Origin of the sequence: Synechococcus sp. O70.2 (assembly GCF_047462135.1) — a bacterium.
GTDB lineage: Bacteria > Cyanobacteriota > Cyanobacteriia > Thermostichales > Thermostichaceae > Thermostichus.
In genome coordinates, this window is sequence record NZ_JANSIS010000002.1 from 225,367 (window position 1) to 281,254 (window position 55,888).

Sequence of the window (55,888 nt, forward strand, 5' to 3'; positions counted from 1 at the left end):
CAAAACCCCCAATACCTGGTTGTCGGGCCGTGGGCCCACCTCCCTTGGGGGCGCAGGGTGGGAGCGCTGGATTTTGGCCCTGAGGCCGTCAGCCCCATCGATCGGCTGCAGGTGCGCTGGTTTGACCAATTCCTCAAAGGCAAGGACACAGGGATCCTCCAAGAGCCGCCGGTGCGCCTGTTCGAGATGGGCTCCAACCGCTGGCGCACCCTTGAGGCCTGGCCCAACCCTGAGCCAAAAGCTCTTTACCTGCACAGCACTGGCCTAGCTGCCCTTTCCGAACTCGAGGGATCCCTCCGCCCGGAGCCCCCGCCGAGGCAGCAGTCGGATACTTTTGTGCACGATCCCTGGCGACCGGTACCCGCCCTGGGGGGTCACCTGGTTTACCCTGCCGGACCCCAAGAGCGCTCCGCTGTTGACTGCCGCGCCGATGTTCTTACCTACACCACTCCCCCTCTAGAAACCGACCTCCTCCTGGCGGGGGACATCACGGCAGAGCTCTACGTCGAGGCGGACAGCCCCAGCTTTGATCTCTGCGCCGTGCTCTCGGTGGTGAGGCCGGATGGCCAGGTGTATAACTTTTCCCAGGGCTACCGCCGTCTGCGGGATCCCCAGCCCAATGTCCCCATTGGGATCCCCTGTCAGCCCACCTGTATCCGCATTCCCCGTGGTCACGCTCTACGCCTTAGCCTAAGCGCAGCCTGTTTCCCTGCCTACCCCGTTAACCCAGGTACAGGCCAGCGGGAGGAGCGGCAAATGGAAGCCCGCATTCTCACCCTGACTCTTCACAGCGGCGGCAACACGCCTTCGCGGCTAATCTTGCCCGTTCTTGAGGAATAGTGCGGCTTTGCAATCTCTGCTTAACAAACGAAAATCAAACGCTAGGATGAGACCAGGTGGGCAAAAGATCGCCATGTTGCAGGACCAAAAGCTAATCCGGCACTATCAAGCTCTAACCGATGCGCTGGTGGACAGTTGGCATCGCGGCTATCAGCGCATTGACGAGCTACGGCTGCTGGTGGACGGCTACCTGCTGGCCTTGCGAACTGGCAAGCAATTAGAGCCCTTTGAGATCTACCGCCTCGAAGATGAGGTCAACCGCTTCCTCTACGATCCCTCCAACTTCAAGGAGCCGGAACTGGAGCGGGAGACGGAGAGAACGCGGGGTTACTAACTTATCGACCAGTGGGCTGAGACCAGTCCTATGGCAGTCTGGGATACCCTGGCCACTTCCCGACGCCCGACTCTATTGGGATCTGGCCTCGGCCTGGGAATAGCCCTGACCCTCTGGTACGGGGCGTTTGGCTACCACGTACTGCAAATTGGGATCTGGCTGCTGAGCATTTTGCTGGTGGGGCTGTATGTGGCCCAGTTTCCCCCGGCTCAGCCCCCTTGGGATCCGACGCGGCTGCGCTGGCGCCAGGAGCTGCTGCACCTAGAGCTGTTGGCGTTGGTTTTTGCTCCCCTCTACCTCTACGACCTGGCCAACATCCCTTTTCAAATCAACACCGACGAGATTGTCATCACCTCCATGGCTCGTCGGGCTTCCGGGGTGCGCTACCCCGATCTCTTTGGGTTGATGCCAGAGTACTTCTATTTCCCCCGCTTTATGTTTAGCCTCTTTGGCGGCCTGACGCGGCTGATGGGAGGAGTCACCCTAGTCAATGTGCGCACGGTGCATGCCGCCTTTGGGGTGATTACTATTCTGGTGGCCTACGGGTTTTTCGGTCGTTCTGGAACTCCCGGCTGGCCTTGGCAGGAGCGGCCCTTCTGGGATCCAACCACGCCTTGTTAGGCATTAGCCGCATGGCCATGCGGGAAAACCTGATTGTGCTGGTGGAGTGTGCAGCTCTGGCCCTGATCTTGAAGGGCGTGCGGGAAAAAAATCCCCTGCTTTTGTATTTGGGGGGAGGGGCAGCGGCTTTCTCCCTCTACGGCTATTTGCCAGGGCGCGTGGTGATCCTGTTGGGACTCCTGTTTGGCGTTCTGTACTTGCTCTTGGGGCGGGAGGATCTGCAGGCCAACCCCGTTTGGACCCTAGCCAAGCTGACAGTGCCGGCAGCGCTGGGATTTTTTCTGGTGGCCGCGCCCATTCTGGTAGCCACCGCCACTGCCCCCCCAGAAAGCGCCGAGTATGCCCGCCAGCAATTTCTCTTTTTCCCCGAGGGGCGGGCGCTGCAGCAAATGTGGGTGAATGCGGCTACGCCGGCAGAGGGGGTGTGGTGCAACATCCGCAATGGCCTGAGCATGTTCAACGACCCCAGCCAGCACGACCGGGGCTATATCTATTCCAACTACGGCCATGCCTTTGTGGATCCCTTGACAGGGATCTTGATTTGGCTAGAGCTGGGATCTGGGCTCTACCGCGTCCTCAGGGGGTGCAGCCAGCCGCACGACTGGCTCTGTATTGGCAGTTTCCTGTTTCTTTACCTGCTCTTTAGCCTGGCTATCACCAAAGCCCCCAACTATACCCGCCTGCTCGTGATCCTGCCCTTTGTAGCCTACCTAACCCTGGAAGGGATCCAGAGGCTAGTTGCTTTCCTAGAATGCTGGGGATCCACCGTAACAGCAGTAGCGATGGCGGGCACCATCCTCCTCATTGGAGGCTGGAACTTGGCCATTTGGGGCGACTTTGTCCACAAGGGCTCGACGCAGGGCAACGACGTGGGAGCCACCGGGCGCTACGTGGCCGCTCGACAGAGGGATCCCAACCACCGCTTCTATTTGGCTGCTAGCGCCGCCTACCCCTATTTCAGTTGGGGAGAGCCTGCCTACTGGCAAAGTTGGATTCAATTTTTTGCCGGGCAAGAACAAGAGGTGAAGGTTTTTCCCCCCGAGACGTTGCTTAGCCAAGACCTAGAGCCGCCGTTTACCCTGTTTATGAACGAGGGGGTATGGGAGCAGCAAGGGGCAGCGCTGCGGCGGCGCTTTCCCAAGGGTCAGCTGCATCGGATTCCAGCAGAGCGAGGGCTGTGGGCCTTTGAGGTGGCGGATCCTTAAGACTATGGCTGCTCTTGCCTGTCTTCTGAAGGCGTCACCTTCTCGGGGCTGGGCCTAGGAAGGGATCCCTGCAGAGGAGCCTGGCTTGGCAATCCAGTAGCCGCACTGGTGCTCCCCGTTAACTTGCCAGCTGAGGCGCTCCACCCGACAATCGGGCAGAGCAGCGGCAAACATCTCCAGCTCATGGCCGCAGACGCTGGGAAAACGCTGGGCAATCTGGGCAATGGCGCAATGGTGCTCCACCAGGACGTACTGCTCGACATACTGCTCAGAGCCTTCTGCTGGCCTGGGGGCAGCCAGGTGGTTGGGATAGGGGTAGTACTCGGCCATGTAGCCTTCTGCCTGGCGCAACTGTACCAGGCGCTCTAGCCGCTCGGCCAGGGATCCGGATCCCATCTGGGCTTGGTACTCCTGGGCTTTGCGTTGCCACTGCTGCTGGAGCAGGGATCCCATCTGTTCGGCTCCCAAGGTTTCGGCCAGCGTGTTGAGTAGGCCCAGGGCAAACTCGTCGTAGCGGGCAGGGAACTGCGCTTCCCCCTGGGGGCTAAGCTGATAGAAGTGCTGGGGACGGCCAAGGCCGCTGGGTTGAGCGACATGGCGGATCAGTCCCTCCGCCTCCAGATCCTTGAGGTGGCGGCGAATGGCCTGGGGAGAAATGCCCAAGTGCTCTGCTAGGGTTTGGGCAGTAGCCTGTCCTGCCTTGCGCAGGTAGATCAAAATAGCCTGCTTACTGGAAGTAGGCTGGGTAGCCTGGCCGGCGATCCTACGTGCTCGGTTCACCGTTGTCCTCCTGCCTATTTTGACAACGGGATCATTGCTAAAGTAACTTGAGGATTAGTTAAGCAACAACTATGTTGTTTTAGTTGGCCGTCTGTTCTTGCGCGCTTCTAATCCCTACTTGAGAGCCACCCATGTCTAAGAGCGTCCGCGCCCTGGTTAACCAGCCCTACAAGTACGGCTTTGTTACCGACATCCCTTCAGAATCCATCGGCAAGGGCCTAAACGAGGACATCATTCGCCAAATCTGGGCCAAAAAGGGGGAGCCGGACTTCATGCTGGAGTTCCGGCTGCGGGCCTACCGCCAGTGGCTGAAGATGAGCGAGCCCACTTGGCCAAACGTGACCTACCCCCCCATTGACTACCAAAACATCGTCTATTACTCGGCCCCCAAGGTGCGGGAGAAGAAAAAGAGCCTGGACGAAGTGGATCCGGTGCTGCTGGAGACTTTTGAAAAATTGGGGATCCCGCTGTCTGAACAGAAGCGACTGGCCAATGTAGCGGTGGACGCCATTTTCGACAGCGTCTCGGTGGCCACCACCTTCCGGGAAAAGCTGGCCAAGGAAGGGATCATCTTCTGCTCCATGTCGGAGGCGCTGCGGGAGTATCCCGAGCTGGTGCGTAAGTACTTGGGCACGGTGGTGCCTATCGCCGACAACTACTACGCGGCGCTGAACTCGGCGGTATTTAGCGACGGCTCCTTTGTCTATGTGCCCAAGGGGGTGCGCTGCCCCATGGAGCTCTCGACCTATTTCCGTATCAACAACAGCGAGTCGGGCCAGTTCGAGCGCACCTTGATCATTGCCGACGAGGGATCCTACGTCAGCTACCTGGAGGGCTGCACGGCCCCCATGTTCGACACCAACCAACTGCACGCGGCGGTGGTGGAACTAATTGCCCTGGACAACGCCGAAATCAAGTACTCGACGGTGCAGAACTGGTATGCCGGCGACGAAAACGGCAGGGGCGGCATCTACAACTTTGTTACCAAGCGCGGCCTCTGCCAGGGGGCCAACTCTAAGATCTCCTGGACGCAGGTGGAGACTGGCTCCGCCATCACCTGGAAGTATCCAAGCTGTGTGTTGGTGGGGGAAAACTCGGTGGGCGAGTTTTACTCAGTTGCCCTGACCAACCACTACCAGCAGGCCGATACCGGCACCAAGATGATCCACATAGGCCGCAACACCCGCAGCCGAATTATCTCCAAAGGGATCTCGGCGGGGCACTCCAGAAACAGCTACCGCGGCTTGGTGAAAATTGGGCCGAAGGCAGAGGGCGCCCGCAACTTTTCCCAGTGTGATTCGCTGCTGATTGGGGATCAGTGCAGCGCCAACACCTTCCCCTACATTGAAGTGCAAAACAACACCGCCAAAGTGGAGCACGAAGCCTCAACCTCTAAGATTGGAGAAGAGCAGTTGTTTTACTTTCAGTCGCGCGGCATCTCTGCAGAGGATGCTGTGTCTATGATCATCAGCGGCTTCTGCCGGGAGGTGTTTAACCAACTGCCCATGGAGTTTGCCGTCGAGGCAGATCGCTTGCTGAGCTTGAAGCTAGAGGGATCCGTTGGCTAGATCCCCAGCAAGCTGAATTGGCCATTGCCGGCTTACTTTAGCTAGCTGCGCGATCCCAGGGTGAACGCTCGTCCGGAGTTCATTCAAGAGCAACCGCTGAGATGATCCGGGAAAACAGCCCTGTCATTTTATCTGTCCGCGATCTCACCGCTGAGATCGACGGCACCCCTATCCTCAAGGGGGTAAACCTGGAAGTTCGGGCCGGCGAGATCCACGCCATCATGGGGCCAAATGGCTCTGGGAAAAGCACCTTCTCCAAGATCCTGGCCGGCCACCCGGACTACCGGGTAACTGGGGGTGAGATCCTCTATTTGGGCAAGGATCTCTTGGCCATGGAACCGGAGGAGCGGGCCTGGGCTGGGATCTTTTTGGCCTTTCAATACCCCATCGAGATTCCAGGGGTAAGCAACTTGGATTTTCTGCGGGCTGCCTACAACGCCCGGCAGAAATACCGGGATCAGCCGGAAATGGATCCCCTCGAGTTTGACGACTTCGTGCGCCAAAAGCTGGAGCTAGTCAAAATGGATCCGGCTTTTTTGGAGCGCCCCGTCAACGAGGGGTTTTCTGGCGGCGAGAAAAAGCGCAACGAGATCCTGCAGATGGCCGTGCTGGAGCCGACCCTGGCCATTTTGGACGAGACGGACTCTGGCCTCGACATCGACGCGCTGCGCATCGTTGCCCAGGGCATCAACCAGCTGGCCGGCCCCGAGAAGGCCATACTCCTCATTACCCACTACCAGCGCCTGCTGGAGTATGTGACCCCTGACTATGTGCATGTGATGGAAGGGGGGCGCATTGTCCTTAGCGGGGACAAGACTTTGGCGCTAGAGCTGGAAAAGCGGGGCTACGACTGGCTTAGGGAGGAGGTGGGATGAGCGCTGCGGTGCCCAAGTCGTCGGTTGGAGAAAGCGACGCTGCCAGTTTTGGCCGCTCCTTTCTGGAGCACATTCTTAGCCAAATCCCGGAGGTGGAGGACTCCCACGCCACTCTGCGACAGCAGGCCCGTGCCCAACTGGCGGAACTGGGGATCCCCACTCCGCGCGAAGAGGACTGGAAATACAGCGACCTCTCGCCGCTAGTGGCCCACGCCTTTCGCTTGGCCGGCCCTGGGGAGGGGGATGTGAACCGGGCCACTCTGGAGCCCTGGCTGTGGTCGGAAAGCCGCCACAGCTATGCCGTCTTTGTCAACGGCTACTTCGCTCCCCACCTTTCTGACTTGAGCGGCCTGCCGTCGGCGCTGCGCCTTGCTCCCCTCAGCCAGGCTGCCTCTGGAGGGTTGCAAACCATCGCCAAGGTCGATGTCTTCAGCGCCCTCAACACCGCCCACCTAGGCGGCGGGATCCAGATTGAGCTCTTGCCCCACGAGAAGGTTTTGCCGCCCTTGCATCTACTCTGGATAACCGTGGCCCCTGAAGGAGAGGCGGTTTTGGCCCAGCCCCGCTGCCTGCTGACTTTGCCAGCCTACAGCTCCCTCACCCTAATTGAAGACCACCTTTCCTGGGGCTCGGGGATCCCCTTCAGCAACGTGGTTACCGAGATTGCCTTGGAAGAAGGATCCCGCCTGCACCACATCCTCGTCCAGCGGCAGGGATCCCAGGCCTTTCACATCAACCAAACCGCCGTGCGCCAGGGCCGCTACAGCCACTACCGGCTGCAGGCCCTCCAGTGGGGATCCCAGTTTTCCCGCCACAACCTGGAGCTGGCCCAGGTGGAGCCCCAGGCCCACACCCACCTGCGGGGGCTGACCCTGTTGAAGGGATCCCAGCACAGCGACACCCACTCCCGCCTGCGGCATCAGGCCCCCCAGGGTAGTAGCCGCCAACTGCACAAGTGCATTGTCGACGAGACAGCCCGTGCCGTCTTCAGCGGGCGCATTCTGGTCAGCCGAGAAGCCCAACTGACCGACGCGGCCCAAACCAACCGCAACCTCCTCTTAAGCCCCAAGGCGCGAGTGGATACCCGGCCCCAACTGGAGATCTTCGCCGACAACGTCAAATGCACCCACGGAGCCACCGTGGGCCAACTGGAGGCGGAAGAGATCTTCTACCTGCAAAGCCGCGGCATTCCCTTGGCCCAAGCCCGCCAACTGCTCACCTATGCCTTTGCCGCCGAGATCCTAGAGGGGATCCCTGTAGCTCAGCTTCCCTCCCTAGTAGCCCAGCAGTTGGCGCCCGGCTAATTTCCGGAAAAGATGAGCACTTGCCGCTAGCTGAGGCCTTCTTCTAACCGTCTTGCCAAGCCATTTGGGCAAAACAAATCCCCTCTCTCTGCTGCTTTATCCAGAGCCAGAACACCCATTGAACGCCCAATTGAGAAGAGCCTTTCTCCCCTAGAGTAAACACGACCTGGAGCGGAGCTGCAAGCTTTTGGTTGCAGAAGTACTTCAGGAGGTTATGATCCTAGAGAGGGCTGTAGGGTATTAGAAAATGTTGGATGTACCACCACAACCCCTAACTGGCAAGGCTCTCTTGCAGAAGATAGAAGCTTTGGGGCACCTTCCGCGCCGGGAAACGGCAAAGCGCTGTGGCTACGTAACCGTGACCAAGAACAACAAGCTCCGCGTCAACTTAAACGCTTTTTACGATGCGGTGCTGGCAGCAAAAGGTCTCAGCCTCGGCCCAAGTAGCCGTGAAAAGCGCGGTCGCGAGCCCTCCTTTCGCGTCAGCGTTCACAAAAATGGGCAGATCATCATCGGGTCTGCCTACACCAAGCAGATGAATCTCAAGCCTGGCGATGAGTTTGAGATCCACCTAGGCTACAAGCACATTCACCTCAAGCAGGTGTTAAACGGCCAGGTCATGGAAGACTCAGCCGCAGGAGAAGCTGCCCCCAAAAAGACACGGGGCCGCCGGAAAAAAGCAGCAGGAGGTTGAAAACCTTCTGAGCAGAGGGAGCCCAGTTGAGCAACTGTTGCAGCGGGGCTTTTTTGCCTCTTCGCCCTCTTTAAGAGGGGATCCAAAGCCTAGGTTCACCAAGCGTGCCAACCCTAGATTTGAGGATCCCTATGCCGCAGACGGTTCAACCTCCCCTCCAGTTTCTGCCGCCACGATTGACGCCTTGGGTGGTTCGTTTTGTCCAAACCGGCTTGCCTTTTTGGTTGCGCTGGACCAAAGGGATCCCGCGCGTTGAGGTGGAGGGAGGGGAGCGCTTGGCTCAGCTTTATCAGCAATTTGAAGCAGGCAAGATTCGCTTGTTGGTAGCCTTTCGCCACCCCACCCTCGATGACCCTCCCTGTCTGCTGTACCTGTTTGCTCACCTTTTGCCTCAGGTGGCCCGGCAACAGGGGATCCGGCTGCGGCAGCGGCCCCACGTCCTGTTTGTCTACGACCGCGGCCTGCCGCTGTGGCTGGGGGCCATTGCCAGTTGGGGCTTGCCCCGGCTAGGCGGGATCCCCATTCTGCGGGGCCGTCTGGATCGGGCAGGGCTGAAGAGTTCCCGCGAGCAGCTAGTCTCAGGTCCCTATCCGTTGGCCGTGGCACCCGAGGGAACCATCAACGGCATGAGTGGGCTGCTCAACCCCCTGGAACCGGGAGTGGCCCAGTTGAGCTTCTGGGCAGTGGAAGATCTGCTCAAGGCAGGTCGGCCAGAGGAAGTGCTGATCCTACCCGTGGGCCTCTGCTACCAGTACTTGAGGGATCCCCGGGCAGCCCTCGACAGGTTGCTCCGCCGCATGGAGGCCAACTGCCACCTGCCAACCGGGCGCTCAGCCCATGTCGGCAAAGAATCTCTCATGGCCCGCTTGCTCCGCTTGGCTGAACACCTCATTCAGACCCTGGAGAACTTCTACGAGCGCTTCTATGCCCCCACTTTGCCTGCGGCAACTTGGGCCAAGCGGGGAGAAGGAGGGGATCTGCGGACACGTCTGCAAAGCTTATTGGATCTGGCTTTGCGCGTGGCTGAGCAGCGCTTTGGCTTGCAACCTCAGGGAGACCTCATCGAGCGGCGACATCGCCTTGAGCAGGCAGGCTGGTCTTGGATCTACCGGGAAGATATTCCCGATGTTGCTGCCCTCTCTGCAGTAGAAAAAAGCCTAGCCAATCGCATTGCCTCGGAGGCCACTTTCCACCTCTGGCATATGCGCTTGGTGGAGACCCTAATGGTATTTGCCGTCCGCCCTCTACCCGAGCGGCCTAGCCTAGAGGAACTGGCCGAAACTGCCCTGCGGCTGTGGAACCTCCTGGCTTGGATCAAAGGCCAGAATCCCTTGGTCGCTCCTCCTCAGCTGGGGCCGCGGCTAGCCCATTTCCGCATCGGGGAGCCCCTCTCCGTCTCAGAGCGCTGGCCCACCTACCAGGCCAACCGCCGGCAAGCTATCCAAGCTCTGACCCAGGATCTGCAGGCAGCAATGGAGCGGCTACTGCCCTCTCCTGTGGCCATCCCTGCGGGCTAACCCAAGCGAGCGTCCAAGAAGTTTTTTTAAGGCATTCTGGACAAACAAGACAAATCTTTGCATTAGGAGAAGGGAAGCTTCTGGCTCTTGCGGTAGAAAGATAGCAAAAAGGATCAGAGGGGTTGGCCTTCGTCAATGTCTGAAGAGCTGCTCCGCGCCATTCGCAAACGCGACCTCGAGGCCGCTACACTGGCTGTCCAGCAGCTGCGTTCCCAATGGCGTCTCAGTGAGGCAGCAATTACCTCGATGGTGATGGTGGCCGTGGAGCGGTTAGCTTGGGATGAAGGCGATCGGGCCGCCGCCAGGTGGCTGTTGCGCCGCTGCTCCCGACGACGGCGCTAGAAGCCTAAACCCTCGCTGCCGGCAGTAACCAGGCCTCTCTCCGCGTCCAAAGTAACAATAGCTCCGTCGCGGATGAGGCGCGTGGCATCTTTAACCCCCACCACCACCGGCACTCCCAGTCGCAGAGCAATTACGGCTGCGTGGGAGGAGACGCCGTCCTCTTCAGTAATGACTCCAGCCGCCTGCTTGATCGCCTCTACATAGCTAGCATCAGTGGCGCGGGCAACCAGGATATCGCCAGGGGTAATCTTGCTGGCCTCAAGGCCGGAGCGGAGAATACGGGCAGGGCCGCTGACGGTGCCTTTGCCAAACCCTCTGCCTCTAGCCACCACCGCCTTCACCACTTCTACCTTGATAAGGTCAGTGGAGCCGGAAATGCCTGGCAGGGTGCCGGCAGTGAGCACCACCAAATCCCCGTCCTTGAGCAGGCCTTCTTCCTGGGCTACGTTAATGGCGGCTTGAAGGGTCTGGCGGCTGGTAGGCAAATCCAGAACCAACAGCGGGCGTACCCCCCACACCAACTGCAGCTGCCGCGCCACCTCCACATGGGGTGTTACGGCCAGGATGGGAGTGCGCGGGCGAAACCGCGAGACATTGCGGGCTGTGGCTCCGGTTTTGGTTAGGGTCATCACGGCTACCGCGTCCAGCTCCTCGGCAATTTCCCCCACGGCGCGGCTAATGGAATCGGCTATCAGGGCTTTGGGACGCAGCGAATTATCCTCGGCACAGCTACCCCTAGTCTGGCTCAACTCTTGCCGGGCAAGAGCGCGCAGGTGGTGGCGGCGATCCGCGTAGAGGGGATTAAAGTAGTCCTGTTCGATGCGCAGGGCAATGCGGGCCATGGTGGCCACCGCCTCGACAGGATACTTGCCCACCGCCGTCTCATTGGAGAGCATAACGGCATCGGTGCCGTCCAAAATGGCATTGGCTACATCCGAGATCTCAGCGCGGGTGGGGCGAGGGCTATGGGCCATGCTGTCCAGCATCTGGGTAGCGGTGATGACCGGGATCCCCAGGCAGTTGGCCATGGCGATGATCCGCTTCTGCAAGATCGGCACCTCTTCTGCCGGCAGCTCCACGCCCAGATCTCCCCGCGCCACCATCACCCCGTCGCTAAGAGCCAGGATCTGGGGCAGTTGCTGGATAGCCTCGTGTTTTTCAATCTTGACGATGATGGGAACTCGCTTGCCAGCGGCAGCCATCAGTTCCCGCAGCTCCAGAACATCCGAGGGATCGCGGACAAAGCTGAGGGCCACCCAGTCGACCCCTTGGTTGAGGCCGAAGTAGAGGTCTTCTTTGTCTTTTTCAGTAACGGCGCGGATGCTGAGGCGCACGCCGGGGAAGTTCACTCCCTTGTTGTCGGAGAGGGTGCCGCCGACAATGGTGCGGCAGAAGAGCTCGCCCGCTGCCGGATCCACTGCCTCCACGCGCATCTCCACTCGACCGTCATCCAGAAGGATGGTTGCTCCCTCCGGCACCTCTTGGGCCAGCTTGTCGTAGGTAACCCAACTGCGCTCCTGCGTTCCCAAAATGGGTTTGCTGGTGAGGACAAACGGATCCCCGCTCTTGAGGGTAATCGGGCCTTCGGCAAACTTGCCCAGGCGGATCTTGGGCCCCTGCAGGTCTTGCAAAATGGCAACCTGGATCCCCAGATCCATCGCCGTTTGGCGGATGAGGCGGATGTTGCGGCGGTGGAGATCGTGATCTCCATGGGAAAAGTTCAGGCGAAGGGTGGTTGCCCCTTGCAGGATCATCTCCCTGAGAATGGCTGGATCAGAGCTGGCGGGGCCAAGGGTAGCCACAATCTTGGTGCGTCGAAAAGACTCGCTTAAGTGCATGGCAATCTTTTCCGGGGAGAGCAGATCAAGATTGTTCCCCCACGCAGGGATCTCCTTGATACGATAGCCCGTAGTGTCTTTTTTGAGACCTTGCTTTCTAAGATTCCCAGTCCAGGAAAATGGGGTGAGCGCAGCTTCAAGTTTGGGTTGGGAGTGAAGCCATGCCGATAGCTTCTGAATACGCCTTTCCCTTTGAGCACCACCAAAAGTTTTCCCTGGATAACCCCACCATCTCTAGCCCTGGCGTCTCCAAACGGGAATACGTGGCTAGCAGGCTACTGCAAGGTATCCTGAGCAACTCCCAGACCCCCGTTGGCAACTTGTCTCCTGAGCAGCGCCAGGCCCTAGTCTATACGGCGGTGATGCTGGCAGACGAGCTGTTAGCCGCCCTTGGTGCCCAGTAGGCTTAAGCCCACCCTCGCCATAGCCCACTGAAGGCAAGGGTAAGCAACCCAGAACAGCGCTTGTTGCACCCGCCAGCCCCTCAGCCACCTCTAGAACTCGTAGCCAAATAGGCGCGGATCCGCCGGCTGCAAGTTGAGATCGGCCAGGCCGTATTCCGCCCAGCGGCGATCCACCAGGCGAGCCACTTCCGGATCCGGAGCCAGCGGCTGCCGCCAGGGGGTGTCCGTTTCCGGCGGGATCTTGGTCGTGGCGTCGATTCCCATTTTGCCCCCCAGGCCCCGCTTTTCGGTGGCAAAGTCCAAGGCGTCAAAGGGATTGTCCGGCAAGATGAACACATCCCGCTGCGGATCCACCCGCGAGCACAGACACCAAAGCACCTGCCGCGGATCCCGCACGTTGATGTCCTTGTCCACCACAATCACAAACTTGGTGTAGCTAAATTGAGGCAAGGCGCTCCAAAAAGCTAGGGCCGCCCGCCGCGCTTGGCCGGGGTAGGCCTTGTCAATGGACAAAATGGCCACCTTGTAGCCCAGGCCCTCCATCGGCAAAAAGAAGTCCACGATCTCCGGCACCTGCTGCCTAAGGATGGGGGTGTAGATGCGGTTTAGGGCCAGGGCCATCACGTCGTTTTCCTTGGGGGGCTTGCCGCTAAAGGTAGTGAGGTAAATCGGATCGCGGCGGTGGGTGAGGCAGTGGAAGCGAATTAAAGGAGCCTGCTCGTTGCGAGGGCCGTAGTAGCCAATGTGATCCCCAGCGGGACCGTCGGGGGCCACCTCCCCTGGGGTTATGGTGCCTTCCAAGACAATCTCGGCGTGGGCCGGCACTTCCAGATCCACCGTTTTGCAGCGGGCTAGGGGCAATCCCTCTCCGGTGTAGAGACCGGCAAACAGCCACTCGGAGAGATCCACCGGCAAGGGCGTGGCCGCCGCCAGGATCACGGCGGGATCTACCCCGATGGCCACTGCCACTTCCAGCTTCCGGCCCAGGGCCGCCGCCTTGCGCAGGTGCCGAGTTGCCCCCCGCACCGACAGCCACTGCACCGTCATGGTATTGCGGCTTTGCAGTTGCAGGCGGTACACCCCCACATTGGGAATGCCATTTTCCGGATCTTTGGTAACCATCAGGCCCAAGGTCAGCACCCGCCCAGCGTCGCCGGGATAGACCCGCAACAGGGGCAGTTGCGTGAGATCCACCGCCTCATCGCGCAGCACCACTTGCTGGCAAGGAGGAAGTAGCTCCCGGCTGGGTCGAGCTTTGAAGACGCGGAACAGCGCCTGTCCCAGCTCCACCGCCTGGGCAAAGTCTTTTGGCGGGCGCGGCTGGTAGAGCAAGGCCAGCTTCTTTCCCAGCTCCTCCAACTCTTGCGGCCGCTCCATCCCCAGCGCCCAGCAGATGCGCTCCACTGTGCCCAGGGCGTTGATGAGCAGGGGCATGGAGGATCCCTTGACCCGCTCAAACAGCAGCGCCGGGCCACCGCAGGCCAAGAGGCGATCGGCAATTTCGGCAATTTCCAGCTCGGGATCCACCTCGGCGGTCACGCGGCGGAGCTGGCCACGGGATTCTAGGAGGGCAATGAAGCGGCGCAGATCTCTGGGCATGAAGGGAGCACTTGCAGAAGCTGAGGGTCAACCTGCAGGGCAGGCCGGATGTCTTCCTCCAAGGGCAGTACTGCTGTGCTCTCGATCTTGGCCTCTCTTGTAGGCAGGAGTCCACTCTCCTGGCTTTACGGCCAACTGCCTAGCGGCAAGGCAAAGCAATTTGCCAGAACCCTCTGCATGGCAGTAGAGTAGCCTCAAGTCTTGCCTGTGAGGTCAGCATGTTGTCCATCCCGCCAGGGCTGCGCTCCCGTTGCTTCTGGGCAGGGATCCCCCTAGCCTGCTCTTTGGTTTTGGGGATCTGCTGGAGGGCTGCGGCTCCCTCTTCCACCCAGGATCTTTTCCCTCCCATCCCTACTCCGCCACCACCCCTGCCTTCTCCTAGCGGCACGCCTGGCCTTCCGCCCTGGTGGCCCCGTGAGCAGTCGCCCCAGGAGCAAGGTTCTCCCTACACTGTGGTCTTGTCGGGCTTTTTGCAGGGGTTAGCTGCCTAAGGAGGGGCCCTCTCCCAGCAAGGGATCCTGCTCTGGACAGCCGAAGGCAAGCTGCTGGCCGAGCACCTCCTAGATCAACCCTTGCCGGTAGGAGCCTTGGATCAGTTGGCCCTCAGCCTGATGGCGCTAGAGACCTGGGGCCACGAGCATCGCTTTACACCACCGGCTATCGCTCCGGCCAGCGCCTGAAGGGAGACTTGGTTGTGGTGGGGGGCGGGGATCCCTATTTCCGGGAGACCAATGTCGTCGAGCTGGCGCGCCACCTGCACGGCCTTGGCATTCGCCAGATTGACGGCGAGGTAAAGGTGGTGCCCCCCTTCCGCTTGCTGGGCCAGCCTGACGCTCTAGCTAGCGCCCGCCGGCTTACCGAACTCCTTCGGGATCCCCAACAGCCCTACCCTGTAGCCCTCGGCGGCTCTGGATCAACGCTAGAGGAACTGCCTGCTGAGCTCCATTGCCTGGTTAGCTATACCTCGCCGCCCTTGGGATCCCTGCTGCAAATGCTCAACAGCAACATCGACCGGGCCATGGCAGCAGCCCTGCTGGCGGAACTGGGAGGCCCCAGAGCCCTGGTGGAGTACCTGCGGCGGCGCTTGGTAACTGAGCCGGCTGCCCAGTTGGATCCTGCCCTCCTCCCCAGCGAAGCAGAGATTCGTCTAGAGGGGCAGGAACTGCATCTCTCCCCCCGTGCCCTGGCCCATCTGTGGCAGCATCTGCTGGCAGCCCCATACGAGAATCCAGCGCGGATCCTACCTGTAGCCGTCCTTGGCCACAGCCCCCTGCAGCTGCGCACCTTACCTCCCGGCACGGTCGCCCAGGTGGGATCGGCCCCCAATCGCCTGATGATGTTGGGACAGTTGCCAGATGGCACCTATTTCGTCTTGCTCAACCATGGGCCTGACCTGGGCAGCTTGCGCCAACACCAGGATCAGTTCCTGCACCAGCTGTTGCCTGTTGGGAAGTCTCTTGGCGTCTGAGGGCTTAGACGAAGGCTAGACGCAATCGCTAGGGCAAAATGGGGAACCTACAGCGGGGCTGCCAAGCATCTTGCAGCTAGCTGCTAGGGTGGGGGCGGATCAAGCCATAGCCACCGTGCTTGCGGACATAGAGGACGTTGATCTCGCCGTTTTCGATGTTGCGGAACACGTAGAAGTCGTGATCCACCAGCTCCAACTGGTGCATCGCCTCCTCAACCGTCATGGGCGGCATGGCGAAATACTTGGTGCGCACTACCTCAGGGGGCAGCTCCGCTTGCCGATTCATATTCACAGGATTTGTGGGCGGCTGCTGGGCCACCGCCACTGAAGTTTTGGGAGAATGGCGGATGCGGTGAACGCCATTGCGCTCTTTGTACTTGCGCAGCTTGCGGGCTATTTTGTCGGCCACTCGGTCAATGCTGGCGTAAAGGTTTTCAGTACTTTCTTCCGCTCGAATGACAGTGCCATTGGCGTAAACGGTAACTTCGGCAGATTGGTTGGCACTGATGCGGGGGTTGCGGGCTACCGACAGATTGACATCCACTTCGCTGGTGATCTGAGCAAAATGGCCAACAGCTCGCTCGATTTTTTCCTGAACGTAGCTGCGGATGGCATCGGTAATTTCGATGTTTTTTCCTTGGATCACAAGCTTCGCCATGGAAACTCTCCCGAGTGTGTCAGTCTACGCCTCAAGTGAGTGCCTAACCTTTGCAAGAAGCTTCCACACCCTCCCCGCCCGCCAACTGGCCAAAGGGGGCAATGAAAGTTGACTAAAGTGCGGCTTTTGCAAGGGCACTAACCTTTGGAGTTAAGTCTAGGTTAACACCTCACTCTTGGCTTTGAACTGGAGATTAAGGATAAATTTAGATTGCCTTAATTTTTGATTGATCCAACTTCCCTGCTGAATTCGGGAGACTAAACGACCGGAATTTTCCCTCTCCTGCCGAATTGCAGTCCACAACTTCCTTCTGGCTTTCCTAGCCAGCTAAGCGACTCCCTTATTTTTGCTTGGAACTGCCGTGCTACTTTATCCTATTATACAAGAAGCGACGTTGGCTGCCTTGTCTAAACTAGCTAAGCTAATAACCAAAGGAAGTGAAGAGATGTTGACTGAAGTTAAGCTTTCCATCAAGATCGGGATTCCACACCAATATTGGCGTCAGTAGGTCCAAAAAGTGGCCTTCGGCTTCTGGAGATTGCTCTCGAAGCAAGTTGGGGTGGAAAAGGGGGGGGAGTTGGCAAGGATCCCGTCGAAGGTAGCTGAGCTGTTGGACAGAGCGGAAGCGGCCCTGGGGGAGCGGTTTCGGGCAGTAGACCAAGTTCTCAGGCAGAACCTGGCCCGGGTATTGCAAGCCTTCCGCGACCAGCAGGTGGGCTCCCATCACTTTGCCGGCGTATCGGGCTACGGCCACGACGACCAGGGGCGGGAGGTTTTGGACCGAGTGTTTGCCCAGATCATGGGCTGCGAGGCGGCGCTGGTGCGGCTGCAGATGGTCTCCGGCACCCACGCCATTGCCTGTGCTTTGTTTGGGGTGCTGCGCCCAGGGGATGAGCTGTTGGCCATCACTGGCCCCCCCTACGACACTCTGGAGGAGGTCATTGGGATAAGGGGATCCGGCCAGGGATCCTTGCGGGAGTTCGGTGTTACCTATCGCCAGTTGGATCTGCGAGAAGGAGATGTCGATTGGCAGGCCTTGAAAACCGCCCTCAAGCCGCAAACACGCTTGGTTTACATCCAGCGCTCCTGTGGCTATGCCTGGCGACCCAGCTTCTCCATTGCCCAGATTGCCAAGATGATCCAGATGGTCAAGGCGCAAAACCCCGAAGTGGTGGTCTTGGTGGACAATTGCTACGGCGAGTTTGTGGAAACCCAAGAGCCCACCCACGTAGGCGCAGATTTGATTGCTGGATCTCTAATCAAAAACCCAGGTGGCACCCTGGCCCCGGCAGGGGGCTATGTGGCAGGGCGAGCCGAACTGGTGGAGAAAGCTGCCTGCCGGCTGACGGCACCAGGGATCGGCTCGGAAGGAGGAGCAACTTTCGATCTCAACCGCCTGCTGTTCCAAGGGCTGTTCTTAGCTCCGCAAATGGTGGCCGAGGCCGTCAAGATTGCTCACCTGGCCGCCCAGGTGTTCCATGACTTAGGCTATCCCGTCTCTCCGCTGCCCCAAGCACCCCGCACTGACATCATTCAGGCCATTCAACTGGGATCCCCACAGAAGCTGCAGGCCTTTTGCCGCGCCATCCAAAGCAGCTCCCCGGTAGATTCCTATCTCACCCCAATTCCAGAGGTGATGCCCGGCTACGCCGATCCAGTGGTGATGGCGGCGGGCACGTTTGTGGCCGGCAGCAGCGCGGAGCTCTCCGCCGATGGACCGCTGCGGGAGCCCTACATTGTCTATTTACAAGGAGGAACCCATCTCAGCCACGGGCGGCTGGCCCTAGAGGCTGTCTTGCAAGCTTGGGAGGAGCTGTGATGGCCGTTCCTGTCCCCCTTCTGGGGGGTAGAATTGAAATCCAGAGCCTCGATGGGGAAGTTGCCTCCTATTGCTCCACGGTTCCGCCGTTGGGGAGCCTGGCTAGCCTTTAGTTGGGTGGCCCTGACAGGTGGCTGCCAGCTATTAGACCTAGGGAGAGCCCCGCTGGCATCTGTCCTAGGAAGAGACAGCCAGACCCTAAGGGGAGGCCTCACAGTGGAGGACAAGGTTAGTCGCGCCTATGGCAGCTACTGGGATGGGATCCCTGTAGTAGCCAAGGCTGGGCAAATCCTGATTGCCACCTTGGAGAGTGAAGAGTTTGACCCCTATCTGGAGCTGGTGGACGAGCAGGGACGGGTGATCGGCTTTGATGATGACTCGGGCCTAGATGTCAACGCCCTCTTGGCAGTGCGGCTGCCGCAGGAAGGCACCTACACCCTGCGGGCCACTAGTTTTGAGCCGGCTGCCAGCGGCTCCTACCGGCTGACCTATACCCTCACGCAGGTCAATTGGCAGCAAACCCTATCGGGCCGCCTCCACGCGGGATCCCTTCAGCACCCGGAAGATGGCAGTTGGATGGAGGAATACCCTATCACTGCTCGCCCTGGCCAAATCCTGGTCGCCTCCTTGACCAGCTTTGACTTCGATGCCTTCTTGCAACTGTTAGATCCGGAGGGGAAGGTGATGGCTTGGGATGACGACCAGGGTGGCGGCACCGATGCCCTGTTAATTGCCTTTTTGCCTCGCAGCGGCACGTACACCCTCCGAGCCAACACCTACAAGCCAAGACAGGAGGGGGCCTACGTATTGCAGTACTCCTTGCACTAGCCTCCCAGCCTGCTAAGCTTCTCCTGCTCCCTCTCTTCTCGCTAGTGTTTCGCAGCTGAAGGGAAAGGCAGATCCCAGGCTAGACTTAGTTTAGAATATCTTCAGGATTTAGCTTTAGCAATCCGGAGACGCCGATCCCAGCTTTCTTGATCCGGGCTGAGGATGGCAAAAGCCTGTTCCAAAGTTAATCGTCTGTAACGGAGGAGGTTCCTATGGCCATTTCCACGGGTCTTCCCAGCCCGCTGCCGCAGCAAGAAACTTCTCCGGAGCAAGGCAACGGCCTCAATTTGGCTCCTCGGCCTGCCAGTGCTGATCTACCGGCTGCTCAGGAGGGGGGAGAGAGGATCGGCCCGCCAGTGTTTCCCAGCCCTGTGAAGTTCAGCGAGATTGAGATCGACCAGCGACCAGTAGGGGCCTCCACCCTAAAGGTGGTGGATTACTTTGCGGATGGACGTCCAGTTGCGGCTGCCACGCTAAAAGTGGTCGATACCTGGGGCGAAGGGCGCCCAATAGTTGCCTCTGGCCTCAAATTCGTCCATGACCCCGCCCTCAACCGCCCGGTGATGGCAGGTGGTCTGAAGATTGCCAAAACTTTTCTTGGCAACCGACCCATTGAAGCCAGCCCTCACAAAGGATCCGCGGGCGAGCCTGTGTGAGGCCAGACTGCGGCGGCAAGGATGGAGATCCTGGCAACCTTAGTGGCCTTGCTGGCCGCCTTGGGGGCAGGGGCAGGCTATTGGGCAGAGCAGGCAGCGCGCCAAATGCTCCTAACCCAGCTGGATAAAGCAGAGGTTTTGGAGGTACGCATCCAGAGCCAGCCTAACTACCGCCTACTCAATGGCCAGGCGGAGCGCCTTCTAGTTGCCGGGCGGGGGCTGTACCGGGCACCCTTTCCGCGCCTGGAGCTTCTGGAGCTGGAAACCGACCCAGTCGCTATCGACCCTGCTTTTTTCCAAGGAGCTCCTTTGCGGCTGAGACAGCCCCTGCAAGCAGCATTTCAGGTCGTGGTGCGTCAGGAGGACCTCAATGCTGCTCTCAACTCGCCTGAGGTGCTCAGGCAGTTTCAGCGGATCCAGGCAGATCTGCCCTTGGGGGGGGGCGGGAACGAACCCCGCTATTTTGAACTGCGCCAGCCGCGCGCCAAGTTTTTGGAGCCTGACCGCCTCCAACTTGCCGCTCTCTTGGTGGAGAAAGACGGCAGCAGGGATCAGGCAGTTGAGGTAGTGTTCAACGCCGGGATCCAGGTGGAAGAGGGACGCAGGTTGCGGCTCCAGGAGCCAGAGTTTGCCATCGGCTCGGTGCGGGTTCCTGACGAGATCACCCAGGCGTTCTTGGGAGGACTCAACAAAGTGTTTGACCTGCAAGAGCTGGAAGAGCTGGGGATCCAGGTGCGGGTACTGAAGCTGAAGATAGCCGCTGACCAAATGCAGGTCATTGGGTTTGTGCGGGTTGAGAGCTTGGAGGCGCTGACGGGATCCTAGCGGGGATCCCTGCTTATCCCCCAGGCTTGGGGCGTGTCTACCCGCCGAGATGGGCTGATGGCCTCGGTTCCTGCCAGGCTTGCGGGGCTCTTGCCGCTACGGCCTTGTCAGACTGCAGCAGCGGAAGGCGGCTCCTCGTTTTCTGATGGGGAAGCCTGGGAGCAGCCTAGAACCTAAACCTGCCTTGGCAAATTCGGTTTCTTTTCGGGTATACTTTCGCTATACTCGTCTCATCCGTCAGATTTCGAGTTCCTTGCTCTGGAAATGACCTGGCGCGCTACCTTTTTTGGCTACTTTACCTTTCCCTGGCGGCAACCAGGGCGGAAGGGTGGCGCGTAAACTCAGAAGCTAAGTTTACTCGAGTCCGTCCTGAAGCCCTGGGCCTAGAGCCAGGGCTTTTTTGATGGCTCGGTGGTTTAATCCCTCACTTGCATTGCAGCAATAAGGACGACGGTGCTATGCCCCCCCAAACCGACAACTGCAACATTCAAGAGGTAACTCCCTTGATCACCCCTGCTGCTGTCAAAGCCAAGCTGCCCCTCACGGAAAGGGCCGCCCAGGTGGTGCTCTCCACACGGCAGGCCATCCGCGACATCATCCACGGACGGGATCTCCATCGCTTGGTGGTAATTGTTGGACCCTGCTCCATCCACGATCCGGAAGCGGCGATAGAGTACGCCCATCGCCTCAAGCGGGTGGCCGACCGAACCCGCGAGCACCTGGTGATTGTGATGCGCACCTATTTTGAGAAGCCTCGCACCACAGTGGGCTGGAAAGGCCTCATTAACGATCCCCACCTGGATGGCTCCTGCGATATCGCCACCGGCTTGCAACTGGCCCGTTCCATCCTGCTGCAGATCAACGAGCTGGGCTTGCCCTGCGCCACAGAGATGCTGGATCCAGTGACTCCTCAATACACAGCCGATCTCGTGAGCTGGGCGGCCATCGGCGCTAGAACCATTGAAAGCCAGACCCACCGGGAAATGGCCAGCGGCCTCTCCATGCCCGTGGGCTTCAAGAACGGCACTGACGGGCGGCTGGAGATTGCCCTCAACGCTATCGTGTCCGCTAGCCACCCCCACAGTTTTCTGGGCATTGGCCAAGACGGCATGACGGCTTTGGTAAAAACCACCGGCAACCCCGACCGGCATATCGTGTTGCGGGGGGGCGGCGGCAAGACCAACTACGGGCCGGAAGATGTGGCGCGGGCGGCTTTGCTAATGAAGGATCAAGGGATCCCGCGCTCAGTGATGGTGGATTGCTCTCACGACAACTCCCACAAAGACTACCGCCGGCAGGGATCCGTCTGTCGAGCAGTGCTGCGGCAATACCAGGAAGGGCAGCGGGCTTTGATGGGACTCATGCTCGAGAGCAACCTCAAGCCGGGCAAGCAAACTTGGCAGAAAGGGGTACCGCTCCAGTACGGCGTCTCCATCACTGACGGCTGCATCGGCTGGGAGGAGACGGAGGAGCTCCTGGAGGAAATGGCGGCAACTGTGGCAGGAAAGACCTTGGCCCTAAGCCACTAAATGCCCCAGCCTTGTCCAGGGCTGTCTAAGCAGGGAGAGGGGCAACGCTAAGATCCAATTGTCCCTCTTCCCAAGCCCCTGGCGGAGAAGGGGCAGAGAAACTGTTCTTGACAAAACTTTTTTGCGCTTTTCTCGAACCTGTGGTTACCCTCCAACTGGCTTCCCCTACCTCTGCGGCCTGGATCGATCAGGCCATTCGTCACTTCGACCTCGTCTTGTTAGACCACGCCAACTGCGAGAAAAAAGCGGCGGGTAACGCCCTCAGTCTCCTCTTCCGCTACCCAGCCAACGGGCAGCTGGTGGAAGCTCTGTCGCCGCTAGCGCGGGAGGAGCTGCAGCATTTTGAGCGAGTCCATCGCCATCTGCAGCGGCTGGGGATCCCGCTTAGGCCTTTGCCAGCGGCTCCCTACGCCAGCCGCCTCAACCAGCACCTGCGCCGCCATGAGCCAGAGCGTCTTCTGGATGCACTGCTAGTGGCCGCTATCATCGAAGCTCGCAGCCACGAACGCCTAAGCCTGCTGGGAATTCACCTCCCCGATCCCGACCTGCGGCAGTTTTACCTCTGGCTGGCAGCGGCTGAAGAACGGCACTGGCAGTTGTATTTGGATCTGGCCCTGGCACAGTTCCCCGCCGACCAGGTGCAGGAGCGTCTGGACACCCTGCTGCAAGTAGAAGCCGAGATCCTCTCTACCCTCCACCCTGAGCCTCGTGTCCACAGCTAGCTCCAGTTCCAAGCGACACAGCAGCGGCTGGCCAGTTACAGCGGTGCTGCTGGTGCCACAGCTTGGAAGCTAGCACCCTAGAGGACAGCCACATTGACCTGGAGTGGCTTATCTGGCCCACGGTGCCCGGTGGCATTGGCTGCGTCAGTTTACAGAGCCGATCACTGCTGGGGTATTTGCGGGTGAGTCACCCTTGGTTTGAGGTGGGCAAACTAACGCGCCAGTTGATCCGAGATCTCGCCCTCTGGGTAGTAGCCAGTTTAGCCTGGGTGAGGGGAATCGGCAACAGTTGGAAGTTGGTACTCCAGAGGCTGCCTAAGAATGAATGCAACCTCCACCCTCAGGATCCTGCCAGCAGTAAGATAAGACGAGGATCTCAACTAGCCAGCACCCCTTTCTGCAGGGAGGGGGATGGAAAGCCAGGTCGGCTCCTGCCTGAGTCATGCTGTTTAAATACACCCACCTCTTGCTGTTGTCCCTCCAGGGAGCCGCTGTGCAAATGAGACCCACATAATTCACAACGATTTTCAGGGCATTTTAGGATCCCCAATATTTGTACTACAGCCCTACAGATTGCCACCATCTATCACAGCAACAGAGTTTAATCCCAAGCGCCTGAATCTAGCCCCAGGACATTGACAGTACTGCGCAGGCGTTCTGAGAGAGATCTCCCATTAACCGAGGGTTTCTGGCTCTTTTCTAGTGCCCTCGACAAGTCTATTGGTCTACAGTCACTTTGAGCAAGATCTAAAGCCTTCGCTGCTGCGCCTCGACTCAGTCTTTTTCCCAAAAAAGGTGAGAAGATATGGCTTTTTTTAGCGATGCTTACTCGGTTCAAAAAGAGCATCGACCCAGAGGATAAATCTTGCTTGTAGAGACAACCAAGTCTCATTGTTCATGCGCAGCAGAAAAAAGACATACAAGCCCAATATGAACAAGACACACCAGTTTCCTAGGCTTTTGTAGGTTTGGACAATTTGGCTTTCGCTCCAACCAAACTCATAAACCAGGCGGTTCATATCCCCAGCAGCATCTCCTTGGCCGCCTAGTAGGGTTCCCCAAGGAATCGGGGCTAACCCTTGCTGAATAAGATGCCACTGCCAAAAGCTTTTCCAGAGGCTGCTGCTCGCGATCCCCAGCACGACAAATCGCAAAGAGTCCCATCGCCAACGATCTGGCAGGGGAAAATAAAAGCTGGCCATCAGAAAGGTGCTGAGATAAAATTCTCCTCCAACGCCGCTAAAGACAAACAACATCTCCCAGGTGCGATTGGGCATCAGCCAGGTCATGTAAAACTGCAATAGAGCAAGAAAGATGGCCAGCACCTGCAGCCACCCAATCCGCTCCTTGCGGGCTGACCAGAAGAGTAGAATCAGTAAAAAGAGGATTCCAAAATACACAAAGGGATCCCTCTGCGAGCTAACGCTTGTCCAGCCGATGGGCAGAGGCAAAGCCCGATACCCGCTCCACCAGGCGACGGTGGCATGGCCAAATTCGTGGATCCAAATGTGAAGAGGCAAATGCAACAACTGCAACAAGCCTATGTTGTTTACCATCAGGGCCACCACAAATGCAGCCGGGTAAGCCCAAGCGTTGACTGCCCAGTTATCGAAGGAAAACCGATCCCAACGCCGCCGGGAGCCTATTCTCAGTCTGCGTCGCCAGAGCAACTGGGAGCCAAGGAAAGCACAAATTTCCACTTGTTCCAGCCGTGGGATCCGCAGCTGCTTCAACATTAGAAAAAGCCGGGCGGTCACCACTTGAGGGGAGGGTTGTCCGGGAAGGGATCCCAGCAGGTAGATGTGCAGGGTGTTATCAGCAAAGCGAACTTGTGCAGGCCACTTTTGCCGCAGCAGCTCCAAGCGGACAACCTGCACAATCGCTTGACTATTACCGGCGCGGGCCAGAGAGAGAGGATCGGGTGGGCCTGTCACTGCCCTATGACTTGGCGAAATCTCAGGGGAAGGATCCCCACTATCCTCAGCTAGCTCCGCCGGCAGCAGCAAGAGGGCGCTCCCTTCAGGTCGCCTTGGGGGGAGGTTGGTATAGTTGAGGGCAGCAGGTAGGCAGAGTGGGTGGACGGTATGCCTGGCTTGGACAAGCGGGGAATAAGATGGGATCCCAAGCCGTGCTCCCTTTGGGGAGCAATGCTGCTGTGGGGCCTAGCTGGAGCGGGTCTATTTTCCCCCTTGCCCGTTCAAGCCCAACTGACTACCGTTACCGGTCTGTCTCGCATTGACCGCTGGCACTACGACCCGCAGCGGGGATGGCTGGAGGTCAACACCCAAGGAGAGGTGCGGCCTTTTCTGTTTGTGCTGCAAAACCCTCCTAGGGTGGTTCTGGATTTTCCCAACACCCTTTTTGGACGCGAGCCCCAAAGCCAGACCTTTCCAGGGCGAGTTACCTTGTTGGAGATCAAACAGCTCACCCCGACCATCACCCGCTTTGTCCTCCACCTGCAGCCGGACCAGCCCCTTAGCCTTGACCAACTGCAACTCCTTACCGCCAGCCCTTCCCGCTGGGCTGTTCAGTTCCTCCAACCCGAGCAACCCTCGCTCCCTGCCTCGCTATTTCCCCCTCCCCCTGGTTCCCAGGAGTCCACCGCCTCGTCCCCATCCTTAGAGCCGCCCCGTCGCCCTGAAACCAGACCACTCCCTCCTCCTGCAAGCTCCCGTTCCAGCCATCAGATCTTGGCCATCTCTCCCCAGGCGGAGGGCTTTTTCATTCGCACCCAGGGCAACCCTTCCACCACGGTGCGGCGCCTCTTCGATCCAAATCGGGTGGTTGTGGATTTTCTCAACACCACCCTTAGTCCTGCCCTCACCCAGCGGGTCTATCCTGTCAACCGCTTGGGGGTTTTGCGGCTGCGTGTTGGGCAATTCGAGCCTACGATTGCCCGCGTGGTGTTGGATGTGGATCCTTCCAGTGGGGATTGGGAGGCCCGCTACGACCCACAGCAGGGAGGAATCTGGATCCAGCCTGCTGGGGGTGCTGCCCAGGCCAGCCTTTTGCCTGATATCAGCCTAACTGATTCCCAAGGGCCGCTGGCCACCTTGCGCTCTGTGGAACTGCGGGGAAATCAGCTCATCATCAGCGCCGATGGGTTTATGTTCTACCGGGCTGGCTGGGATCCCGAAAGCGGCAGCTACCGCATCAACGTGGCACCAGCGCGCCTGCCCGAGTCCTTGCCGGATCCCGGCTTGCCGGTCGGGGGACCGGTGCAGCGGATCCGCCTTGTGCAGGAAGATGCCCGCACGGTCAGCATTCTGGTGCAGCCCGCCGAGGACTTCAATGTCTTTGAGCCCAATCCCGGCCAGGGATCCCGCCGCATCACTTTGGAGTTGCGTCCTCTAGGCGCTCCTTTTCCCACATCCCAGCCGCAGCCGCCTGCCCAGGCTTCCCGTCCTCGCCCAAGCCGGCCGGTTATTGCCCTGGATCCAGGCCACGGGGGACGGGATCCCGGTGCTGTTGGGGTAGATGGGATCTTGGAGAAGGACATTGTGCTCCTTGTGGCCCACCAGGTCCGACACCTGCTGCAGGAGCGGGGCTATGAGGTGGTGATGACCCGCACCGACGACCGTGAGGTGTTGCTGCGGCCGCGGGTGGATATAGCCGTGCAGGCCAACGCCACGCTGTTGGTGAGCATCCACGCCAACGCTCTGGATCGCTCCAGCGTCCACGGCATCGAGACCTACTACCTACGGCCGGATAGCGCCGAGCTAGCAGCAATCTTGCACCGCAGCCTGGTGCGAGCTACTGGCGCTGCGGATCGGGGGGTGCGACGGGCCCGCTTTTTCATGGTGCGGGAAACGCCCGTGGGCATGCCCTCGGTGCTGCTGGAGCTGGGGTATGTTACCAACCCCACGGAAGGGCGAAAGTTGGCCACCCCCGAATACCAGGCCGTTTTGGCGGGAGCCATTGCCGAGGGCATCGAGACCTTCTTGCGCAACCGCTAGAGCGTGCCGCCCGTCTCAAGGCAGGGTAGGATACAGCAGCTTAGGCCAAGGTAGTGAGGGAGGAAGGAGCATGCGTTGGGGGTGGACAAGAGAGCCAGATCCCAGTTGGCCAATTGGGGTGTTTGACAGTGGCCTGGGGGGGCTCACCGTCTGGCGGGCCCTGCGGCGGCAATTGCCCCAAGAGCGCCTTGTCTATTTTGCCGATACGGCGCGGCTGCCCTATGGGGATCGCTCGCCTGAGGAGATCTTGACCTTCGTGCGCCAGATCCTACGCTGGATGCAGGCGCAGCCGGTGAAAGTCGTGGTGATGGCCTGCAACACCAGCTCGGCGCTGGCCCTAGAGCAAGTGCAGCAGGAGTTTGCCCTACCCATCCTTGGCCTCATCCTGCCCGGCGCCCAGGCGGCCTTGGCCCAAGGATCCCGCATTGGGGTCATTGCCACGGCGGCTACGGTTAAAAGCCGCGCCTACTCCAAGGCCATCCGTGAGTACAGCGCCCTGGATCCCAAGCGCTTTCCCCAGCCTGTCCACTGCTGGGAGCAGGCCTGCCCGGCGTTTGTTCCCCTCATCGAAGCCGGTCAGTTGAACAGCCTCGAGCTGCAGCAGGCCGCCAAACGCTACTTACAGCCGCTTCTACGGCAGGGGATCGACACCCTTGTCTACGGCTGCACCCACTATCCTCTCCTTGATCCCCTGCTGAAGTCTCTGCTGCCCCCTTCGGTCAAGCGGGTGGATCCCAGCGTGGCCCTGGTGCGCTCGCTAGCCCGTGAACTCGGCCTCTGGGGTCTCCGCCGGCCCCCAACAGCACCCCATGACGAACCGCACCGCTTCTATGTCAGCGGGGATCCAGAGCGCTTTGCCCAGTTGGCCACCCCTTGGCTGGGCTTTCGACCTCAGGTGGAACAGGTAGAGTTGCCAGCCCTAGACGTCAACAACTTCCGCCGAACCTAGACAAGAACAGCCATCTGCTCGGGAACGCCGGCGGAATAGGCCTATCTCCCTTCGCGCCAGCGGTGAACCTCAGCCCAAACACGGGTAGGCAAGCCCCAAATGTAGATAAAGCCTTCGGCAGCTCGGTGGTCGAATTGATCCCCTTCCCCGTAGGTGGCCAGCTCTGGGTTGTAGAGGGAGTAAGGGGAACGGCGGCCCACGCAGACCGCTTGGCCCTTGTGCAGACGCATCCGCACGACGCCGGTGACGCTTTTCTGGGTGGTGCGGACAAAGGCGTCAAGAGCCTCCCGCAGCGGCGAATACCAAAGGCCGTTGTAGATCAACTGGCTGTAGGTGGTCTCGATGCCGTACTTGTAGTGGAGGACCTCGCGGGGAAGGGTGAGGCTTTCCAGCTCGCGGTGGGCTTGAATGAGCACAGTTAGAGCGGGGCACTCGTAGATCTCGCGCGACTTAATCCCCACCAGCCGATCCTCAATCATGTCGATGCGGCCCACGCCGTGGCTGCCGGCCAAGGCATTGAGCCGCTCAAAGAGGACTCGGGGGCCAAGGCGCTGCCCGTCCAGCTCCACTGGGATCCCCTCTTCAAAGGCAATCTCCACATAGGCGGGTTCGTCGGGGGTTTGAGAAAGAGGCCGGGTGAGGGCATACACTTCCTCCGGCGGCTCTTGGTCGGCGTCCTCCAGGATCCCGGCTTCGACGCTGCGGCCTAGAATGTTGAGGTCGATGCTGTAGGGGCTGGACTTCTGCACCGGCATGGGGATCCCGTAGCGCTCCCCATAGGCAATGGTCTCCTCGCGGGTCATGCCCCACTCGCGCGCTGGGGCCAGCACCTTTAGCCTAGGGTTTAGGGCGGCAATGGCCAGGTCGAAGCGCACTTGGTCGTTGCCTTTGCCGGTGCAGCCATGGGCCACTGCGTCGGCACCCACTTCCTCTGCCACCTCCACCAGGAGCTTGGCAATCAGGGGTCGGGCTAGGGCAGTGGAGAGAGGGTAGCGCTGTTCGTAGAGGGCGTTGGCCTGGAGGGCGGGGAAGGCATAGTCGGTAATTAGGGTCTGGACAGCCTCCCGCACCAGCGATTGCTCTGCCCCTGCCCTAAGGGCCTTGGCCTGGATGGCCTCCAGCTCTGCTCCTTGCCCCAGATCCACCGCCAGGGTAACCACCGATTCCACCCCCCACTCGTGTTTGAGGTAGGGGATACAGACGGAGGTGTCAACGCCGCCGGAGTAGGCCAAAACCACCTTCTTTGCCCGTCCCATAGTGCTGTGGATCCCTGTTGGAGACAAGTTGCTAGCCCATTATGCCCTGTAGCTTGCCCAGTCTGACCCCTGGGGGCAGCTTGTCGAGTATTCTCCTCATAGGCTTGGGATCGCTGTCTAAGCAGGTGTTGGCGCGGCGTGGGGGGTGGGGCTCCAGTGAGCAAGGCCAGCAGAGGGATCCGAGCAGCGCAGCGGAGACTTAGCCAGAAACGAGCTCTGGGACTGGGGATCCTGTCGCTGCTGAGCTTTGTGGCCGGGGCAGGGTTTGCCGCCCTCTCCCAGCCGGAAGGGGGATCCCCGCCGGAGCTGCCCCGTTTTACCGCCCACGGCTGGCCCCTGCTGGATCCCCTGCCGCAGCCGGAGGAGATCTGGGAGTGCGAGCTGGTGGTGGTGGGCGGATCTCTGGGGGGCGTGGCGGCAGCAGGCCAAGCCATGCGGGGGGGCGTGCAAACCTGCCTCATCGAGCTCACTCCCTGGCTAGGGGGGCAGATCACTTCCCAAGGGGTATCGGCCCTCGATGAGTCTCTCCTCATGCGGCAGCGGGGCAATTTTTCCCGCCACTGGCTGGAGTTTAAGGCCCTCATTGAAAGCCAGCCGGTGCATCTCCCGTCCTGGACAGGGATCCCGCCCGGCACCCGCGTGGCCAAGATCAACAGTTGCTGGGTAGGGAGCTTGTGTTTTCCGCCCCAGGCAGGTCTGCAGGCGGTGGATACCTGGCTGCGGCAGGCAGCTCAGCATGCTCCCCAGAGTCGCTGGGCCACCCAGACGGCTTTTAAGGGGGCCACCTTCAGCGCCGACGGCTCCCGGATTGAGAGCATTTATGCTGTGCAGCGACAACCACGGGATCCCAACTTCGTGCCGCCAGGACGGCTGTGGCGCGAATTGGTGAGCTGGTATAGCTGGCAGGAGACGGAAGTGTTTGCCAAACGGGTGCTGCGGCTACAGGCACCGCCGGGCCGTCCCTTCTTCGTCATCGACGCCACCGATACCGGCGAGCTGGTGGGCTGGGCTGGCATCCCCTACCGGCTGGGCTCGGAAGGGCGGGATCTAACCGGAGAGCCCAATGCCGCCCCGGCCAGCAACCCGGAGTGTACCCAGGCCTTTACCTTTCCCTTTGTGCTGGCCATCCGCGACGATGGCGGCCGCTCCCGCGCCGAGCTGGCCCAGCTGCAGCCGGGCTACTCCCGCGCCGAACACCGCCGCCAGTTTGACCTGGAGGGCTTTCCCACCTTCAGCGGCCGGAGCTTTTTCAACTATCGCCGCATCGTCAGCAAGGGCCGCACGGATCCCTTCTACGGCACCCCGGTTCCCGGAGATCTGACCCTGGTGAACTGGAACCGCGGCAACGACTGGGGGCTGATGAACCCGCCCCTGATCCTGACCGAAGAGCGGCTGGTGGCCTCGGGGCAGCGCCACAACTGGTTGGGGGGGCTGGACGTCTCCGCCCTCAAAGATGGAGAAAACCACGCCCTGTTGTTTGCCGAGTGGCTGATGGAAACCCAATCCCGGCCCGGCTATCCCCTCTCCCTGGTGTTTGCCGAAGACTCCTTGCTGGGCACCCGCTCTGGCCTCAGCCTCTACCCCTACATCCGAGAGGGGCGGCGCATCCTGGGGCGAGCTGCCTACGGCCAGGCGGAATTCATGATACTGGAGCAGGACATCCGGGTTGGCGCCAGCGGAGGGCGGGATTTCAGACCCACCGTTGTCGGGATCACCCACTACGCCATCGACATGCACGGCTGTCGCTACCGCAACTGGGAGCCCTCCCGGTCGGCCAGCTCCGCGCCGGTCAGCGAGTTTTCCGTTCGCCCCATTCTCATTCCCTTGGAAGCTTTGATCCCGCAGAAGGTGGATAACCTGCTTATTGGCGGCAAAGGGATCGCTGTCAGCCACATTGTTAACGCCGCTACCCGCACCCACTACGGGGAGTGGACCATCGGCTCAGCAGCTGGGCTCATTGTGGCCTGGTTGCGTAGCCAGGATCCCAGCTTGACCCCGGCCCAAATCGTGCCGCAGGGCAAGATGGCCGATTTGCAGCGCTACCTGGTTGCCCATGGACAGCGACTGCACTGGTAGGCCGCTGCTGCCGTCTTACCCCTCTGCGCTGGAAGGCACCTTTCTGCCATAGCGCCGCTGCCGCCACCACACCAGCAGGGGGCTGGCGATAAAGATGCTGGAATAGACCCCCAAGCTAAAGCCGATGAGCAAAGCAATCGCAAACCCCTTCAACGTGGCCCCGCCAAAAATGGCAATGGCCACCAGGGGCAGCATCGTCGTCAGAGTGGTGTTTAGGGAGCGGGCAAAAGTTTGGTTTAAAGACAGGTTCACCACCTCGGCAAAGCTGACCCGGCGGCTGACTAGACGCAGGTTCTCCCGGATGCGGTCGTAGATGACCACCGTGTCGTTGACGGAAAAGCCGATGATGGTTAGCAGCGCCACCACAAACAGGCTGTCCGCCTCCATGCCCGCCGTCAGGCCCAAAAGGGCAAACAGCCCTGTGGTCAACACCACATCGTGCAGCAAGGCCACAATGGCAAACACTGCGTAATCCCACTGAAAGCGCAGGGCCAGATACACCACAATGAGCCCAAAGGAGATGAGCACGGCCACGAGGCCGGAGCGCAAGAGCAAACGCCCCACCGTCGGGCCCACCGTCTCCACCAGCCTGCGCTCAAAGGATCCCACCCGCTGCCGCAGCGTGTCTTCCACTGCCAGGCGCTCTTGCTCCGTCAGAGGGGGCATGCGGATCAGGGCTTCCTGGCCCGTCTGGGTGTCCAGTTGGATGATGCTGGTTCCCAGACCATGTTCCTGCAGCGCCCGCCGCAGCTCGTCGGTGGTGACAGGCCGCTCAAAACGCAGATCCAGCAAGGTGCCGCCGGAAAAATCCAACCCCAGCCGCAGGGGAGTTCCCAGAGAAGCCAGGGAAAAGGCCATGCTGGCCAGCCCCACCAGCAAGACCGCCAAGGAAAGGGTAAACCAGAGCTTGCTGCGCCCGACGATGTCGAAGCGGTAGTCGAGCAACCGCGAGGATCCGCCTGCTAGCTCTTGCGCGGTCATGGTTGGGCCGCCTCCATGCGAACGCCGTAGAGTTCAGGTTTGCGCAGGGCAGGGATCCCCATTGCCGCCAACAGCAGGGTGCGGGTGCAGGTAATGGCCGTAAAGAAGCTTACCGAAACGCCAATAGCCAGAGTTACGGCGAAACCTTTCACCAGCCCCATCCCCAACCAAAAGAGCACGCCACAGACCAAAAGGGTGGTGACGTTGCTGTCGAGAATGCTGCTAAAGGCGCGGCTAAACCCTTCCGAGATGGACTTGTAGATGGACTTGCCCGCCCGCAGCTCCTCTTTGATGCGCTCAAAGATTAGCACATTGGCGTCCACCGCCATGCCAATGCTGAGAATGAAGCCAGCGGCTCCTGGCAGGGTCATGGTCACCCCCAGCAGTTGGAACAAAGCAAACGTACAGAGGGCATAGATGAGGAGAGCGATGTCGGCAATGAGTCCCGGCAGGCGGTAGTAGGCCACCATGAACACAAACACCAGCACCAGGCCGCCGATACCGGCATAGAGGCTGCGGCGCACACTTTCTTCTCCTAGGGTGGCCCCGACGGTGCGGTTTTCAATCACCTGAATTGGAACCGGCAGCGCCCCCGCTTTGAGCTTTATCGCTAGGTCGGTGGCAGTTTCCACCGTGAAATTGCCTGTGATCACCGCCGTTCCGCCAGTAATGCCAGTGCGGGCAAACTCCGGCCCCACGATCGGGGCGCTGATGAGCACCTCGTCCAGAAAAATCCCCAAGGGGCGATCCGTGCCAGCCAGCTCTCGGGTGACCTGGGCAAACTTCTCAGCCCCCTCCGGCTTAAACTCTAGCAGCACTTCCCAGCTCTGGGAGCCGCGGCGAGGGGCCTGGGGATAGGCGTTGCGCAGCAGATCCCCGGTGAGGCCGACCCCTTCAAACAAGGCTTCGGGGTTCTCTCCGGCTGTTACCTCCCCCCGTTCGTTGCGGGGCAGGGCGCTGACCGGAACTAGGCCCTTGCGAAATTCCAGCTGGGCTGTGTCGCCCAAAAGAGCAACCGCCCGATCCGGATCTGCTACCCCAGGCAGTTGCACGAATAGACGATCCCGGCCACTGATTTGAATCAAAGGCTCAGTCACCCCCAGGCCGTTGATCCGCTGCTGGATAACAGCCTCCACTCTCTGCATCACTTCGGGAGTAATCTCAGGCACCTCCTGCGTCGGCAGAGCTTGCAGGGTAAGCTGCGTCCCGCCTTTGAGGTCAAGGCCGAGGCGAACTTCTCGGCTAAAGCCCAAGTAGGTGAGAGCCACTACCACTGCTAGGATAAAGACTAGGCCTCGCAGGAGGGCAAGCCGATTGAGCCACGAAGCTAGGGATCTAGCCATACTGCCTAGTTAAGCGAGGAACACGGCCGCACTGGTCGGCAGGCCCAAAGTTTTGTAACGCTTTGAACTTCTCGATTTTACCCTAGACGGACTTAGTTGACGCTAGAAGCTGTTGCCAGGGGCAGGCAGTGTCCCAGATCTGCAAGGGAGGAAAAGTGAAGGTGAATTGGCGACGAACTTGCCCAGTGGCGGCGTTGCTTTCTATGCTCACCTTCTGCGGATCCCCTGCCTGGGCGGGAGAGTACTTCACGGAAGAGGTGACTCGCCCCAGCGTAGAAGTTATCCATGGCTGGCGAGAGGTGGTGTCCGGCACTCGGGTTACCATCACCAACACCAGTCCGGGCTCCTTTCGGGTGCCCCTGGAAATTGAGCTGGCGGATCGGGCTAGCTGCGAGCGGGCGGACTTGGTGCTGACCAACAAGAGCACCTTGCCGCTGGGATCTTTTCAAGATTGCATCCTTAATCTCTTTCCCTATCTGGATAAGTTCATCAACCAGGAGGTTGCCAGCATCCGGGTTACCCTAAAAGGGCCAAATCCCCTCCTGGAGATCCCTCTGACCGAAGCGGATCGGCTGATCCTGGCCCAGGTGGCCAACCAATCGCGGGAAGCGTTTGTCTTCTTTCAGCAGGAGCTGGCCCGCGTTTTGGAGCTCTTGAAGCAGCAAGGCGCCACCCCCCAACCCTCTGCCCCTGCAAGCCCAACGCCTGCGGCATCCGGACCCAACCCGGGCGAGTTGGTGATTGTGGGATCAATCCGCGAAGAGCGGGTAGGGGCTGGCAGTCGCCTGAGTGTGGAGGCCATCAACCGCAGCAACCGCACTGTCCTCAACGCCCGCGCCCGTTTTACCTTCTACCGTGGCGGAGAAGTCGTCGATACGCGCGTGGCCGCCTTTGAGCCCAGCAATGTACCTCCTGGCCAGAAAGCTTCTGCCAGCGTGCTGAAAACGGACGCCAACTGGGATCGGGTTACTGTTACCTTCCAGTGGCAGTAAAGCTCCCTCAGGGAGCCAGGGCGTTGCCCCGCAGCAAGCTGCCCAGGGTTTTAACGGTAATCTTGAACTGCACCCAGGGGCTCATCGGCACCACCGTCTTATAGAGGTAGCTGGCAAAGGTTAGCCGCTGCACATCCCGGTCGGCGCACATCTCGACAAAAGCTTCGCGGGTGGCGTTGGAGCGGTAGAACACCCGCTGCAGAATGTCCAAGACTTTGTAGGTCAGGCCGTACTGGCGATCCCAGCGCTGGAGATAGAGCTTGAGATCCTCTTCTGTGGGGATACGCTTCCCGCCGTTGGAAGTTTCAACAATAGCCTCGGCGCACATGCGGCCCGACTTGGCAGCAAAGTAAATCCCTTCGCCGCTTGCCTTGGTTACATACCCTGCTGCGTCTCCTACCAAGGCGGCCCGGCCCACTACGCGGCGCGGACGGGGATGCTCTGGAATGGGATGGGCCTCCACCTTGATCACCTGGCCCCCACGGATCCGGTCAGCAGCGCGGGCGCGGATCCCGGCTTGCAACTTTTGGATCTGGGCTTGGTTGGCCCTCATCGTGCCGGTACCCACCGCCACATGGTCGCACTTGGGAAACACCCAGGCATAAAAGTCGGGCGAGACATCGTCTCCCACGTACATCTCTGCCCGCTCAGCATAGTAGGCCATTTTGTCCTCGGGGAGGCGAATGCGCTCCTGAAAAGCCAGGGCATAGTTGTAGTCCCCGGCACCAATGGCCTCTGCCACCTTCGAGTGGAACCCATCCGCCCCAATCACCACATCCACCGCCAGCGAGCGAGGTACCCCCTGCTGCGCGTTGCCGGAAAAGTCGACGTAGTGCAAGACGTAGGGATCCTGGCCATTTTTGGGGACTTCCAGGTGCATCACCTTGCCGTGAATGAGCTCTGCCCCCTTTTGACGGGCGCGGTTGCGCAAGAAAGCGTCAAGGACTTCGCGGCGGCACATGCCAATGTACTCGCCTTCATTTTCGAGGGCGATGTCCACCTCGTAGTTGGAGGGCGAGATCATCTTCATCTTGCGCACCTTGCGGTCGATGATCTCCTCCGGCAGGTCGAACTCCGAAACCATACAGAGGGGAATAGCGCCTCCGCAGGGCTTGGCGTTGTCCAGCTTCCGCTCAAACAAAAAGGTCTCGATCCCGGCTTGAGCCAGAACCTCGGCTGCAGAAGCCCCTGCTGGCCCGCCCCCCACCACGGCAACTCTCAGGCTCAAGGCGCCCTCCTTTTTCTTTTTTCCAATTCCTAGGACTTCCCAAAGGGGAAGCTAGCCTGCAGCATACAGGAGTGCAGCAACAGGTACGGGTGCTGCGGTCTCTTGTCTACCCCCATTAAACCCGGGTGGGGCAAGGAATGCAAGGAACCCAAGAAGAGCTCTGGTGAGGAGGCCCCTTGGCGCAAGGCGAACTCTGCGGCTTGGGCGGATTGACCGTGGGGCTAGGGATCTCCTCTAGTCCTTGATTCACCGGACAATTGGCCACTTTGTGGCACAACTAACCTTCTGCCTTGACGTAGATGGGCTGAGCTAGTAGGCTAGCAGGTAATCTTCTTGAGTAGGCGTTTTGCCTAGGCTAAAGTTGGCTCCGTCTTTAGCCTGTGTGCCTTCTAAGGGCAAGGAGCATCTACCTGCAGCTCGCGGGGAAGTTACGCCTGTGGAGATCCCTCTGGCGGGGTGGTAGGGGTGGACTCTGCCACTAGCCACGGGTCGTGGAAGCAGGAAGAAAGCCTCAACGCCGAGCGAAAGTCTGCTTTTGCCCGGGGTTGTATAAGTCTTTCAGAGCGGCTCCAGGTGGATGGTGACCCGCACCGGAGCGCTCCTGCAGCAGGTGTTCCACTGCTTCGGTGAGGCGATGGGCCGACTCAACGTCCAGTGGCTCCACCACCATGTGCATTTCGATGAAGATCATCCGCCCTGGGATGCCGCGGGAGGTGATGTCGTGGCAGTCGAGGATGCCAGGCAAGCTGAGAACCAGCTCCCGCAATGTTTTAGGCGGAATGGCCGCCCGGTCGGTTAAAACGGGAATGTTTTCCTGCAGTACTTCCCAGGCGCTCCAGAACACCAGCAGCCCCACCGGCACAGCCAGCACCTGATCCAGCCAGGGGATCCTCCAGTGGTGGATCCCGGCTAGACCCAGCAATACCGTCAGGGTTACCCAGACATCGCTGAGGGTATGGCGGGCATCGGCCAAGAGCAGCGAGCTAGCCAGAGCCTTGCCCCAGGAGCGCTCATAGAAGGCTACGAAGAGGTTGATCCCCAGCACCCCCAGCATTAGCGTCAAGGTCAGCCCGTCGATCTGGAGCTGGGGAGGCAGGGGCTTAAAAAACCGTCCCACCGCTGCGCTGAGGATCTCGAAGCAAGCCATGGCCAAAAGGGCAGCGATCCCCAGGGCACCGATTGCCTCAAACTTGCTGCGGCCATAGGGATGTTCCTCATCCGGCTCTGGCGAGGAAAAGTGGACCGCCACCAGGGCAAGGAGGTTGCTGGCGCTGTCGGTAACACTGTGCAGGGCATCGGCCACCAAGCTTAGGGATCCCGTCGCCAGCCCCAGGGTTAACTTGATGGCAAACACCAGGCTATTTAGCCCCAACGTAACGTACAGCACCCTCTGCACCTGGCGCTGACGGCGGCTGGCTATGGCGGCAGAGCTGGGCCAGCTCACTGCTGGGGAGCCTCAGGCGGAAGTCCGTTAGCCTCATTTTGCCACTAACCTCCTCCTAGGAGCCGACTTTATAAGGGGATAGGTAATCCCAGGGGATGGGGTACTTTAGAACCGAGGATCGACAGGAAGGAGCGGCAGGCGATGGACGTGGCGGTCGTGGGGGCCGGCTATGTGGGGTTGGTAACCGGCGCCTGTCTAGCCCAAATAGGCCACCGCGTTATCTGCGTGGACAACAACCCTGCCAAAATTGAAGGGTTGCAGCGGGGCCGCCTGCCCATCTACGAGCCCGGCCTGGAAGACCTGGTGCGGGCTGGAACTGAGGCCGGTCGGCTGCACTTTACCACCGATCTTGCCCTGGGGGTGCAGGCCAGCGAGGTCATCTTCATTGCCGTAGGGACGCCAGCTCTGCCCAGCGGCGAGCCAGACCTGCGCTACGTAGAGGCTGTAGCGCGGGAGATCGGCCAGCACCTAGACGACCGCTACCGGGTTATTGTTAACAAGTCTACTGTCCCCATCGGCTCCGGCGACTGGGTGCGCATGCTGATTCTGGACGGGGCGGCAGAGGCCGCCAAGCAGCGGCTAGGCAGCCAGGCAGAAAAACAGAAGATGGCCATAGCGGGCGGGGATCCCACCCCCTCCTCCCTGGCTACCTTGGACAGGTCTCCCTGGGTGCCGCCCTTCGACGTGGTGAGCAACCCCGAGTTTCTGCGGGAGGGCAGCGCCATCCACGATACCTTTTACCCCGACCGCATCGTGATTGGCTCCAACAGCCCCCGGGCCATCGAGATCCTGCGGCAACTTTACGAGCCCATCCTCAGCCGCCAGCAAGGCTTGGGCGGGGATCCCGTGCCCTTGCTGGTCACCGACCTGGCCTCCGCCGAGATGATCAAATATGCCGCCAACGCCTTCCTAGCCACTAAGATCAGCTTCATCAACGAGATTGCCAATATCTGCGAGCGCACCGGCGCCGACATCCTCCAGGTGGCCGAAGGGATTGGCCTCGATAAGCGCATTGGCCGCGCCTTCCTCAACGCCGGCATAGGCTGGGGGGGGAGCTGCTTCCCCAAGGATTTGGCCGCTTTGATCCAGACGGCGGCTGACTACGGCTATGAGGCCAAGCTGTTGCGGGCTACTGTCGAGGTCAACCGCGAGCAGCGGCAGCGCTTGGTGGAAAAGCTGCAGCAGGCTCTTAAGGTGCTTAAGGGCAAGACCATTGGCCTTTTGGGCCTCACCTTCAAGCCCCACACTGACGACCTGCGGGATGCGCCGTCTCTAACCTTAATTGAGCAGCTCCACCGCCTGGGGGCCAAGGTAAAAGCCTATGATCCCATTGTCTCGGCTTCGGGAATGCGGGAGGGCCTAGCCCATGTGGTGGTGGAAACAGACGTGTTCCGCCTGGCCCAGGATTGCGACGCCCTGGTGCTGGTGACAGAGTGGCCGGAGTTCTTGTCGCTGGATTACCGGCGCCTTGCCGAGCTGATGCGGCGGCCTCTTATCGTCGACGGCCGCAATTGCCTTGACCGGCAGGCCCTTCAACAGGCGGGCATCACCTTAATTGGAGTGGGCTGGTGAAGGTTCTGGTAACGGGTGGTTTGGGGTTTATCGGCTCCCATCTGGTCAGCCGCCTTCTGCAGGAAGGCCACGCGGTTATCTGCCTCGACAACGGCTACACGGGGCGAGAGGAGAACGTGCGGGCCCACCGCAACAACCCCGCCTTTACCTTGCTGTGGCACGACGTGGCCGAGCCGCTGCCGCCGGAGCTGGAAAAAGCTGGCATTGAGCAAATCTACCACCTGGCCTGCCCTGCCTCTCCCCCCCACTACCAAGCGGATCCCATCCGCACCATCCGCACCAGCGTCTGGGGCACCTACCACCTCCTGGAGCTGGCCCAAAAGACGGGGGCCCGCTTCCTCCTAGCCTCCACTTCGGAAGTGTACGGGGATCCCCAGGTGCATCCCCAGCCGGAGGACTACTGGGGCCATGTCAACCCCATCGGCCCGCGGGCCTGCTACGACGAGTCCAAGCGCCTGGCCGAAACCCTAACCTTTGACTGGCAGCGGCAATACCAGACGGAGATCCGCGTGGCCCGCATCTTCAACACCTATGGGCCCGCCATGCGGGAAGACGATGGTCGCGTGGTCAGCAACTTCATCGTCCAGGCGCTGCGCGGGGATCCCCTCACCGTCTATGGAGATGGCTCCCAGACCCGCAGCTTCTGCTACATCTCCGACCTCGTCGAGGGCCTGGTGCGCCTGATGAACAGCCCTTATCCCGGCCCCTTTAACCTGGGCAACCCGCAGGAGGTCACCATTCTAGAGTTGGCTCGGCAGGTTTTGGCCCTCACCGGCAGCTCTTCTCCCATCGTCCACCGACCTCTCCCAACCGACGATCCCAAGCAGCGCCGGCCCGACATCAACAAGGCCCGCGCCTTGCTGGGGTGGGAGCCCCAGATCCCTTTGCCAGTGGGCCTGGAGCTGACCATCCCCTACTTCCGCCACCGGTTGGGGCTGGAGTAAAGGAAGACCTCTGGGAGATTTTCCCCAGAGCTGGCCAACTTTGCGGAAGAAAGCAGCCAGGCCGGCATGATACCCGTCATAATATGGAAAAGACATGTTAACTCAAGTAGGGGATCCCTACGCCTGTGGATACTTCTCCGGAAGAACCAACCACCCCCGTGCCCCTGGAAACCTACGGGCTGGAGGTGGAGAGGAAAGCAGTGGGCGCCTTTTTGACGGTGCTTCAGGGATCCAATAGGGGCAAGACTTTCCGCCTGGGGGAGACTGCAGTAGTGGGGCGCAGCCCCCAGGCCGACGTTCAGCTTTCCGACCACACCATCTCTCGGCTGCACTGCCGGCTGAGGAAGGAAGGGGAAAACTATGTCCTCATCGATCTCGGCAGCCTCAACGGCACCTACGTCAATAGGGAACGGGTAACTTGCCGGGTTTTGGCGGATAGGGATCGCATCCAGCTGGGGAATAGCCTCCTGCAGTTTGCCTATTATGACCGGCTGGAGGAGGCTTTCTTTTTCCAGGTCGCTGCCGCCGCTCTCTACGACCCGCTCACGGGGCTGCACAACCGTCGGTTTTTCCTAGAGCACCTGCAGAGGGAGATGGCCTTTGCCCGCCGCCATAGCTTTCCCCTCCACTTGCTTTACCTGGACTTGGACAACTTCAAGCTCATCAACGACCGCTGGGGGCATTTGGCCGGGGATCAAGCCCTGATCCAAGTAGCCCAACAACTGCAGGATCAGGTTCGCCGCGAGGATCTGCTGGCCCGGCTAGGGGGCGACGAATTTGTCCTCATGGTGCGCGGGGTTCCGGAAGCTCAAATCCTGCAGTTGGCCAAGCGCCTGCGGCAGGCCATCCAATCCCTCCCTCTGCAGGTGGGAGCAGAAGTTATCCACCTCACCTGTAGCATTGGCGTCGCCTCTTTGCTCAGCCTTTCAGCAGAAACTTCCGTCCAAAGCTTTCTAGAGGCAGCCGACCAAGCCCTCCGCCGGGCCAAGATGCAAGGGGGTAACCGGGAAGTGTTGCTGTAGGGCTTAGGATCCCTCCACCAAGCTGGCGTAAGCCTCCGCGCTCATCGTGTCGTCGAGATCTTCCGGGTTGGTCATGCGCACCTTGATCAGCCAGCCATCTCCATAGGGATCGTCGGCAATGCTCTCTGGGCTGTCCACCACCGCTTTGTTTACCGCCACCACTTCCCCCGAGACAGGGGCATACAGATCCTCTACGGCCTTGACGGACTCCACGGAGCCAAAGCTCTCCCCCTTTTCAATTTCTGTCCCTTCCTCGGGCAGGCCGACAAAGACGATATCCCCCAGCTGATCGACGGCATAGGCCGTGATCCCAATCACCGCAATGTCATCCTCAACCCGGATGTACTCGTGGGTGTCCACGTAGCGCAGATCGGGTGGGTACTCCAGGGCCATGCCACTTTCCCCGCTTAAATCCAGTGGACTATTCTAGGGCAATCCCTGAGGGCGGTAAAGTTCTCTCAGGCGGGAGGACTAGAGAAACTCTAGGAGCAGCCGATTCACAGTTTGGGGCGCCTCCTGCTGCGCCCAATGGCCGCACTCGGGGATGTACTCCTTGCGCAGGCCGTTGGGGAAGAAGGGATCCATTCCCTCGGTCAGCTCGCGGCTAAGGGCAAAGTCTTCTTCTCCCCAGATGAGCAGGGTGGGGGCGAAGATCGGCCGCAGGGGCTGCAAAAACAGGTTCTGCAGAGTGGGCAGGCTAAACAGGTGGCGGTAGTAGTTGAGGGCAGAGGTGAGCACCTTGGGCTTGGCAAGGGCCTCTTGGTAAACCTTTAGGTCGTGGCGGGTGAAGGCGCTTTTGCGCACCGAGGTCTCTTGAAAAATGCGCCGCACCCACTCCTCGAGGTTCCACTGCAACACCCACTCTGGCAGCCAGGGCAACTGGAAGAAAAACAGGTACCAACTGCGGCGCATCTGGTCCAAATTGGTCAGGAACTCCCGGCGAAAGCAAGCGGGGTGAGGAGAGTTGAGCACGGCCAGCTTGCGGATCTCCTGGGGAAAAAGTTGCGCCCAGTGCCAAGCAATAGCCCCTCCCCAGTCGTGGGCCACCACCACCGCGCTTTTGGCCCCAAAATGGGCCAGCAGGCCGCGGACATCCTCGGTGAGGGTGTCCAGGTCGTAGCCGTAATCCGGTTTGTCAGAGTCGTTGTAGCCGCGCAGGTCAGGTGCCACGACGCGAAACCGCTGCGCCAACACCGGGATCTGGTGCCGCCAGGAATACCAAAACTCTGGGAAACCATGCAACAAGATTGCCAGCTCCCCTTCCCCCTGGGTGACATAGTGCAGTTGAATGCCATTGGTCAGGGCATAGCCGTGCCGCCAGCTCCCCATCCGGGCGGCCACCTCAGCAGGAAGGCGTTGGATCCCTGCTTCTGCCATGGTCTCTGCTCTTAGGCCAAACCTCTAGTTGGTATCCAACCATACTAACGTTCTTTCTCTGGCGGGGGCTTTTTCAGGGGCTGGGGCAAGCGGCATTCTGGGCAAAGAAGCTGCGGCTGGAACGGTTGGATGAAAGCTTCTACACCATCCCCCCAGAGGATTGCCCTTCTAGGGGCGGGGGCCTGGGGAAGTACCCTGGCTCTGTTAGCCCAGGCTCGGGGCCACTGGGTGCAGGTTTGGGATCGGCGCAAAGGCTGGGATCTCAGAGAGGTAGTCCGGGGATCGGACATCATTATTTCGGCAGTCTCCATGGCCGGCGTGCGCCCCGTGGTCGAGGCCGTGCGCCAGGTGGGGATCCCCCCCCGAGCCATTCTGGTCTCGGCCACCAAGGGGTTGGATCCCCTGCAGCTCTTGACACCAGCCCAGATCTGGGCAGCCACTTTCCCTACTCATCCGTTGGTGGTGCTTTCCGGGCCAAACCTGGCCGCTGAGATCCGCCAGGGTTTGCCAGCAGCTGCAGTGGTGGCCAGCCGCAATCCCGAGGCGGCAGTGCAAGTGCAGCATGCCCTTGCCTCCGAGCGCTTTCGCCTCTACACCAGCAGCGATCCCCTAGGGGTGGAGCTAGGGGGCATTCTCAAGAACGTTATTGCCATTGCTGTGGGGGTGTGTGACGCGCTGCAACTGGGCACCAATGCTCGGGCTGCCCTGGTTACCCGCGGCTTGGCCGAGATGATCCGGGTGGGATCCCGCCTAGGGGCGCGGCCTGAGACCTTCAACGGCCTCTCAGGGCTAGGGGATCTCCTAGCCACCTGCCACAGTCCTTTAAGCCGCAACTACCGCGTAGGCTACGGCTTGGGCCAGGGCAAACCTCTGGGCCAGGTGTTGGCCGAGATCGAGGGAACCGCCGAGGGGGTTTACACTGCTCCCGTGGTGGTTCAGATCGCCGCCCAGCACGGCATCCAGGTGCCCATCACCCAGGAGGTGCATTGGCTGCTGCAAGGGCAGACCACCCCCGCTGCCGCCCTTTCCCGCCTGATGGAGCGACAACTCACCTCGGAATGAACTCCTCTCCCTGAGGGGAAAGAGAGCTTGAGCTACCTGGAATAACCGCAAGTCTTCCCAGAATGAGCCATTTGGCGGAGTTTTTCTCTCCGAAGTTTCCCTATACTGCCTCTGTAGCCCTCCTAACTGCTCTCGCATCAACCTGGATTTCAGAGGTTCGGGGAAGCCAGAGCTTGGCTTGAGCGGTGTGTGTCTCCTGCTTTTTCACAACCTCCCATGGCTAAACGCATCTTGGTGATCGAGGATGATCCCTCTATCCGCACCTACCTGCAGAAAGTGTTGCGGCAAGCTGGGTACGATACGTTGGCAGCTAGAGACGGGGAAGAAGGGCTGCAGATGGTGCGCGCCCTCCTGCCAGACTTGGTGCTGTGCGATGTAGTCATGCCCAAGCTCAACGGCTATGCCGTGCTGGATGCTGTGCGATGGGATCAAGCCACAGCCCACATCCCCTTTGTCTTTCTCTCCTCCAAGACTTCTCGAGAAGCTGTGGAACAAGGGCTACAACTTGGTTCCAACGCCTACCTCACCAAGCCCATTGATCAAAACCACCTCCTGGACGCAATTGCTGCCCACCTCACCTAAACTGTTGCTAGCAGCCTCGTCCCCACTGCTTCCCCCTAGCAACAGAAGGGAGCACGGCTAATTCCTCTCCCCAGCCTCCCTGACGGGGAAAAACCTCTCTACAACGGGGGATCAAGAGCGTTTCTAGCCACCCTCAAAAAATTCTGGAGTAGCCGCGCTGCGAGATCGGGACGGGATCCCCAATGGAGATGCAGGTAAGAGGCCTGTAGGCGCTCCGTGGCCCAGCCTTCCTGCTGAGGCGGGGATCCCCAAGCGTAGACTGGGCTTGGGCAGGGGGGGCTGCTGCGGGAGCGGTGAAACTCGTGTCCCCGCAGGCGATCCCCAGCCGGTGCCAGGAGGGTGGGGCGCAGGACTTTAGCCTCGCGATAGCCCAGGTACAGCCGCTCGCCCATGTCCACGGTGATGGGCAATAGGCCAGCCATGGGGTAGGTCTTCCCGTCCCAATCGGTGAGGGACTTTCCCAGCACCATCAAGCCGCCGCATTCGGCATAGAGGGGGGGGTGGATGGGTGGCGGAGTTTGCTGGGCTATTTTTTCAGAGAGGGCCGCGGCAAACAGTTCTGGAAACCCGCCCCCCAAGAGCAGGCCATCGCAGGGATCCGGCGGCCACAGCCCTACCTCCAGGGGGGAGTACTCCAATAGCTCCGCCCCCCAAGCCCGCAGGAGATCTAAGTTGTCGGCGTAGTAGAAGTTAAAGGCGGCATCGCGGGCCACTGCCACGCGCACGGGCGTTGCAAGGGGGCAGATCCCTGGCCAGAGCTCCCCCACTGCCGGCGGTAGTGAGCGGATTAGGGGCAGAAGCTGGTCCCAATCTAGGTGTTGCTCCGCCAGCTCAGCCCAGGCCTCCTGCCAGCGGGAGAAGCCAGCCAGTTCTAAGACAGGTACCAGCCCCAGGTAGCGGCTGGGCAGGCGCAAGTCCTCGCGGCGGGGGAATTGCCCCAAAACCGGGATCCCCACGGCTGCTGCTGCCTGCTGCAACATCTGGCCATGGCGCTCTGAGGCCACCCGGTTGAAGATGACGCCGGCAATAGTCAGGCGGGGATCGAAGTGGCTTAGGCCGTAGAGCAGGGCGGCCGCCGTCGTTCCCATGCCGCTGCTGTCGATGACCAGCACCACCGGGATCCCCAGCAGGCGAGCCACATGGGCGCTGCTAGCCCAGGAAGGCTCTGTCCCGCCGGGCAGGGATCCGGGCCCTCGCCCATCGAAGAGGCCCATCGCGCCTTCTACAATCGCCCCATCTTTGTCCTGGCAGTGGTAGCGAAAGCAGCGCTGCACAAAGTCCTCGTCGGTTAAAAAGGGATCCAAATTGCGCGAGGGGATCCCGGCCACTGCCGTGTGGAACAGAGGATCGATGTAATCGGGCCCCACCTTAAAGGGCTGGATGCGCAGGCCCCGCCGCCGGAGCGCAGCCAACAGGGCTAACGTGACGGTGGTCTTGCCGCTGCTGCTTGCCGCTGCTGCCAGCAGGATTGCCATTTGTCCAAGGGCTAGAACTCGATACCCATTTGGGCTTTGATCCCTTGGTCGCGAAAGGGATGCTTGACCAAGGCCATTTCCGTTACCAGGTCAGCTCGCTCAATTAGCCCTGCCGGTGCGCCTCGCCCAGTGAGGATCACGTGCACCCGTTCAGGTTTTTCGGCTAGGCCAGCCAACACTTGCTCCAGCGAGAGATATCCCAGCTTAAGGGCAACGTTGATCTCATCCAAAACCACCAGGTGGTACTCGCCGCTGCCAAATAGCTCCCGCCCCTTTTCCCAGGCTGCCTGGGCGCAGGCAATGTCCCGCTCGCGATCCTGGGTCTCCCAGGTAAAGCCTTCCCCCATGGCATAAAAGGCAACTTTTCCCAGCCCCAGCTCGGGATGGGCAGCCAACTTGCGCAACAGTTTGGCTTCGCCTGGATCCCAGGCCCCTTTGATGAACTGCACCACCCCCACCGATAAGCCCTGGCCGAGGGCGCGCAAGACAGTACCAAAAGCCGCCGTGCTTTTGCCCTTGCCCTGACCTGTATAGACGATAACTAAGCCTTTGTTGTCACGCATGCCTGCCAGGCGTTGCCGCTGGATTTGCTGGCGGCGCTGCATTCGTTGACGATGCTGCCAGTTGCGCTCAGCTTCCAGTTCCGGGTTGGGGGCGGTTGGAAAAGGGTGGGTCATGGTTGCAGCGGCAAGGACTTGTAGGAGCACTCTAGCAGGCCAAACCCCTGATCTGGCTTCCGCTTTTCCAGATTTTCCAAGAGCTGCCGCTGTTGGATTAGGATTTTGACAGAGCTGGGGGGATCCCTCCTGGCGGCGCTTTTTTATTAGGGGTGCTCTTCCCCAGGGCCGCAAAAATGGCGAGCGGCTGAAGCAGATCCTCACTGGCTGAGGGGGGTATATTAGTAAGGCTGGGCATGCCTTGCTGCAGATGAACCCAGAGGCGGGTTCTGCCAGCGTGGGTGGGTTTCGTCTTGAGGAGAGGTTCCTTGTCCAAGTCATTCCTGTTTTCTTCCGAGTCGGTGACAGAGGGGCATCCCGACAAAATCTGCGATCAGATCTCCGATGCCGTTGTGGATGCCCTCTTGACGGCAGATCCCTCCAGCCGGGTGGCGGCAGAGGTAGTGGTGAGCACGGGCATGGTGATCCTCACGGGGGAGATCACCTCGAAGGCGCATGTCAACTTCACGCGCTTAGTGCGGGACAAGCTGACCGAAATTGGCTATACCGATGCCGAGAATGGCTTCTCTGCAGACAGCTGCGCGGTGCTAGTAGCCTTCGATGAGCAATCTCCTGATATTGCCCAAGGGGTGAGCAGGTCACTGGAAAGTCGCACCGTCTGGGAAGATGAATTCGACCTGCTGGGAGCTGGCGATCAGGGCTTGATGTTTGGTTTTGCCTGCAACGAGACCCCCGAACTGATGCCTTTGCCCATCAGCTTGGCTCACCGCCTCAGCCGCCAGTTGGCTACGGTTCGCAAGAACGGTACCCTGTCCTATCTGCGCCCTGACGGCAAGACCCAGGTAACGGTAGCCTATGAGGGGGGGCGTCCAGTGGGCATCCACACCCTGCTCATCTCCACCCAGCACACGCCAACCATCGGCGACATTACGGAAGAGACGGCAGTGCAAGAGCGCATCCGCGCCGATCTCTGGGAGGCGGTGGTAAAGCCTGTGTTTGCCGAGCTGCCCATCAAACCAGACAGCAATACCCGCTTCCTCACCAACCCCACTGGCAAATTCGTCATCGGCGGCCCCCAGGGGGATGCCGGCCTGACAGGGCGCAAGATTATCGTCGATACCTATGGGGGCTATGCCCGCCATGGGGGTGGCGCTTTCTCCGGCAAGGATCCCACCAAAGTGGATCGCAGCGCGGCCTACGCCGCCCGCTATGTTGCCAAAAACATCGTGGCTGCCGGCCTGGCCCAGAAATGCGAGGTACAGGTCAGCTACGCTATTGGAGTGGCTCGGCCCATCAACCTGTTGGTGGAAACCTTTGGCACAGGGCGCATCCCTGACGAGGAGCTTCTGCGGCTGGTGCAGCGCCACTTCGACCTGCGGCCAGCAGCTATTCTGGCCCACTTTCAACTGCAGGAGCTACCCCGGCAGCGAGGGGGACGCTTCTACCAAGATGTAGCCGTCTACGGCCACTTCGGGCAAACCCATCTGGACCTGCCTTGGGAGCGCACCGACAAAGCCGACCTGCTGCGCGAGGAAGCTCTCTCCAGCTCAAGGGTCGCCCTGCCCTGAGCGAGAGGGGGAAACCTGGGATTCTTTCAGGGAAGCAGGAGCAGGAGAGTCGACAGGCTGGAGCTCCAAGGTAACCGAGAGCTCTGACTCGCAGGCCAGGGAGGCGGGTTGCAGCTCCCGGAGCAGGTGGCGGAGCTTGGGGGGAAGGTCCTGCAGCTCTGCTAACAACAGCTCAAGGGAAATGGCAGCTTCCTCCGCAAAGCGGGATCCCTTGCCAGAGGAGGCTGAAAGAGGTGAAGGAGGTCGGACAAGGAAGCTGGCGGCAGTTGGACTCAAGGAGCGGATCAGCTCTTCTTGTTCTCGCCACAGGGATCGGCTCATTTCCGGGGGAAAGGTGAGGTGGGGAGCACCGCGGCGCTGCCAGAGGCGGAGGATCTGCTCTACGGATGTGGCCTTGTAGCGACCTTGGTAGAGGGCCTCCAGCAAAGCGGCTGGGATCCAAGGGCTTGGGAACTGCCTGCTCCAGCGCTCTACCCACCTTTGGCTTGTCTGACCCTGCAGCTCGAATCCGTAGCGCTCCAAAAAGGTGGCGGAATCCATCGGCCGCTCCTAGCGCCAGGAAACTCACCCCAAAGCTAACCCAAAAGCAGTGAGGAAGTGCTCGAACTACCCCCGTCTGTCCCCTGCTACCCAGCCGCAGGTCAGCCACCTGACCCAGTCTCGCCCCTAGGAGCAAGCCGTACCTTTTGCCGCCTTCAACACCAGCAAGTCTAGGGTGCCGGTGTTCTCTTCGCCGCGGTAGTTAAAAGTGGAGCGCACCAGCCACAGGCCCTGCCGTGCTCGGCAGCAGAGGTTGAGCAGGGTGCGAGCTAGGACTTGCTGGCGTGCCTCTCGATCCCGAGCCGCATCGAAAACTCCCCCATCCCATTCCGGTGTCAGCACATGGCTGTTGTAGAGCCCGCGCCAGAGAGAGGGGGACCAGCTGGGGTTGGTGATGTCAAACCAAAACTGGTAGTCGGCCTCCAAGCCGCGATGGATGTAGGCCGCTGGCGTGGCTACCACCAGGTAGCGGGAGTAGTCGGGCTCAAAGCGGCTGTTGCTAGGGGTTTGTCCCGAGCGAATCATGGCCAAAAAGGCAGGATCCCCTGCTGTAGGAAAGGCGCGGCGAAATCGCTGGGCTGCATCCGTTAGCAACTGCAGCAGCTCTTGATCCTGAGGGGAAGCAGTGACCAGGTGCTCGGCAAAGAAGCGCTGGAAGAAAGCTGCCAAGGAAGGCCCAGGCCGGTAGCTGCGCAGCCAATCCAACAGCTTCTGGTAGCGCTCCAAGTTGGCAAAGCCCACCCGCTCTGGCTGCCGCACGGCGGTTTTGGGCCGCAGGGCACGTCCTACCGGGTCCAGGGTATCTTCAGCCAACAGCGTTGCTCGAATGGGATCCAGATCCAACACGCTGCTGAGCAGCAGCCACCAGGCTGGCAAGGTGGGAAATGCTCCCCAGTGGGGATGGGCCACTTCTGCTGCCGTCAGGAGAGCCCGCACCAGGGGGTAGCGGATGAGAGCGGGGAAGGGAGCAATGGGCAAGACCTCCGGCAACTGCTCCTGGAGGCTTAGACTTATTCCGGCATCCATGCGAGGCAGGAGGACGGCGATGCGAGAGGGAGGGATCCCTGCTGCCAAAAGTTGTCGGATTTGGGCAACCATAGCCTCTAGGGCCGCAAAGGGGGTTTCTCCCTCCAGCACTTCCACCCTCGGCAGCCTCCCTGCCGGTGGTTCTGGCAGCCGAGAGGAAAGCTGGGGAGCCACAGCCCGCGCTATCTGCAGCCCTAAGCGAACCAGGCCGGCTGCGCTACAGGAGCTGGCTTCTGGGAACCGAACCTGGGTGTTTTCCAGGAGAAAGCAGGCTACTGCCTCCGGGATCGCCGTCAAAGAGATCCCGCCGCCGAGGGTGTAGCTGAAGAATTGGCTCTGCAGGTGGGCTTGCCCCTGGCGGTAGAACTCCAGCGCCACCGCGCAACTCTCTTCCGCCTGATCCACGATGAGGTGATCCCACTCCTGCCAAAACTCCGCCAAGGGCAGGATGTGCTCCTGAAACAGACGAATTTGCAGGCCAAAATCCAGCGCTCCCAACTGCAGCCCCGCCTGCCATAGTCGCTCTACACAGCAGCCCAGCGCTCCCAGGGCCTCTGCCCGGGCCGGATCCCTGTTCTCCGGCCAAGCTGCTGCTAGCCGGGATCCCACCGCTTCTGCCGTCAAGCCAGAAGCTCCGGCAATATAGGCAGCGCTGCTAACTTGATCCCAAATCTGGAACTCGTCCAGCCCAATATTCGCAAAGACCTCCCCGTGCCGCGGGCACAACGCACAGACTCGCCCACAGAGAAACTGAGTGAGATCCTTAGCCAGAAGCACAGGCTCAAACGAACACGGCAACTGGGGAACGCGAGCGCATACCTGCGGCCAATACTCAGCCAAAGCGCGCCCCACCCGCTGCAAAAACGTCTCAACCCGCCACGGGCCCACCAAACCCGAGCTGAGCACCTGCAGGCGCCGCAACACCTCCGCCCTCTGCCGCCGGCTGCGCACCAAAAACAAGATCCGCGCCGGATTTGCCCCGGCCTGCAGCAAATGCCAGTAGCGATCCACACAAGCCTGGGTCAGCCCACTGCGCGCCCACCCCATCACGCTCTGAAACTCTCTGTCTCCCAGCGTGGCTTTCCCAGGTGCTGAACCCATTTTTTAGCAAAACCTAGACAAGCAGCCTGTCACCTCATTATGATGTAGTACTGTTGTCAATTGAATCCGCCTGCAGCAACAACGGTTCTAGGCAACTTAACGTGCTGCTAGCGCAGATACTGCCTCTTTGCAGGCAAGTCTGAGCAGCCCCTAGAAGCAGTTTGGCGTCAAGGTCATCAGGCAAAAAGGGCAGCGCTATTGGCGCTGCGGGAGCGTTGGGGGTACAGGCGCTCCCTCTCTACGGCTTTTTTGCCTGGGCAGGCAGTCTTCGCTATCCTAGGTTTTCTGCCGCCGCGCCTACTGCCTGGATTTGGCTTAGGGAACCGGTTGCAAGCTGTGAAAGCAACAAAGCAAGCCGCGCAGGCTTGAGAGGAGGTTTCTGTGGCGCTTGGCATCCTTGGAAGAAAAGTTGGCATGACCCAGATCTTCTCTCCGGAAGGGTTGGCCATTCCCGTGACCGTCGTGCAGGCCGGGCCTTGCACCGTAACCCAAATTAAAACCCAAGCCACGGACGGCTACAACGCGGTGCAGTTGGGCTACTGGCCCACCACAGAGAAGCACCTGACGCGAGCCCAGCGCGGCCACTTGCGCAAAGCGGGAGTGACGGAGCTGCTGCGTTACCTGCGCGAGTTTCGGGTCGACCAGCCAGAAGCCTACCAATTGGGGCAGAAGATCACTGTTGAGATCTTCTCTCCTGGTCAGTTACTGGACGTGGCTGGCACCTCTATCGGGCGGGGGTTTGCCGGCTACCAGAAGCGGCACCACTTTGGCCGGGGCCCCATGTCCCACGGCTCCAAGAACCACCGCCGGCCGGGTTCCATTGGCGCTGGCACGAGGCCTGGCCGCGTGTTTCCAGGACTGCGTATGGCTGGCCGGATGGGCGGTCGCCGCGTCACGATCCGCAAGCTGGAGTTGGTGAAGGTGGATCCGGAGCGGAATCTCTTGGTAATCAAAGGCTCAGTCCCCGGCGTGGAGGGAGGGCTACTGGAGATCACCCCTGCCAAACAGGTGGGCAAGAGACTCTAGCGGAGGGAGCCATGGCAAGTTGTGTGGTGAAGAATTGGCAAGGGGAAACCGTGGGCAGCGCGGAGCTGAGCTTCAAGGTGGCTCGCCCCGAGACGGCCAGTCACGTTCTCTACCTAGCTTTGCGCCGTCAGATGACCAACGCCCGCCAGGGCAATGCCCACACCAAAACGCGGGCTGAAGTGCGCGGCGGAGGGCGCAAGCCGTGGCGGCAAAAAGGCACCGGGCGGGCTCGCGCTGGCTCCATCCGCTCTCCTCTTTGGCGCAAGGGAGGGGTGGTTTTTGGCCCCCGCAAGCGGGAGTACAACCTGGCCATGAATCGCAAAGAGCGGCAGCTAGCGCTGCGCACTGCTCTGCAAGGCCGGGTGGAAGACCTAATCGTGGTGGAGGATTTCCAGGATCAGCTTAACCCGCCCAAGACCCGCGTTATGGCCCAAGCTCTGCTGCGCTGGGGAGTGAGAGAGGATCAATCGGCTCTGCTGATTGTTGCCGAGCGCTCGGAAATGGTGGAGCGGGCTGTGCGCAACATTGCCCGCGTCAAGCTCATTGGGCTAGATCAGCTCAACGTCTTCGATCTGCTCAAGGTCGATCGGGTGCTAATCACCACCTCTGCCCTAGAGAAACTCAAAGCCCGCTGGGGATCCGGCGCAGCAGCCGCCGCTCCAGACCAAGCCAATCCCCTTGAGGGCCAGGCTCAGGTCGCAGAGCAAGAAGCTCAGCCAGTTGAACAAGAAGAGCCGTAGAAGAAGCCGAAAGCCGCAGGGGAAAAGGAGGAGGACGATGACGGAGAGCAAGCGAATTCTGGCTGATGTCCTGTTGCGCCCCGTTATTACCGAGAAGACGACGGCTTTGATGGAGCAGCGCAAATACGTCTTTGAAGTGATGCCCAACGCCACCAAGCCGCTCATCCGGGCCGCTGTTGAGGAAATGTTTGGAGTACGGGTTACTTCCGTCAACACCCTGAAGCTGCCCCGTAAGCAGCGGCGGGTAGGTCGTTTTGTGGGTTACCGCAGCCGTCCCAAGCGAGCGGTGGTAACTTTGGCCGAAGGCGATTCCATCGTCCTCTTCCCTGAAACCTAGCACTCCTGGTTGAGCCATGGGCATTCGCACGTTCCGACCCTACACCCCTAGCGCCCGCCACATGACAGTCTCCAACTTTGAGGAGCTGTCGCGGGATGAAAACGGCAAGCGACCTCGACCGGAGAAGTCGCTGCTGCAATTTATCCACCGCAAAAAAGGCCGCAACAACCGCGGCGTTATCACCTGCCGTCACCGGGGCGGCGGCCACAAGCGGCTCTACCGCATCATCGACTTCCGCCGCGACAAACGCGGGATCCCGGCCACCGTCAAGACCATCGAGTACGATCCCAACCGCAGCGCCCGCATCTGCTTGGTGGAGTACGCCGATGGCGAGAAGCGCTACATCCTTGCCCCTCGCCACATCCAGGTGGGAGCCACGATCATGGCTGGGCCTGAAGCTCCCTTCGAGGTGGGCAACGCCATGCCCCTGGAGCGGATTCCCCTGGGGACGGTGGTCCACAACGTCGAGCTCTATCCCGGCCGCGGCGGACAACTTGTTCGCGCTGCCGGAACTGGCGCCCAGGTGGTAGCCAAGGAAGGCAAGTATGTCTCCCTAAAGCTGCCCTCGGGCGAGGTTCGCATGATTCGAGGGGAATGCTATGCCACCATCGGTCAAGTAGGCAATGTGGACCACAACAACATCAGCCTCGGCAAGGCGGGACGCAGCCGTTGGCTGGGTCGCCGTCCCCACGTGCGGGGCTCAGCAATGAACCCTGTGGATCACCCCCACGGCGGTGGGGAAGGAAAAGCCCCCATTGGCCGCAGTACTCCCGTTACCCCCTGGGGTAAGCCTACCCTGGGGCACAAAACCCGCAAGCGCAACAAGCCCAGCAACAAGTTTATCGTGCGCGGTCGCCGTCGGGGTGGGCAGGGGGACAAGGGCGGGATGGCGGTGCAGTAGCAGCCAGGCCAGCCACCTGCTGCCTACCGAATTGCTTGAGCTTGAACCAAGGTGTTAGAGGGGAAACTCCTATGGGACGTTCTCTTAAAAAAGGTCCGTTTGTAGATGCCAAGCTGCTTCGCAAAATCGAGAAGCTCAACGAGCGCAATGAGAAGCAAATGATCAAAACTTGGTCGCGGGCCAGCACCATCCTCCCTGTGATGATTGGTCACACCATTGCCGTTTACAACGGCAAGCAGCATGTGCCCATCTACATCACTGACCAGATGGTGGGTCACAAGCTGGGGGAGTTTGTCCCCACCCGCACCTTCCGCGGCCACGCCGGCAGCGACAAGAAAGCTGCCCGATCTTGAATTCAGCAAGGAAGAGGAGAACGCCATGGCCGATCCTTCCCCTGAAGTTAAAGCGGTAGCCCGTTACGTTCGCATGTCTCCCTACAAGGTGCGGCGCGTCCTCAACCAAATCCGGGGGCGCACCTATGCCGATGCCTTAATTCTGCTGGAGTTCATGCCTTACGCTGCCTGCGAGCCGGTGCGCAAGGTGCTGCGCTCAGCGGTAGCCAATGCCGAACACAACAACGGCCTGGATCCCCGCAATCTTGTCATCAGCAAAGCCTACGCTGACCAGGGGCCGACGCTGAAGCGGTATCGCCCCCGCGCCCAAGGCCGGGCCTACCCAATCCGCAAGCGCACCTGCCACATCACCATTGCTGTCCGGCCTCTAGAAGCTAAGGCGGAGACGGCTCCCTAAATTTCCCGACCTCTACCCTTTAACCGCGTACCATGGGCCAGAAGATCCACCCTTTCGGCTTGCGCCTCGGCATTATCAAGGAACACCGCAGCCGCTGGTTTGCCGACCCAGCTCACTACCCAGCCCTGCTGCAGGAGGACGATTTCATCCGCACCTATGTAACCAAGAAGCTGAGCAACGCTGGTCTAGCTGACATTCAGATTGAGCGCAAAGCCGATCAGATCGACCTGGAAATCCGAGCTGCACGACCGGGTGTCGTGGTCGGCCGTGGCGGGTCCGGCCTTGAAGAGCTGCGCCAGGGCTTGCAAAAAGAGCTAAGCCTGCGCGGCAGCCCCAATAGAACCATCCGCATCAATGTAGTCGAGGTTACCCGTCCTGATGCGGAGGCAACGTTGTTGGCGGAAAACATTGCCCAGCAGTTGGAGCGGCGGATTGCCTTTCGTCGCATTGTCCGCCAGGTTATCCAACGAGCCCAGCGGGCTGGCGTGCAAGGGATCAAGGTTCAAGTTGCCGGGCGGCTGAACGGTGCTGAGATTGCTCGCAGCGAGTGGACGCGGGAAGGCCGGATCCCTCTGCAGACTCTGCGGGCAGACATTGACTATGCCGAGCGCGTTGCTCAGACCACCTATGGCGTCATTGGGGTCAAGGTCTGGGTCTTCAAAGGAGAAATCCTTCCTGGCCAAGAAAGTCTCGAACCCAAAGTTTCCTTGCAGCCGGCCAAGCGTCGGCAGCAACGGCGGCGGCCTACCTTTGAAGACCGCTCAGCCAAGGTCTGAGGGCCAAGAGCGGAACCCCTACTGCAGTTACTCAAGGAGCGGCCATGTTAAGCCCCAAACGAACCAAATACCGCAAGCAGCAGCGTGGGCGCATGAAGGGCAAGGCAACCCGTGGCAACCGCATCAGCTTTGGGGAATATGGCCTTGTGGCCCTAGAGCCCGCTTGGATTACCGCACGACAGATCGAGGCCAGCCGTCGGGTTATGAGCCGCTACATTCGGCGGGGAGGCCAGATCTGGATCCGCATCTTTCCCGACAAGCCCGTTACCCGGAAGCCTGCCGAAACCCGCATGGGATCCGGCAAAGGCAACCCCGAGTACTGGGTTTGCGTCGTCAAGCCAGGCCGCGTCCTTTTTGAAATGGGGGGAGTTCCTGAAGCAACAGCCCGGGAGGCGATGCGCCTGGCCGCTCACAAGCTTCCCATCAAAGTTAAGTTTGTAACCAAAGCTGACTTTGAGAAGCCAGAACCTGCTCAGGAAGCAGCTGCAGAATCTCCGGAAGTAGCAGCTAGCGCTAGCTAGAGGAGGAAAGTTACCATGCCCATGCCCAAAATTGCCGATGCACGCGCCCTATCAGACGAAGAATTGGCCCAAGAGATCTACGCCGTCAAAAAAGAGCTGTTCGAGTTGCGCCTGCAGCAAGCCACACGGCAGCTTACTCAACCCCACCTCATTCGCCTGCGCAAGCACAAGCTAGCTCAACTGCTGACCGTGGAGGCAGAGCGCAAACGTGGCAAATCCTTGCCCTCAACTCAGGTCAAGAAGGAGGAGTAATGCCTGCTCGCGAAAAGATTGGCGTTGTTGTCAGCAACAAGATGCAAAAGACGGTGGTTGTTGCCGTAGAAAACCGGGTTGCCCACCCAAAGTACGGCAAAATCGTCGTCAAAACCAAAAAGTTTAAAGCCCACGACGAGGAAAACCGCTGCCAAGAAGGGGATCTGGTGCGCATCGTCGAAACCCGTCCCCTCAGCCGTACCAAACGCTGGCGGGTGGTTGAGATCCTACGGGAGATGAAGAAGCTATGATTCAACAGCAAACCATGCTCACGGTAGCCGACAACACCGGCGCCCGCAAACTCATGTGCATCCGCGTCCTGGGCAGCAGCGGCCGTCGCTATGCCAGCCTGGGCGATGTGATTGTTGGTGTTGTCAAAGAGGCTCTGCCCAACATGCCAGTTAAAAAATCCGATGTGGTCAGGGCCGTTGTCATCCGCACGGTGGACACGGTACGCCGCCCTGATGGTACCTGCATCCGCTTTGACGACAACGCTGCCGTGATCATCAACGACGATGGCAACCCCCGGGGAACCCGCGTCTTTGGCCCTGTAGCCCGCGAGCTACGGGAGAAAAACTTTACCAAGATCATCTCGCTTGCGCCGGAGGTCCTGTAATGGTTCGCCCTCTTAAGCCCAGCCAAATCCGACGACTTCTCCGCCAACCTGGCGTTCGCAAGCACCGCAACAGTCTGCGCTATAAGATGCGCATCAAAAAAGGGGACTTCGTCCAGGTAATTTCGGGTGACGACAAAGGCAAAGTCGGCGAGGTGTTGCGGGTCTTTCCTGAACGCAACATGGTTTTGGTGGAAGGAGTTAACATCGTTACCTACCACCGCAAGCCCCAACGGGAAGGCGAAAAGGGCCGGATTGAGACCAAAGAAGCCCCCATCCACGCCTGCAAGGTGATGCTTTATTCCAAAAAGCACGAGGTTGCCAGCCGGGTCGGCTACCAAATTACCGCCGATGGCCGCAAAGTCCGCGTTCTCA

Annotated in this window: 56 protein-coding genes and 1 pseudogene (2 of these 57 running past the window's edge); 41 read left to right on the top strand and 16 right to left on the bottom strand. The window is 60.2% G+C overall.

The window, feature by feature from the left end; translation table 11 throughout:
• The 4 genes from NW812_RS03630 to NW812_RS03645 form a co-directional block, all read left to right on the top strand.
• Window positions 1-840 carry the 3' portion of a CocE/NonD family hydrolase gene (locus tag NW812_RS03630; RefSeq protein WP_414394142.1) on the top strand. Its footprint begins 789 nt before the window's first position, so the window shows 840 of its 1,629 coding nt (coding positions 790-1,629); the start codon falls outside the window, past its left edge; the stop codon is at window positions 838-840.
• A 73-nt stretch (window positions 841-913) separates the two neighbouring features.
• Window positions 914-1,174 carry a DUF6761 family protein gene (locus NW812_RS03635; protein WP_414394144.1) on the top strand — a complete coding sequence of 87 codons (261 nt, stop codon included), beginning with the start codon at window positions 914-916 and terminating at the stop codon, window positions 1,172-1,174.
• Between the two features lie 30 nt (window positions 1,175-1,204).
• Window positions 1,205-1,795: a hypothetical protein gene (locus NW812_RS03640; RefSeq protein ID WP_414394146.1), complete on the top strand. Its 591-nt coding sequence runs from the start codon at window positions 1,205-1,207 to the stop codon at window positions 1,793-1,795.
• The gene (locus NW812_RS03645) at window positions 1,753-3,000 is read left to right on the top strand and encodes a hypothetical protein (RefSeq protein WP_414394148.1); all 1,248 of its coding nucleotides are present in this window, start codon (window positions 1,753-1,755) and stop codon (window positions 2,998-3,000) included. Before NW812_RS03640 ends, NW812_RS03645 begins: the two co-directional genes overlap by 43 nt.
• 54 nt (window positions 3,001-3,054) lie before the next feature.
• Here NW812_RS03645 and sufR read toward each other — a convergent pair whose 3' ends face one another.
• The gene (sufR, locus tag NW812_RS03650; protein WP_414394150.1) at window positions 3,055-3,780 is read right to left on the bottom strand and encodes an iron-sulfur cluster biosynthesis transcriptional regulator SufR; all 726 of its coding nucleotides are present in this window, start codon (window positions 3,778-3,780) and stop codon (window positions 3,055-3,057) included.
• A 131-nt stretch (window positions 3,781-3,911) separates the two neighbouring features.
• On the opposite strand from sufR, the gene sufB reads away from it, so the two are divergent.
• The 6 genes from sufB (at window position 3,912) to NW812_RS03680 (ending at window position 10,080) form a co-directional block, all read left to right on the top strand.
• Window positions 3,912-5,348: a Fe-S cluster assembly protein SufB gene (gene sufB / locus NW812_RS03655; protein WP_414394152.1), complete on the top strand. Its 1,437-nt coding sequence runs from the start codon at window positions 3,912-3,914 to the stop codon at window positions 5,346-5,348.
• A 101-nt stretch (window positions 5,349-5,449) separates the two neighbouring features.
• Window positions 5,450-6,223 (top strand): Fe-S cluster assembly ATPase SufC, encoded by a 774-nt coding sequence (gene sufC / locus NW812_RS03660; RefSeq protein ID WP_414394154.1) that lies wholly within the window; start codon window positions 5,450-5,452, stop codon window positions 6,221-6,223.
• Window positions 6,220-7,527, top strand: a complete 1,308-nt coding sequence (gene sufD / locus NW812_RS03665) for a Fe-S cluster assembly protein SufD (protein ID WP_414394155.1) — start codon at window positions 6,220-6,222, stop codon at window positions 7,525-7,527. The genes sufC and sufD overlap by 4 nt, the downstream gene beginning before the upstream one ends.
• Before the next feature lie 247 nt (window positions 7,528-7,774).
• Entirely contained in the window at window positions 7,775-8,221 is a 447-nt protein-coding gene (locus tag NW812_RS03670; protein ID WP_414394157.1) for an AbrB family transcriptional regulator, read from the top strand.
• Window positions 8,222-8,352: 131 nt separating this feature from the next.
• On the top strand, window positions 8,353-9,738 hold the full coding sequence (locus tag NW812_RS03675; protein WP_414394159.1) for a 1-acyl-sn-glycerol-3-phosphate acyltransferase: 1,386 nt from the start codon (window positions 8,353-8,355) through the stop codon (window positions 9,736-9,738).
• A gap of 135 nt (window positions 9,739-9,873) precedes the next feature.
• Window positions 9,874-10,080 (top strand): hypothetical protein, encoded by a 207-nt coding sequence (locus tag NW812_RS03680; RefSeq protein WP_414394160.1) that lies wholly within the window; start codon window positions 9,874-9,876, stop codon window positions 10,078-10,080.
• Here the strand turns inward: NW812_RS03680 and pyk are convergent.
• Window positions 10,077-11,918: a pyruvate kinase gene (gene pyk, locus NW812_RS03685; RefSeq protein ID WP_414394162.1), complete on the bottom strand. Its 1,842-nt coding sequence runs from the start codon at window positions 11,916-11,918 to the stop codon at window positions 10,077-10,079. The genes NW812_RS03680 and pyk overlap by 4 nt on opposite strands.
• Window positions 11,919-12,079: 161 nt before the next feature.
• Here pyk and NW812_RS03690 point away from each other — a divergent pair, with 161 nt between their 5' ends.
• On the top strand, window positions 12,080-12,322 hold the full coding sequence (locus NW812_RS03690) for a hypothetical protein (protein ID WP_414394164.1): 243 nt from the start codon (window positions 12,080-12,082) through the stop codon (window positions 12,320-12,322).
• Window positions 12,323-12,412: 90 nt separating this feature from the next.
• On the opposite strand, the gene NW812_RS03695 is transcribed toward NW812_RS03690, so the two are convergent.
• Complete coding sequence (locus NW812_RS03695; RefSeq protein ID WP_414394166.1) at window positions 12,413-13,921, bottom strand: UbiD family decarboxylase; 1,509 nt, start codon at window positions 13,919-13,921, stop codon at window positions 12,413-12,415.
• A 218-nt stretch (window positions 13,922-14,139) separates the two neighbouring features.
• Here NW812_RS03695 and NW812_RS03700 point away from each other — a divergent pair, with 218 nt between their 5' ends.
• Window positions 14,140-14,412: a hypothetical protein gene (locus NW812_RS03700; protein ID WP_414394167.1), complete on the top strand. Its 273-nt coding sequence runs from the start codon at window positions 14,140-14,142 to the stop codon at window positions 14,410-14,412.
• A 203-nt stretch (window positions 14,413-14,615) separates the two neighbouring features.
• Window positions 14,616-15,389, top strand: a complete 774-nt coding sequence (locus tag NW812_RS03705) for a hypothetical protein (RefSeq protein ID WP_414394399.1) — start codon at window positions 14,616-14,618, stop codon at window positions 15,387-15,389.
• Window positions 15,390-15,465: 76 nt separating this feature from the next.
• On the opposite strand, the gene hpf is transcribed toward NW812_RS03705, so the two are convergent.
• A complete protein-coding gene (gene hpf / locus NW812_RS03710; protein ID WP_414394169.1) occupies window positions 15,466-16,047 on the bottom strand; it encodes a ribosome hibernation-promoting factor, HPF/YfiA family in 582 nt (193 codons plus the stop codon).
• Between the two features lie 610 nt (window positions 16,048-16,657).
• Between hpf and NW812_RS03715 the strand changes: the two genes are divergently transcribed.
• The 6 genes from NW812_RS03715 to NW812_RS03740 all read left to right on the top strand — a co-directional run bounded on the left by NW812_RS03715 (window position 16,658) and on the right by NW812_RS03740 (window position 22,426).
• Window positions 16,658-17,866 (top strand): aminotransferase class I/II-fold pyridoxal phosphate-dependent enzyme, encoded by a 1,209-nt coding sequence (locus NW812_RS03715; protein WP_414394170.1) that lies wholly within the window; start codon window positions 16,658-16,660, stop codon window positions 17,864-17,866.
• Window positions 17,867-18,082: 216 nt separating this feature from the next.
• Window positions 18,083-18,694 (top strand): hypothetical protein, encoded by a 612-nt coding sequence (locus tag NW812_RS03720; RefSeq protein WP_414394171.1) that lies wholly within the window; start codon window positions 18,083-18,085, stop codon window positions 18,692-18,694.
• Window positions 18,695-18,906: 212 nt separating this feature from the next.
• Complete coding sequence (locus NW812_RS03725; RefSeq protein ID WP_414394172.1) at window positions 18,907-19,350, top strand: hypothetical protein; 444 nt, start codon at window positions 18,907-18,909, stop codon at window positions 19,348-19,350.
• Window positions 19,351-19,371: 21 nt separating this feature from the next.
• Window positions 19,372-20,175 (top strand): DUF2993 domain-containing protein, encoded by an 804-nt coding sequence (locus tag NW812_RS03730; RefSeq protein ID WP_414394174.1) that lies wholly within the window; start codon window positions 19,372-19,374, stop codon window positions 20,173-20,175.
• Window positions 20,176-20,633: 458 nt separating this feature from the next.
• On the top strand, window positions 20,634-21,704 hold the full coding sequence (locus NW812_RS03735) for a 3-deoxy-7-phosphoheptulonate synthase (protein WP_414394176.1): 1,071 nt from the start codon (window positions 20,634-20,636) through the stop codon (window positions 21,702-21,704).
• Window positions 21,705-21,844: 140 nt separating this feature from the next.
• Window positions 21,845-22,426, top strand: a complete 582-nt coding sequence (locus tag NW812_RS03740; protein ID WP_414394178.1) for a tRNA-(ms[2]io[6]A)-hydroxylase — start codon at window positions 21,845-21,847, stop codon at window positions 22,424-22,426.
• An 815-nt stretch (window positions 22,427-23,241) separates the two neighbouring features.
• On the opposite strand, the gene NW812_RS03745 is transcribed toward NW812_RS03740, so the two are convergent.
• On the bottom strand, window positions 23,242-24,360 hold the full coding sequence (locus tag NW812_RS03745) for a hypothetical protein (RefSeq protein WP_414394179.1): 1,119 nt from the start codon (window positions 24,358-24,360) through the stop codon (window positions 23,242-23,244).
• Window positions 24,361-24,573: 213 nt separating this feature from the next.
• On the opposite strand from NW812_RS03745, the gene NW812_RS03750 reads away from it, so the two are divergent.
• Entirely contained in the window at window positions 24,574-26,382 is a 1,809-nt protein-coding gene (locus NW812_RS03750) for an N-acetylmuramoyl-L-alanine amidase (protein ID WP_414394181.1), read from the top strand.
• 70 nt (window positions 26,383-26,452) lie between these two features.
• Window positions 26,453-27,331, top strand: coding sequence for a glutamate racemase (gene murI / locus NW812_RS03755; protein ID WP_414394182.1), 879 nt, complete (start codon window positions 26,453-26,455; stop codon window positions 27,329-27,331).
• Between the two features lie 41 nt (window positions 27,332-27,372).
• Here the strand turns inward: murI and NW812_RS03760 are convergent, their stop codons facing one another.
• Window positions 27,373-28,587, bottom strand: a complete 1,215-nt coding sequence (locus tag NW812_RS03760) for an argininosuccinate synthase (protein WP_414394184.1) — start codon at window positions 28,585-28,587, stop codon at window positions 27,373-27,375.
• Window positions 28,588-28,743: 156 nt separating this feature from the next.
• On the opposite strand from NW812_RS03760, the gene NW812_RS03765 reads away from it, so the two are divergent.
• Complete coding sequence (locus tag NW812_RS03765) at window positions 28,744-30,663, top strand: FAD-dependent oxidoreductase (RefSeq protein ID WP_414394186.1); 1,920 nt, start codon at window positions 28,744-28,746, stop codon at window positions 30,661-30,663.
• Window positions 30,664-30,678: 15 nt separating this feature from the next.
• Here NW812_RS03765 and secF read toward each other — a convergent pair whose 3' ends face one another.
• Both secF and secD read right to left on the bottom strand, forming a co-directional pair.
• The gene (gene secF / locus NW812_RS03770) at window positions 30,679-31,644 is read right to left on the bottom strand and encodes a protein translocase subunit SecF (protein WP_414394187.1); all 966 of its coding nucleotides are present in this window, start codon (window positions 31,642-31,644) and stop codon (window positions 30,679-30,681) included.
• Window positions 31,641-32,987, bottom strand: coding sequence for a protein translocase subunit SecD (gene secD, locus NW812_RS03775; protein ID WP_414394188.1), 1,347 nt, complete (start codon window positions 32,985-32,987; stop codon window positions 31,641-31,643). Before secD ends, secF begins: the two co-directional genes overlap by 4 nt.
• 161 nt (window positions 32,988-33,148) lie before the next feature.
• On the opposite strand from secD, the gene NW812_RS03780 reads away from it, so the two are divergent.
• Window positions 33,149-33,979, top strand: coding sequence for a hypothetical protein (locus tag NW812_RS03780; protein ID WP_414394190.1), 831 nt, complete (start codon window positions 33,149-33,151; stop codon window positions 33,977-33,979).
• A gap of 7 nt (window positions 33,980-33,986) precedes the next feature.
• On the opposite strand, the gene chlP is transcribed toward NW812_RS03780, so the two are convergent.
• Entirely contained in the window at window positions 33,987-35,207 is a 1,221-nt protein-coding gene (gene chlP, locus NW812_RS03785; RefSeq protein ID WP_414394192.1) for a geranylgeranyl reductase, read from the bottom strand.
• 511 nt (window positions 35,208-35,718) lie between these two features.
• Window positions 35,719-36,651 carry a cation diffusion facilitator family transporter gene (locus NW812_RS03790; RefSeq protein WP_414394194.1) on the bottom strand — a complete coding sequence of 311 codons (933 nt, stop codon included), beginning with the start codon at window positions 36,649-36,651 and terminating at the stop codon, window positions 35,719-35,721.
• A gap of 141 nt (window positions 36,652-36,792) precedes the next feature.
• Between NW812_RS03790 and NW812_RS03795 the strand changes: the two genes are divergently transcribed.
• From NW812_RS03795 to NW812_RS03805, 3 genes are all read left to right on the top strand, one after another.
• Window positions 36,793-38,223, top strand: a complete 1,431-nt coding sequence (locus tag NW812_RS03795) for a UDP-glucose dehydrogenase family protein (RefSeq protein ID WP_414394196.1) — start codon at window positions 36,793-36,795, stop codon at window positions 38,221-38,223.
• Window positions 38,220-39,167 (top strand): UDP-glucuronic acid decarboxylase family protein, encoded by a 948-nt coding sequence (locus tag NW812_RS03800; RefSeq protein WP_414394198.1) that lies wholly within the window; start codon window positions 38,220-38,222, stop codon window positions 39,165-39,167. Before NW812_RS03795 ends, NW812_RS03800 begins: the two co-directional genes overlap by 4 nt.
• A 125-nt stretch (window positions 39,168-39,292) precedes the next feature.
• Complete coding sequence (locus tag NW812_RS03805) at window positions 39,293-40,189, top strand: diguanylate cyclase (RefSeq protein ID WP_414394200.1); 897 nt, start codon at window positions 39,293-39,295, stop codon at window positions 40,187-40,189.
• Between the two features lie 3 nt (window positions 40,190-40,192).
• Here NW812_RS03805 and gcvH read toward each other — a convergent pair whose 3' ends face one another.
• Together gcvH and NW812_RS03815 are read right to left on the bottom strand one after the other, a co-directional pair.
• The gene (gcvH, locus tag NW812_RS03810; protein ID WP_414394202.1) at window positions 40,193-40,582 is read right to left on the bottom strand and encodes a glycine cleavage system protein GcvH; all 390 of its coding nucleotides are present in this window, start codon (window positions 40,580-40,582) and stop codon (window positions 40,193-40,195) included.
• Between the two features lie 78 nt (window positions 40,583-40,660).
• Window positions 40,661-41,566, bottom strand: coding sequence for an alpha/beta fold hydrolase (locus NW812_RS03815; RefSeq protein ID WP_414394204.1), 906 nt, complete (start codon window positions 41,564-41,566; stop codon window positions 40,661-40,663).
• A gap of 129 nt (window positions 41,567-41,695) precedes the next feature.
• On the opposite strand from NW812_RS03815, the gene NW812_RS03820 reads away from it, so the two are divergent.
• Window positions 41,696-42,628: an NAD(P)H-dependent glycerol-3-phosphate dehydrogenase gene (locus NW812_RS03820; RefSeq protein ID WP_414394206.1), complete on the top strand. Its 933-nt coding sequence runs from the start codon at window positions 41,696-41,698 to the stop codon at window positions 42,626-42,628.
• 216 nt (window positions 42,629-42,844) lie between these two features.
• Window positions 42,845-43,210 carry a response regulator gene (locus NW812_RS03825; RefSeq protein WP_414394208.1) on the top strand — a complete coding sequence of 122 codons (366 nt, stop codon included), beginning with the start codon at window positions 42,845-42,847 and terminating at the stop codon, window positions 43,208-43,210.
• A 98-nt stretch (window positions 43,211-43,308) separates the two neighbouring features.
• Here the strand turns inward: NW812_RS03825 and NW812_RS03830 are convergent, their stop codons facing one another.
• Window positions 43,309-44,685 (bottom strand): cobyrinate a,c-diamide synthase, encoded by a 1,377-nt coding sequence (locus NW812_RS03830; RefSeq protein WP_414394210.1) that lies wholly within the window; start codon window positions 44,683-44,685, stop codon window positions 43,309-43,311.
• Window positions 44,686-44,696: 11 nt separating this feature from the next.
• Window positions 44,697-45,362: a cob(I)yrinic acid a,c-diamide adenosyltransferase gene (cobO, locus tag NW812_RS03835; RefSeq protein ID WP_414394212.1), complete on the bottom strand. Its 666-nt coding sequence runs from the start codon at window positions 45,360-45,362 to the stop codon at window positions 44,697-44,699.
• Between the two features lie 308 nt (window positions 45,363-45,670).
• Here cobO and metK point away from each other — a divergent pair, with 308 nt between their 5' ends.
• Window positions 45,671-46,930 (top strand): methionine adenosyltransferase, encoded by a 1,260-nt coding sequence (gene metK, locus NW812_RS03840; RefSeq protein WP_414394213.1) that lies wholly within the window; start codon window positions 45,671-45,673, stop codon window positions 46,928-46,930.
• Here the strand turns inward: metK and NW812_RS03845 are convergent.
• Together NW812_RS03845 and NW812_RS03850 are read right to left on the bottom strand one after the other, a co-directional pair.
• Window positions 46,910-47,470 carry a hypothetical protein gene (locus NW812_RS03845; protein WP_414394214.1) on the bottom strand — a complete coding sequence of 187 codons (561 nt, stop codon included), beginning with the start codon at window positions 47,468-47,470 and terminating at the stop codon, window positions 46,910-46,912. The genes metK and NW812_RS03845 overlap by 21 nt on opposite strands.
• A 126-nt stretch (window positions 47,471-47,596) precedes the next feature.
• A complete protein-coding gene (locus tag NW812_RS03850; RefSeq protein ID WP_414394216.1) occupies window positions 47,597-49,597 on the bottom strand; it encodes a hypothetical protein in 2,001 nt (666 codons plus the stop codon).
• Window positions 49,598-49,978: 381 nt separating this feature from the next.
• Between NW812_RS03850 and rplC the strand changes: the two genes are divergently transcribed.
• From rplC to rplX, 12 genes and pseudogenes are all read left to right on the top strand, one after another.
• Complete coding sequence (gene rplC, locus NW812_RS03855; RefSeq protein WP_414394218.1) at window positions 49,979-50,623, top strand: 50S ribosomal protein L3; 645 nt, start codon at window positions 49,979-49,981, stop codon at window positions 50,621-50,623.
• 11 nt (window positions 50,624-50,634) lie between these two features.
• Window positions 50,635-51,264 (top strand): annotated as a pseudogene (gene rplD, locus NW812_RS03860) (50S ribosomal protein L4); the annotation flags it as partial.
• 136 nt (window positions 51,265-51,400) lie between these two features.
• Window positions 51,401-51,700: a 50S ribosomal protein L23 gene (locus NW812_RS03865; protein ID WP_414359244.1), complete on the top strand. Its 300-nt coding sequence runs from the start codon at window positions 51,401-51,403 to the stop codon at window positions 51,698-51,700.
• A gap of 16 nt (window positions 51,701-51,716) precedes the next feature.
• Complete coding sequence (gene rplB / locus NW812_RS03870; RefSeq protein WP_414394220.1) at window positions 51,717-52,601, top strand: 50S ribosomal protein L2; 885 nt, start codon at window positions 51,717-51,719, stop codon at window positions 52,599-52,601.
• A 71-nt stretch (window positions 52,602-52,672) separates the two neighbouring features.
• Entirely contained in the window at window positions 52,673-52,954 is a 282-nt protein-coding gene (rpsS, locus tag NW812_RS03875; RefSeq protein WP_414394222.1) for a 30S ribosomal protein S19, read from the top strand.
• A 25-nt stretch (window positions 52,955-52,979) separates the two neighbouring features.
• Window positions 52,980-53,351, top strand: coding sequence for a 50S ribosomal protein L22 (gene rplV / locus NW812_RS03880; RefSeq protein ID WP_414394223.1), 372 nt, complete (start codon window positions 52,980-52,982; stop codon window positions 53,349-53,351).
• A gap of 32 nt (window positions 53,352-53,383) precedes the next feature.
• Window positions 53,384-54,127 carry a 30S ribosomal protein S3 gene (rpsC, locus tag NW812_RS03885; RefSeq protein WP_414394225.1) on the top strand — a complete coding sequence of 248 codons (744 nt, stop codon included), beginning with the start codon at window positions 53,384-53,386 and terminating at the stop codon, window positions 54,125-54,127.
• A gap of 44 nt (window positions 54,128-54,171) precedes the next feature.
• Window positions 54,172-54,648 carry a 50S ribosomal protein L16 gene (gene rplP / locus NW812_RS03890; protein ID WP_414394227.1) on the top strand — a complete coding sequence of 159 codons (477 nt, stop codon included), beginning with the start codon at window positions 54,172-54,174 and terminating at the stop codon, window positions 54,646-54,648.
• A 15-nt stretch (window positions 54,649-54,663) separates the two neighbouring features.
• Window positions 54,664-54,900 (top strand): 50S ribosomal protein L29, encoded by a 237-nt coding sequence (gene rpmC, locus NW812_RS03895; RefSeq protein WP_414394229.1) that lies wholly within the window; start codon window positions 54,664-54,666, stop codon window positions 54,898-54,900.
• The gene (rpsQ, locus tag NW812_RS03900; RefSeq protein ID WP_414394231.1) at window positions 54,900-55,151 is read left to right on the top strand and encodes a 30S ribosomal protein S17; all 252 of its coding nucleotides are present in this window, start codon (window positions 54,900-54,902) and stop codon (window positions 55,149-55,151) included. The genes rpmC and rpsQ overlap by 1 nt, the downstream gene beginning before the upstream one ends.
• Window positions 55,148-55,516: a 50S ribosomal protein L14 gene (gene rplN / locus NW812_RS03905; protein WP_414394233.1), complete on the top strand. Its 369-nt coding sequence runs from the start codon at window positions 55,148-55,150 to the stop codon at window positions 55,514-55,516. The genes rpsQ and rplN overlap by 4 nt, the downstream gene beginning before the upstream one ends.
• A protein-coding gene (rplX, locus tag NW812_RS03910; RefSeq protein ID WP_414394234.1) for a 50S ribosomal protein L24 crosses the window boundary here: on the top strand, window positions 55,516-55,888 show its 5' portion. Its footprint extends 26 nt past the window's final position; only the first 373 of its 399 coding nucleotides appear in the window; its start codon is at window positions 55,516-55,518; its stop codon lies beyond the right edge, outside the window. The genes rplN and rplX overlap by 1 nt, the downstream gene beginning before the upstream one ends.

Bases quoted from the DNA above. Each gene is read 5' to 3' on its own strand.
- rplV (WP_414394223.1), top strand. From the start codon at position 52,980: ATGGCCGATCCTTCCCCTGAAGTTAAAGCGGTAGCCCGTTACGTTCGC.
- sufD (WP_414394155.1), top strand. From the start codon at position 6,220: ATGAGCGCTGCGGTGCCCAAGTCGTCGGTTGGAGAAAGCGACGCTGCC.
- rplP (WP_414394227.1), top strand. From the start codon at position 54,172: ATGTTAAGCCCCAAACGAACCAAATACCGCAAGCAGCAGCGTGGGCGC.
- NW812_RS03695 (WP_414394166.1), bottom strand. From the start codon at position 13,921: ATGCCCAGAGATCTGCGCCGCTTCATTGCCCTCCTAGAATCCCGTGGC.
- NW812_RS03635 (WP_414394144.1), top strand. From the start codon at position 914: ATGTTGCAGGACCAAAAGCTAATCCGGCACTATCAAGCTCTAACCGAT.
- NW812_RS03865 (WP_414359244.1), top strand. From the start codon at position 51,401: ATGACGGAGAGCAAGCGAATTCTGGCTGATGTCCTGTTGCGCCCCGTT.
- NW812_RS03795 (WP_414394196.1), top strand. From the start codon at position 36,793: ATGGACGTGGCGGTCGTGGGGGCCGGCTATGTGGGGTTGGTAACCGGC.
- NW812_RS03730 (WP_414394174.1), top strand. From the start codon at position 19,372: ATGGAGATCCTGGCAACCTTAGTGGCCTTGCTGGCCGCCTTGGGGGCA.
- NW812_RS03700 (WP_414394167.1), top strand. From the start codon at position 14,140: ATGTTGTCCATCCCGCCAGGGCTGCGCTCCCGTTGCTTCTGGGCAGGG.
- NW812_RS03760 (WP_414394184.1), bottom strand. From the start codon at position 28,587: ATGGGACGGGCAAAGAAGGTGGTTTTGGCCTACTCCGGCGGCGTTGAC.
- NW812_RS03670 (WP_414394157.1), top strand. From the start codon at position 7,775: ATGTTGGATGTACCACCACAACCCCTAACTGGCAAGGCTCTCTTGCAG.
- NW812_RS03820 (WP_414394206.1), top strand. From the start codon at position 41,696: ATGAAAGCTTCTACACCATCCCCCCAGAGGATTGCCCTTCTAGGGGCG.
- cobO (WP_414394212.1), bottom strand. From the start codon at position 45,362: ATGACCCACCCTTTTCCAACCGCCCCCAACCCGGAACTGGAAGCTGAG.
- NW812_RS03850 (WP_414394216.1), bottom strand. From the start codon at position 49,597: ATGGGTTCAGCACCTGGGAAAGCCACGCTGGGAGACAGAGAGTTTCAG.
- sufC (WP_414394154.1), top strand. From the start codon at position 5,450: ATGATCCGGGAAAACAGCCCTGTCATTTTATCTGTCCGCGATCTCACC.
- NW812_RS03725 (WP_414394172.1), top strand. From the start codon at position 18,907: ATGGCCATTTCCACGGGTCTTCCCAGCCCGCTGCCGCAGCAAGAAACT.
- secD (WP_414394188.1), bottom strand. From the start codon at position 32,987: ATGGCTAGATCCCTAGCTTCGTGGCTCAATCGGCTTGCCCTCCTGCGA.
- secF (WP_414394187.1), bottom strand. From the start codon at position 31,644: ATGACCGCGCAAGAGCTAGCAGGCGGATCCTCGCGGTTGCTCGACTAC.
- murI (WP_414394182.1), top strand. From the start codon at position 26,453: ATGCGTTGGGGGTGGACAAGAGAGCCAGATCCCAGTTGGCCAATTGGG.
- pyk (WP_414394162.1), bottom strand. From the start codon at position 11,918: ATGCACTTAAGCGAGTCTTTTCGACGCACCAAGATTGTGGCTACCCTT.
- NW812_RS03675 (WP_414394159.1), top strand. From the start codon at position 8,353: ATGCCGCAGACGGTTCAACCTCCCCTCCAGTTTCTGCCGCCACGATTG.
- rpmC (WP_414394229.1), top strand. From the start codon at position 54,664: ATGCCCATGCCCAAAATTGCCGATGCACGCGCCCTATCAGACGAAGAA.
- NW812_RS03825 (WP_414394208.1), top strand. From the start codon at position 42,845: ATGGCTAAACGCATCTTGGTGATCGAGGATGATCCCTCTATCCGCACC.
- NW812_RS03680 (WP_414394160.1), top strand. From the start codon at position 9,874: ATGTCTGAAGAGCTGCTCCGCGCCATTCGCAAACGCGACCTCGAGGCC.
- NW812_RS03640 (WP_414394146.1), top strand. From the start codon at position 1,205: ATGGCAGTCTGGGATACCCTGGCCACTTCCCGACGCCCGACTCTATTG.
- sufB (WP_414394152.1), top strand. From the start codon at position 3,912: ATGTCTAAGAGCGTCCGCGCCCTGGTTAACCAGCCCTACAAGTACGGC.
- rpsQ (WP_414394231.1), top strand. From the start codon at position 54,900: ATGCCTGCTCGCGAAAAGATTGGCGTTGTTGTCAGCAACAAGATGCAA.
- NW812_RS03815 (WP_414394204.1), bottom strand. From the start codon at position 41,566: ATGGCAGAAGCAGGGATCCAACGCCTTCCTGCTGAGGTGGCCGCCCGG.
- hpf (WP_414394169.1), bottom strand. From the start codon at position 16,047: ATGGCGAAGCTTGTGATCCAAGGAAAAAACATCGAAATTACCGATGCC.
- rpsS (WP_414394222.1), top strand. From the start codon at position 52,673: ATGGGACGTTCTCTTAAAAAAGGTCCGTTTGTAGATGCCAAGCTGCTT.
- NW812_RS03830 (WP_414394210.1), bottom strand. From the start codon at position 44,685: ATGGCAATCCTGCTGGCAGCAGCGGCAAGCAGCAGCGGCAAGACCACC.
- gcvH (WP_414394202.1), bottom strand. From the start codon at position 40,582: ATGGCCCTGGAGTACCCACCCGATCTGCGCTACGTGGACACCCACGAG.
- NW812_RS03845 (WP_414394214.1), bottom strand. From the start codon at position 47,470: ATGGATTCCGCCACCTTTTTGGAGCGCTACGGATTCGAGCTGCAGGGT.
- rpsC (WP_414394225.1), top strand. From the start codon at position 53,384: ATGGGCCAGAAGATCCACCCTTTCGGCTTGCGCCTCGGCATTATCAAG.
- rplB (WP_414394220.1), top strand. From the start codon at position 51,717: ATGGGCATTCGCACGTTCCGACCCTACACCCCTAGCGCCCGCCACATG.
- NW812_RS03735 (WP_414394176.1), top strand. From the start codon at position 20,634: ATGCCCCCCCAAACCGACAACTGCAACATTCAAGAGGTAACTCCCTTG.
- NW812_RS03750 (WP_414394181.1), top strand. From the start codon at position 24,574: ATGCTGCTGTGGGGCCTAGCTGGAGCGGGTCTATTTTCCCCCTTGCCC.
- NW812_RS03690 (WP_414394164.1), top strand. From the start codon at position 12,080: ATGCCGATAGCTTCTGAATACGCCTTTCCCTTTGAGCACCACCAAAAG.
- rplN (WP_414394233.1), top strand. From the start codon at position 55,148: ATGATTCAACAGCAAACCATGCTCACGGTAGCCGACAACACCGGCGCC.